General features: G+C 40.5%; 53 protein-coding genes and 1 pseudogene. 27 read left to right on the forward strand and 27 right to left on the reverse strand.

Features of this window, described 5'->3' with window-relative positions:
• Positions 1-211: pseudogene (locus GBI66_RS19670) on the forward strand (hypothetical protein); the annotation flags it as partial.
• Here GBI66_RS19670 and tyrS read toward each other — a convergent pair.
• On the reverse strand, positions 208-1,440 hold the full coding sequence (gene tyrS / locus GBI66_RS17295; RefSeq protein WP_085944511.1) for a tyrosine--tRNA ligase: 1,233 nt from the start codon (positions 1,438-1,440) through the stop codon (positions 208-210). The pseudogene GBI66_RS19670 and the gene tyrS overlap by 4 nt on opposite strands.
• Positions 1,441-1,501: 61 nt before the next feature.
• Here tyrS and GBI66_RS17300 point away from each other — a divergent pair, with 61 nt between their 5' ends.
• Positions 1,502-2,635 (forward strand): anhydro-N-acetylmuramic acid kinase, encoded by a 1,134-nt coding sequence (locus GBI66_RS17300; RefSeq protein WP_151716943.1) that lies wholly within the window; start codon positions 1,502-1,504, stop codon positions 2,633-2,635.
• Positions 2,636-2,684: 49 nt separating this feature from the next.
• Here the strand turns inward: GBI66_RS17300 and erpA are convergent, their stop codons facing one another.
• The 5 genes from erpA to GBI66_RS17325 form a co-directional block, all read right to left on the reverse strand.
• Positions 2,685-3,020: an iron-sulfur cluster insertion protein ErpA gene (gene erpA, locus GBI66_RS17305; RefSeq protein WP_005186235.1), complete on the reverse strand. Its 336-nt coding sequence runs from the start codon at positions 3,018-3,020 to the stop codon at positions 2,685-2,687.
• Positions 3,021-3,142: 122 nt separating this feature from the next.
• Entirely contained in the window at positions 3,143-4,147 is a 1,005-nt protein-coding gene (locus GBI66_RS17310; RefSeq protein WP_005209676.1) for a putative solute-binding protein, read from the reverse strand.
• Positions 4,148-4,435: 288 nt separating this feature from the next.
• Positions 4,436-5,443, reverse strand: a complete 1,008-nt coding sequence (locus GBI66_RS17315; RefSeq protein ID WP_032857880.1) for a putative solute-binding protein — start codon at positions 5,441-5,443, stop codon at positions 4,436-4,438.
• 217 nt (positions 5,444-5,660) lie between these two features.
• A complete protein-coding gene (locus tag GBI66_RS17320; RefSeq protein ID WP_151716944.1) occupies positions 5,661-6,662 on the reverse strand; it encodes a putative solute-binding protein in 1,002 nt (333 codons plus the stop codon).
• A gap of 205 nt (positions 6,663-6,867) precedes the next feature.
• Complete coding sequence (locus tag GBI66_RS17325) at positions 6,868-7,875, reverse strand: putative solute-binding protein (RefSeq protein WP_151716945.1); 1,008 nt, start codon at positions 7,873-7,875, stop codon at positions 6,868-6,870.
• Positions 7,876-8,087: 212 nt separating this feature from the next.
• Here GBI66_RS17325 and GBI66_RS17330 point away from each other — a divergent pair, with 212 nt between their 5' ends.
• The 4 genes from GBI66_RS17330 to GBI66_RS19520 all read left to right on the forward strand — a co-directional run bounded on the left by GBI66_RS17330 (position 8,088) and on the right by GBI66_RS19520 (position 12,467).
• On the forward strand, positions 8,088-10,010 hold the full coding sequence (locus GBI66_RS17330; protein ID WP_151716946.1) for an ATP-binding cassette domain-containing protein: 1,923 nt from the start codon (positions 8,088-8,090) through the stop codon (positions 10,008-10,010).
• Between the two features lie 340 nt (positions 10,011-10,350).
• Entirely contained in the window at positions 10,351-10,908 is a 558-nt protein-coding gene (locus GBI66_RS17335) for a VTT domain-containing protein (RefSeq protein ID WP_151716947.1), read from the forward strand.
• A 244-nt stretch (positions 10,909-11,152) separates the two neighbouring features.
• Positions 11,153-12,310: a PepSY domain-containing protein gene (locus GBI66_RS17340; protein ID WP_151716948.1), complete on the forward strand. Its 1,158-nt coding sequence runs from the start codon at positions 11,153-11,155 to the stop codon at positions 12,308-12,310.
• Positions 12,294-12,467 (forward strand): hypothetical protein, encoded by a 174-nt coding sequence (locus GBI66_RS19520; RefSeq protein WP_171494334.1) that lies wholly within the window; start codon positions 12,294-12,296, stop codon positions 12,465-12,467. Before GBI66_RS17340 ends, GBI66_RS19520 begins: the two co-directional genes overlap by 17 nt.
• 32 nt (positions 12,468-12,499) lie before the next feature.
• Here GBI66_RS19520 and gyrB read toward each other — a convergent pair whose 3' ends face one another.
• The 4 genes from gyrB to dnaA all read right to left on the reverse strand — a co-directional run bounded on the left by gyrB (position 12,500) and on the right by dnaA (position 18,776).
• Complete coding sequence (gene gyrB, locus GBI66_RS17345) at positions 12,500-14,968, reverse strand: DNA topoisomerase (ATP-hydrolyzing) subunit B (RefSeq protein ID WP_005186246.1); 2,469 nt, start codon at positions 14,966-14,968, stop codon at positions 12,500-12,502.
• Positions 14,969-15,014: 46 nt separating this feature from the next.
• The gene (gene recF, locus GBI66_RS17350) at positions 15,015-16,097 is read right to left on the reverse strand and encodes a DNA replication/repair protein RecF (protein ID WP_005201766.1); all 1,083 of its coding nucleotides are present in this window, start codon (positions 16,095-16,097) and stop codon (positions 15,015-15,017) included.
• A 23-nt stretch (positions 16,098-16,120) separates the two neighbouring features.
• Positions 16,121-17,269: a DNA polymerase III subunit beta gene (dnaN, locus tag GBI66_RS17355; RefSeq protein ID WP_005146294.1), complete on the reverse strand. Its 1,149-nt coding sequence runs from the start codon at positions 17,267-17,269 to the stop codon at positions 16,121-16,123.
• A 112-nt stretch (positions 17,270-17,381) separates the two neighbouring features.
• Positions 17,382-18,776, reverse strand: coding sequence for a chromosomal replication initiator protein DnaA (gene dnaA, locus GBI66_RS17360; RefSeq protein ID WP_005146292.1), 1,395 nt, complete (start codon positions 18,774-18,776; stop codon positions 17,382-17,384).
• Positions 18,777-19,447: 671 nt separating this feature from the next.
• On the opposite strand from dnaA, the gene rpmH reads away from it, so the two are divergent.
• From rpmH to mnmE, 5 genes are all read left to right on the forward strand, one after another.
• Positions 19,448-19,582: a 50S ribosomal protein L34 gene (gene rpmH / locus GBI66_RS17365; protein ID WP_000831329.1), complete on the forward strand. Its 135-nt coding sequence runs from the start codon at positions 19,448-19,450 to the stop codon at positions 19,580-19,582.
• A 27-nt stretch (positions 19,583-19,609) separates the two neighbouring features.
• On the forward strand, positions 19,610-20,005 hold the full coding sequence (rnpA, locus tag GBI66_RS17370) for a ribonuclease P protein component (RefSeq protein ID WP_004656857.1): 396 nt from the start codon (positions 19,610-19,612) through the stop codon (positions 20,003-20,005).
• A gap of 9 nt (positions 20,006-20,014) precedes the next feature.
• Entirely contained in the window at positions 20,015-20,335 is a 321-nt protein-coding gene (yidD, locus tag GBI66_RS17375; protein ID WP_005146289.1) for a membrane protein insertion efficiency factor YidD, read from the forward strand.
• A 5-nt stretch (positions 20,336-20,340) separates the two neighbouring features.
• Entirely contained in the window at positions 20,341-22,098 is a 1,758-nt protein-coding gene (gene yidC, locus GBI66_RS17380; protein WP_005186257.1) for a membrane protein insertase YidC, read from the forward strand.
• A gap of 114 nt (positions 22,099-22,212) precedes the next feature.
• Positions 22,213-23,568, forward strand: a complete 1,356-nt coding sequence (mnmE, locus tag GBI66_RS17385) for a tRNA uridine-5-carboxymethylaminomethyl(34) synthesis GTPase MnmE (protein ID WP_005186269.1) — start codon at positions 22,213-22,215, stop codon at positions 23,566-23,568.
• Between the two features lie 58 nt (positions 23,569-23,626).
• Here mnmE and GBI66_RS17390 read toward each other — a convergent pair whose 3' ends face one another.
• A complete protein-coding gene (locus GBI66_RS17390; protein WP_151716949.1) occupies positions 23,627-24,814 on the reverse strand; it encodes a PilT/PilU family type 4a pilus ATPase in 1,188 nt (395 codons plus the stop codon).
• 423 nt (positions 24,815-25,237) lie between these two features.
• Between GBI66_RS17390 and GBI66_RS17395 the strand changes: the two genes are divergently transcribed.
• Positions 25,238-25,936: a DsbC family protein gene (locus GBI66_RS17395; protein WP_151716950.1), complete on the forward strand. Its 699-nt coding sequence runs from the start codon at positions 25,238-25,240 to the stop codon at positions 25,934-25,936.
• Positions 25,937-25,995: 59 nt separating this feature from the next.
• Here GBI66_RS17395 and GBI66_RS17400 read toward each other — a convergent pair whose 3' ends face one another.
• The 3 genes from GBI66_RS17400 to guaD all read right to left on the reverse strand — a co-directional run bounded on the left by GBI66_RS17400 (position 25,996) and on the right by guaD (position 28,548).
• Positions 25,996-26,247 (reverse strand): GlsB/YeaQ/YmgE family stress response membrane protein, encoded by a 252-nt coding sequence (locus GBI66_RS17400; RefSeq protein ID WP_005146280.1) that lies wholly within the window; start codon positions 26,245-26,247, stop codon positions 25,996-25,998.
• Between the two features lie 227 nt (positions 26,248-26,474).
• A complete protein-coding gene (hpt, locus tag GBI66_RS17405) occupies positions 26,475-27,005 on the reverse strand; it encodes a hypoxanthine phosphoribosyltransferase (RefSeq protein ID WP_005146279.1) in 531 nt (176 codons plus the stop codon).
• Between the two features lie 226 nt (positions 27,006-27,231).
• The gene (gene guaD, locus GBI66_RS17410; protein WP_151716951.1) at positions 27,232-28,548 is read right to left on the reverse strand and encodes a guanine deaminase; all 1,317 of its coding nucleotides are present in this window, start codon (positions 28,546-28,548) and stop codon (positions 27,232-27,234) included.
• Positions 28,549-28,735: 187 nt separating this feature from the next.
• Between guaD and GBI66_RS17415 the strand changes: the two genes are divergently transcribed.
• A complete protein-coding gene (locus tag GBI66_RS17415; RefSeq protein ID WP_151716952.1) occupies positions 28,736-29,209 on the forward strand; it encodes a hypothetical protein in 474 nt (157 codons plus the stop codon).
• A gap of 227 nt (positions 29,210-29,436) precedes the next feature.
• Here GBI66_RS17415 and GBI66_RS17420 read toward each other — a convergent pair whose 3' ends face one another.
• Both GBI66_RS17420 and GBI66_RS17425 read right to left on the reverse strand, forming a co-directional pair.
• On the reverse strand, positions 29,437-30,597 hold the full coding sequence (locus GBI66_RS17420; RefSeq protein ID WP_151716953.1) for a glutathionylspermidine synthase family protein: 1,161 nt from the start codon (positions 30,595-30,597) through the stop codon (positions 29,437-29,439).
• Positions 30,598-30,619: 22 nt separating this feature from the next.
• On the reverse strand, positions 30,620-31,009 hold the full coding sequence (locus GBI66_RS17425; RefSeq protein ID WP_151716954.1) for a hypothetical protein: 390 nt from the start codon (positions 31,007-31,009) through the stop codon (positions 30,620-30,622).
• A gap of 175 nt (positions 31,010-31,184) precedes the next feature.
• Between GBI66_RS17425 and GBI66_RS17430 the strand changes: the two genes are divergently transcribed.
• Entirely contained in the window at positions 31,185-31,787 is a 603-nt protein-coding gene (locus tag GBI66_RS17430) for a nucleotidyltransferase family protein (protein WP_151716955.1), read from the forward strand.
• A 51-nt stretch (positions 31,788-31,838) separates the two neighbouring features.
• Here GBI66_RS17430 and GBI66_RS17435 read toward each other — a convergent pair whose 3' ends face one another.
• On the reverse strand, positions 31,839-32,795 hold the full coding sequence (locus GBI66_RS17435; RefSeq protein WP_005186297.1) for a TerC family protein: 957 nt from the start codon (positions 32,793-32,795) through the stop codon (positions 31,839-31,841).
• Between the two features lie 376 nt (positions 32,796-33,171).
• Here GBI66_RS17435 and GBI66_RS17440 point away from each other — a divergent pair, with 376 nt between their 5' ends.
• Complete coding sequence (locus GBI66_RS17440) at positions 33,172-34,368, forward strand: low temperature requirement protein A (protein WP_151716956.1); 1,197 nt, start codon at positions 33,172-33,174, stop codon at positions 34,366-34,368.
• A gap of 62 nt (positions 34,369-34,430) precedes the next feature.
• Here GBI66_RS17440 and GBI66_RS17445 read toward each other — a convergent pair whose 3' ends face one another.
• Positions 34,431-35,348, reverse strand: a complete 918-nt coding sequence (locus GBI66_RS17445) for a LysR family transcriptional regulator (RefSeq protein ID WP_151716957.1) — start codon at positions 35,346-35,348, stop codon at positions 34,431-34,433.
• A 105-nt stretch (positions 35,349-35,453) separates the two neighbouring features.
• On the opposite strand from GBI66_RS17445, the gene GBI66_RS17450 reads away from it, so the two are divergent.
• From GBI66_RS17450 to GBI66_RS17465, 4 genes are read left to right on the forward strand one after another with little or no spacing between them, the layout of a single operon-like run.
• On the forward strand, positions 35,454-36,686 hold the full coding sequence (locus GBI66_RS17450) for an acyl-CoA dehydrogenase family protein (RefSeq protein ID WP_171494335.1): 1,233 nt from the start codon (positions 35,454-35,456) through the stop codon (positions 36,684-36,686).
• A 12-nt stretch (positions 36,687-36,698) separates the two neighbouring features.
• Entirely contained in the window at positions 36,699-37,820 is a 1,122-nt protein-coding gene (locus GBI66_RS17455) for a phosphotransferase family protein (protein ID WP_151716958.1), read from the forward strand.
• Positions 37,817-38,515, forward strand: coding sequence for a histidine phosphatase family protein (locus GBI66_RS17460; protein ID WP_151716959.1), 699 nt, complete (start codon positions 37,817-37,819; stop codon positions 38,513-38,515). The genes GBI66_RS17455 and GBI66_RS17460 overlap by 4 nt, the downstream gene beginning before the upstream one ends.
• Before the next feature lie 16 nt (positions 38,516-38,531).
• Positions 38,532-39,275, forward strand: a complete 744-nt coding sequence (locus GBI66_RS17465) for an SDR family oxidoreductase (protein WP_151716960.1) — start codon at positions 38,532-38,534, stop codon at positions 39,273-39,275.
• Positions 39,276-39,523: 248 nt separating this feature from the next.
• Here the strand turns inward: GBI66_RS17465 and mpl are convergent, their stop codons facing one another.
• A complete protein-coding gene (gene mpl, locus GBI66_RS17470; RefSeq protein WP_151716961.1) occupies positions 39,524-40,885 on the reverse strand; it encodes a UDP-N-acetylmuramate:L-alanyl-gamma-D-glutamyl-meso-diaminopimelate ligase in 1,362 nt (453 codons plus the stop codon).
• 222 nt (positions 40,886-41,107) lie between these two features.
• Here mpl and GBI66_RS17480 point away from each other — a divergent pair, with 222 nt between their 5' ends.
• From GBI66_RS17480 to GBI66_RS17495, 4 genes are all read left to right on the forward strand, one after another.
• On the forward strand, positions 41,108-41,461 hold the full coding sequence (locus GBI66_RS17480; RefSeq protein WP_005186310.1) for a DMT family protein: 354 nt from the start codon (positions 41,108-41,110) through the stop codon (positions 41,459-41,461).
• A gap of 136 nt (positions 41,462-41,597) precedes the next feature.
• Positions 41,598-42,110 (forward strand): 5-(carboxyamino)imidazole ribonucleotide mutase, encoded by a 513-nt coding sequence (gene purE, locus GBI66_RS17485; protein ID WP_033134266.1) that lies wholly within the window; start codon positions 41,598-41,600, stop codon positions 42,108-42,110.
• 11 nt (positions 42,111-42,121) lie between these two features.
• A complete protein-coding gene (locus tag GBI66_RS17490; RefSeq protein WP_151716962.1) occupies positions 42,122-43,243 on the forward strand; it encodes a 5-(carboxyamino)imidazole ribonucleotide synthase in 1,122 nt (373 codons plus the stop codon).
• 598 nt (positions 43,244-43,841) lie between these two features.
• A complete protein-coding gene (locus GBI66_RS17495) occupies positions 43,842-45,140 on the forward strand; it encodes a lytic murein transglycosylase (protein ID WP_151716963.1) in 1,299 nt (432 codons plus the stop codon).
• Between the two features lie 59 nt (positions 45,141-45,199).
• Here GBI66_RS17495 and GBI66_RS17500 read toward each other — a convergent pair whose 3' ends face one another.
• From GBI66_RS17500 to GBI66_RS17520, 5 genes are all read right to left on the reverse strand, one after another.
• A complete protein-coding gene (locus GBI66_RS17500; RefSeq protein ID WP_005186315.1) occupies positions 45,200-45,571 on the reverse strand; it encodes a hypothetical protein in 372 nt (123 codons plus the stop codon).
• Between the two features lie 131 nt (positions 45,572-45,702).
• A complete protein-coding gene (locus tag GBI66_RS17505) occupies positions 45,703-46,611 on the reverse strand; it encodes a matrixin family metalloprotease (RefSeq protein ID WP_151716964.1) in 909 nt (302 codons plus the stop codon).
• A 385-nt stretch (positions 46,612-46,996) separates the two neighbouring features.
• The gene (locus GBI66_RS17510) at positions 46,997-47,908 is read right to left on the reverse strand and encodes a matrixin family metalloprotease (protein ID WP_151716965.1); all 912 of its coding nucleotides are present in this window, start codon (positions 47,906-47,908) and stop codon (positions 46,997-46,999) included.
• A gap of 389 nt (positions 47,909-48,297) precedes the next feature.
• On the reverse strand, positions 48,298-49,206 hold the full coding sequence (locus tag GBI66_RS17515) for a matrixin family metalloprotease (RefSeq protein ID WP_151716966.1): 909 nt from the start codon (positions 49,204-49,206) through the stop codon (positions 48,298-48,300).
• Entirely contained in the window at positions 49,203-49,619 is a 417-nt protein-coding gene (locus GBI66_RS17520; protein ID WP_151716967.1) for a hypothetical protein, read from the reverse strand. Before GBI66_RS17520 ends, GBI66_RS17515 begins: the two co-directional genes overlap by 4 nt.
• Positions 49,620-49,803: 184 nt before the next feature.
• On the opposite strand from GBI66_RS17520, the gene GBI66_RS17525 reads away from it, so the two are divergent.
• Positions 49,804-50,688: an MBL fold metallo-hydrolase gene (locus tag GBI66_RS17525; protein WP_151716968.1), complete on the forward strand. Its 885-nt coding sequence runs from the start codon at positions 49,804-49,806 to the stop codon at positions 50,686-50,688.
• A 168-nt stretch (positions 50,689-50,856) separates the two neighbouring features.
• Here the strand turns inward: GBI66_RS17525 and dnaK are convergent, their stop codons facing one another.
• The 3 genes from dnaK to GBI66_RS17540 form a co-directional block, all read right to left on the reverse strand.
• Positions 50,857-52,800 carry a molecular chaperone DnaK gene (dnaK, locus tag GBI66_RS17530; RefSeq protein ID WP_151716969.1) on the reverse strand — a complete coding sequence of 648 codons (1,944 nt, stop codon included), beginning with the start codon at positions 52,798-52,800 and terminating at the stop codon, positions 50,857-50,859.
• A 118-nt stretch (positions 52,801-52,918) separates the two neighbouring features.
• On the reverse strand, positions 52,919-53,464 hold the full coding sequence (gene grpE / locus GBI66_RS17535; RefSeq protein WP_005186322.1) for a nucleotide exchange factor GrpE: 546 nt from the start codon (positions 53,462-53,464) through the stop codon (positions 52,919-52,921).
• 159 nt (positions 53,465-53,623) lie between these two features.
• Positions 53,624-54,517 (reverse strand): LysR family transcriptional regulator, encoded by an 894-nt coding sequence (locus tag GBI66_RS17540; protein WP_005186330.1) that lies wholly within the window; start codon positions 54,515-54,517, stop codon positions 53,624-53,626.
• Between the two features lie 107 nt (positions 54,518-54,624).
• Here GBI66_RS17540 and GBI66_RS17545 point away from each other — a divergent pair, with 107 nt between their 5' ends.
• The 3 genes from GBI66_RS17545 (at position 54,625) to GBI66_RS17555 (ending at position 57,545) form a co-directional block, all read left to right on the forward strand.
• Complete coding sequence (locus GBI66_RS17545) at positions 54,625-55,479, forward strand: MBL fold metallo-hydrolase (RefSeq protein ID WP_151716970.1); 855 nt, start codon at positions 54,625-54,627, stop codon at positions 55,477-55,479.
• A gap of 389 nt (positions 55,480-55,868) precedes the next feature.
• A complete protein-coding gene (locus tag GBI66_RS17550) occupies positions 55,869-56,108 on the forward strand; it encodes a hypothetical protein (protein WP_005186334.1) in 240 nt (79 codons plus the stop codon).
• Between the two features lie 366 nt (positions 56,109-56,474).
• Positions 56,475-57,545: an alpha/beta hydrolase gene (locus GBI66_RS17555; RefSeq protein WP_215901030.1), complete on the forward strand. Its 1,071-nt coding sequence runs from the start codon at positions 56,475-56,477 to the stop codon at positions 57,543-57,545.
• Positions 57,546-57,671: the final 126 nt, after the last annotated feature.

Genomic DNA, 57,671 nt, shown 5'->3' on the forward strand with positions numbered 1-57,671 from the left:
AATCCTTGTTTCTCAACAAGTTTTTATCTACATCACCGCCGATGGATGTGCATTCTACAGCATTTCAGGTCAGGTGCAACCCCATTTTTTATTATTTTCTTTTGCATGTTTCTTTTTTCTACAAAACCAGTGTTTTCGTTGTTTTTATCAGCTATTTATGTATAAAAAGCAGGCTCATGGCCTGCTTTTTATTATTTTCATTTCGAATTAGTCAGTGAAAGTCACTCGTGCAATGGCTTTTTTACCTGACTGAATGATTAAAGTGACATTCTCTTTTACAGAGAAGCTCATATCAACCACATTCCAATCAACTTTTACTGCACCACGACCCACGGCGTCTTTCGCTGCTGCTGCATTTGGGTTTAAACCAGCAACACGAAGAATGGTTGCAATAAATAACTCACCACCAAACTCACCACGAGAAATCGTCACTTCTGGTGTATCTTCTGGTACTTCGCCTTCAGTTACACGGTTACCTGCACTTTTATGTGCATTTTCCGCTGCTTCTGCATCATGGAAACGCTCTACAAGCTCAAGTGCCAAGATACGTTTAATTTCTTGCGGATTACGACCTGCAGCCATTTCATCAAGCAATACTTTGATTTCATCAAGTGACTTAAAGCTCAGTAAATCAAAATAACGCTCAATCAAGCTATCTGGCATAGACAAGATTTTTTGGTACATCGCACCTGGTGCATCAAATACACCAATATAGTTGCCTAAAGATTTAGACATCTTATTTACGCCATCTAAACCTTCAAGAATCGGCACAGTAATACAGACTTGTGATTCTTGACCGTAACGACCTTGTAGGGTACGACCCATTAACAAGTTAAAGGTCTGGTCTGTACCACCTAACTCGACATCTGCCTCAAGTGCAATCGAATCATAGCCTTGTACCAAGGGATACAAAAATTCATGAATCGCAATCGGTTGATGATTGTTATAGCGCTTTGTAAAGTCATCGCGTTCTAACATGCGTGATACGGTTTGCTGGCTTGCTAATTGAATCAGATCAGCCGCAGATTTTTGATTAAACCATTCCGAGTTAAAACGGACTTTGGTTTTATTCGGATCTAAAATTTTAAAGACTTGTTCTTGATAGGTCTTTGCATTGGCAATTACTTGCTCTTGTGACAACGGCGGACGCGTTGCGCTTTTACCCGTTGGGTCACCAATCATGGCAGTATAGTCACCAATCAAGAAAGTGACTTCATGTCCTAAATCTTGGAAGGTTTTTAATTTATTAATTAGAACCGTATGTCCTAAGTGTAAATCAGGAGCCGTAGGGTCAAAGCCTGCTTTTACACGGAGTGGACGATTCTCTTTCAATTTTTTAAGTAAATCTTCGTCAGAGATAATCTCGTGCGTGCCTCGTTGAATGAGAGCAAGCTGTTCTTCGGCTGGCAAGAAATTTGACATCACAAAACCTAAACACATCAGTTATTCAATTTGTGCGATATACTAACATTTTTTCAGCATCTTGCAGGATAAGTTGTATATGAGCGCAATCTATATTGGTGTAATGACAGGCACGAGCATGGATGGTGTTGATATTGTTGCAACTTCATTCGACCCTTTAACGCTGCATGCCACGCTGACTGTGCCTTTTGAACCTGAATTACGCGATGAGTTGATGGCATTGACGCTCCCAGACGACAATGAAATTGATCGTATGGGTAAAGCTGATGTTGCTTTAGCGCAAATGATTGGGCATGGCATTAATGAACTGATTGAAAAGAACAATTTAGACCGCCCTCAAATTAAAGCCATCGGTTCACATGGGCAAACCATTCGCCATCGTCCTGAACATGGTTTTACCTTACAAATTGGTGACCCCAATATCATTACCGAAATCACGCAACTCCCAGTAGTGTCTGATTTCCGTCGTCGTGATATGGCAGCAGGTGGTCAAGGTGCACCTTTGGTCCCCGCCTTCCATCAAGCCTTATTCCTACATGACAGTATCCACCGTGTCATTTTAAATTTAGGCGGTATTGCAAACGTCAGTATGCTGCCTGCAAATGATTTAAACGGCGTATATGGCTTTGATACGGGTCCTGCCAATATTTTGATGGATGCTTGGTGTCATCGCCACACTGGACATCCTTACGATGAAAATGGCGACTGGGCAGCCTATGGCAATCCAATTCGTTCTTTATTAGATCGTTTACAGAATCATGAGTTTTTTGCCAAAGAACCACCGAAGAGCACAGGTCGAGAAGACTTTAATTTAGAATGGTTGGATGAGCAGCTCAGCGATTGGCGCAATGATCTGGAATATGATGAACTGGAAGATACACCAGAGAATGTTCAAGCGACCTTAATGAAACTCACCACACGTGCGATTAAAAAAGCAATTTATCGTAGCAAGGAATGGATGCCGACAGGTGAAATCTATGTCTGTGGTGGCGGTGCCTATAACTCGCATCTACTTGAACAACTCCGTTGGCGCTTACGTAAACATAATTGGTCAGTGCAAACAACGGATGCGCTTGGTCTAGCGCCAACTTGGGTAGAGGCAACTGCTTTTGCGTGGTTGGCTATGCGCTTCGTACAACAATTGAGTGGCAATTTACCTGCGGTGACGGGTGCAGCAGGGGATCGTGTCCTCGGAACAATAACCACGGTATAAAACAAAAAAGCTTCCCAATTGGAGAAGCTTTTTTTATATCTAGAATCTGTTAGATTGAGAATGAAGACCCACAGCCACAGGTTGTTGTCGCATTCGGGTTCTGGATCACAAAGCGTGAACCTTCAAGTCCTTCAAGATAATCAACAACTGAACCGATCAAATACTGGTAGCTCAAAGAATCCACCAACATTTTTACATCGCCATTCATAAATTCAGCATCATCTTCATTCACGCTTTCAGCGAAATTAAAGCCATAAGAGAATCCTGAACATCCACCACCCGTTACATAAACACGTAACATAAGGTCGTTATTCCCTTCACTTTCGCGCAGTTGGCGAACTTTTTTGGCAGCATTATCTGACAATTCTAGAGCTTGGGCGTTCATGATGCACATTCCTCAGACTTCAATACGTCTTTAATAAATAAAAGACCCGATATTTAGTATAGCATACTCAATATCGGGTCTGTATTTGAAGTTTAAAGTGCTGTTAGTAACTTTTTGCAAGATTATTTATAGTTCTCATCTTGCAGACCACATTCAAAGTTCTTGGCATCTTCGCGGCAACGGAATTGCCATAGCAATTTCATCATCCGTTTGTCATAGATTCCTTTTGCTGTCAGGTTAATACGTGCTTCACGCATCAGTTTTTGATAGCCTGGTTTATCCGAAGCTGGAACTTCCATCCAATATTTTTGTGGAATGTCTGCCTTCATTTTTCCAAGAATTGTAAATGCACGCGGCAATTGTGCTTTCACCCATTCTCTTGATTTTTGACCAAAACCCTCAGGGAATTTATCTGGATGAATGATCAAATTACCAGTTACTTGTAAAATTGGGTAATTCACAATTGCACCTTTGGTTCCCAAGCCCTTATAAAGTTCCAAAGGTTTGAACGCTGCCGCTGGTGCCCCAATAATATCGACCTGACCATTGTTAAACTTCGCACCAAAATTGGTGATATCTGAACTGACCGCTTGTGCACCGACTTGCGAAGCCATAATTTTTTGGGCTTCGTCATAATCTAAAACGGCGATTTTCTTACCTGCGGCCTTGGCAACGGTATTGATATTACGGTCATTCACAAGTAAGTAAGCATCTCCCACTGGGATTACACCTACGACTTCATATTTACCATTCACCATCGCTTTGGCAAAAGCTGGACTCGCCAAACCTTGCATCACCTTCACAGCAAGTTTAAGGTCTGTAATTGCCCCAATCGCATCTAATGAGCCGGTGAATGGGTTAAACTGGCGGCCACGCATGCCTGTGATACTCACGCCATCGCATTTACCCGCTTTAAAGTCTTCCGCAATCACAGCTTCATTGGTCGCTACTTTCAGTTCAATATCAGCACCCCAGTTTTTTGCGGCAAGCTGATAATCTTTCATTAATGCATAGACATCGCCACTTTTACCCACGATATCGAATACACAAATTGTTTGTTTTGCCTGAGCGCCTGCAGATACCGCAGCGATACCTGTTGCAAGTAATAATGTTTTAAACCATTGCATTTTATTTTTCCTTTGCATCTATGCTGATTGTTGTTGCATCACACCCAAAAATTAAAGAATTACCTAACATCCTGCTCTGGGTTTTCAAATAAAAATATGTTTTTGTTCAGTCATGTCCAATCTTCCTGATTAAAACATATTTTAAATCTTCAAGATTTCATTTGGCTTTTTATATATTTGTATGATTACGATCTTTCAAAATAAAGGCAATGACTCAAATGACAAAGCCTAAAAAACAAAAAGCCTAGATGAATCTAGGCTTTAAGTATGATGTATCGCAATTACTGATTATTCACCAGGTAATGCACATTCAAAGTTTGCTTTATCAACTGAACAACGCGCTTTTTTCAATACAGACATCATACCAGCATCGTAAATACCACGTTTAGTCATTTCTAAACGGCCATCACGCATTAATTTTTGATATTTCAATGTGTCTTCAGCCGTTAAGTTCATTTTGTATTTCGCTGGGATTTCAGCTTCATAACGCTTGATCATTGAGAATGCTTTTGGAAGTTGCTTCACAAAATAATCACGAGATTTTTGACCAAAACCTGCTGGGAATTTTTCTGGACGTAAAACTAGATCCGCTGTTACTTGTAATACAGGGAAGTTAAACATTGCACCATTGGTACCCAAACCTTTGCTTAATTCTAATGGCTTGTAGGCATAAGCAGGCGCACCAACCATATCCACTTGACCATTGTTAAATTTAGCAGCGAAGTTAGAGATATCAGAAAGTACGGCTTGAGCACCTACGCGTTGTACCATGATTTTTTGCGCATCGTCATAACCCAATACTGCGAATTTTTTACCCGCTGCTTTTTCAATTGAATTAATACTCTTGTCACGTACAAAAATGTATGCGGCACCCATTGGAGCAATACCACCAATTTCGTATTTGTTCCCACCTAAAGTGGTGGTCATTTTTGCTGCATTACGTGCGTCTAGAACATAAGTAATTGCGCGTTGTGCAACTTCATTACTTGGCGCACCACCTAATGAATCTACAGAACCAGCAAACTTGTTATATGGGCGGGCACGCATAGCAGTCATTGCAACAGCAGCACATTTACCTGCTTTAAAGTTGTTATCCGCAACCTGCTCATCTGTAAGCGCGAGAAGGTTGACATCAGCGCCCCAGCTTTTCGCTGCGAGTGCCCAATCTTGCATCATTTTGTATGATTCACCTGACTTTCCTAATAAGTCGAATACACACACGTCAATTGCTGCTTGAGTAGAAGCAGATACACCTAAGATCGAAGTTGCTGCAAGAGCAAGTGCAATTTTTTTCATATTTTTCATCCCTTCACAAACTTTATGTTTGTCTCCTTGTTCGAAGCAAATATTAATCATGTTTTTTGAAAAAAAATAGAGCTTATACTCTATTTTTATGTCTAGTTTGTATACTTTTTACCCAGTTTTATCTATTTCTATTATTTTCATAGGCAAATTTGTTATATATGCCTCACTTTGTTTATAGATTTATATTTTTGTACTGCTGTTCTCCTTGTTATTCACCACTCAAAGTACACTCAAAGTTTGTCCGCTCAACCGTACAACGGGCACGCTTGAGTACATTCATCATACTAGCATCGTATACGCCCTGCTTGGTTAAATTCATGCGACCATCACGTAACATTTTTTGATAACGAACTTTATCTTCGCTCGACAGGGTAATTTTTCTCGCGTTCATTCCTGCCTCTAAACGTTGCACCATGGCAAAGTTACTTGGCAGTTTATTGACGAACCATTGTCGAGATTGTGGACCAAATCCATTCGGGAATTGACTCGGACGAATAATTAAGTCACCTGTAATATTCACCACAGGAAAATTAAACAGTGCCCCATTAGCTAAACCTTTACTAATTTCAAGTGGTTTATAGGCGTACGCTGGTGCAGCAATCACATCTACTTGGCCACTATTAAATTTCTTCACGAAATCAGAAATATCAGATGGGACAGCAACTAGGTCTATGCTTTCAACAATGGTTTTTTGTGCTTGATCATAGTGTAGATAAGCAAATTTTCTACCTTTGGCTTTTTCAATGGTGTCGATCTTTTTGTCGCGGACAAAGATATAAGCCAACCCTACTTGGATAATACCGACGACTTCAAATTTATCACCGTTGACTGTTGCCGTTAAACGATGCTGATTTCGTTTATCCAATACATAGGTGATTGCCTTTTGTGCAATGGCATTACTGGTAACTGCACCAACCGCATCGACTGAGCCTGCAAATTTATTATATTTACGTGCACGCATGGAGGTCATATACACGCCATCACATTTGCCTGCATCGAAATCTTTTTCCGCTTTTTCTTCATCTTGATAAGGAATTAATTCAACATCGCCCTGCCATGTTTTAGAGGCAAGCTTCCATTCTTCAATCAGTTTATAAGACTCCCCAGCCTTACCCAATAAATCAAAAACACAAATTTGTTGTTTTGCCTGTACAGGAGTAGTCATGACAAATAGAGCCGCAGCACTCAATGCCCAAAGTCCTTTTTTCATCTCGTTTTCCCTTATTTTTACTATCTTGCACAATTTTCCATCAGTGCTCGATAAATATAGTCAGCTTTTTCCTAAATGCATAGCGCTTTTATATACATACATCGGGTTTTCGTCAGTTTTAACAGACTTGATCACGTTTTAATGTTTTAGGCCAATATCAACTTAAGAGGAGGATATTGAAACATCCATCCCCCTATGTAGTGATTTATTCACCACCTAAAGTACATTCAAAATTGGTGCGATCCACGGTACAACGTGCACGTTTGAGTACATTCATCATGGTAGCATCGTAAATACCACGTTTAGTTAATCCCATACGTGCTTCACGCAGGATTTGTTGATAACGAATTTTATCTTCAGTACTGAGGTTGATTTTGTATTTGGCTGGCAATTCTGATTCTAGACGCTGAATCAGAGCAAAATTGGTATTCAAACGACCAAGAAACCAAGCTCGTGAATTTTGCCCAAAATTACTGGAGAATTTTTCAGGACGAATAATTAAATCCATGGTCATATTTACAGCAGGAAAGGTAATAATGGCCCCATCATTGCCCAAACCTTTATGCAACTCTAATGGTTTGTAGGCATAGGCTGGTGCAGCCATGATATCGGCCTGCCCATTATTAAATTTTTTCGCGATATCAGATACATCCGCAAGGACCGCTTGTCCACCCAAGCTTTTTACTACGATTTTTTGCGCTTCATCATAACCAAGAACAGCAAACTTCTTGCCTTTGATTTGCTCAATGGTATTCATTTTCTTGTCTTTGACAAAAATATAAGCCAGACCAATTTGCGAAATTCCAGCAACTTCATAGTTTTCATTATCGACTGTACTGATCAAACGACGTTGATTGCGCTTATCCAAAGCAAAACTAATCGCTTTCTGTGCAATGGCATAACTAGGAACAGCACCAATCGCATCAATTGAGCCTGCAAACTTGTTATAACGGCGTGCACGCATGGAGGTCATATACACACCATCGCATTTGCCTTGTTCAAAATCATTTTCGGCCAGTGCTTCGTTTTGGTAACTGATCAAGTAACTATCACCACGCCACGCTTTGGCAGCTAAAGCCCATTCCTCCATAGCCTTATAAGCCTCTCCCGATTTGCCGAGTAGATCAAAAACACAAATTTTGGTCGCAGCCTGTGTTTCTGTATGCACAGCAAAAATCAGCATTGCCCCCAATGCAAGAATTCCCTTCTTCATTCTTAAATCCTGTTTATCTGCTTTTTGTCTAATTACTTATTTTTCATATAATTTAAATGATAATCTGATTCGCGTCACAAAAATAGAGCTTTTGCTCTATTTTATGATTGATTGATCAGCTCAATTCAGACAACTTGATCTTAAATATAAAAATTTGCATTCATGGGCGATCACCTTAAAATGCAGCTATCTATTCGCTATTTTGCATACTCATGATCCAATTTGACCAAGTTTCATTACGCCGTGGTGGGCGAGTTTTATTCCAAAAAGCTTCAATGCAGCTTCATCCGGGCTGGAAAATTGGTCTTACAGGCGTGAATGGTGCAGGTAAATCAACTTTATTTGCTGCATTCCTAGGTGAGTTGGTCGCAGATGAGGGCAATCTGACCCGTCCAGCAGTCTGGACAGTTGCCCATATGGCACAAGAAATTAAAGCCTTGGAAATGCCAGCAATTGATTTTGTTTTGTCTGGTGACGAAGAATATTGGGACATTCAAGAAAAACTCGCTCATCCAGATCAACTCAGTAATGATGACTTAGCTCAACTTCATGGTCGTTTTGATGAAATTCATGGCTATGCTGCGCCTGCCAAAGCTGCGCAACTCATGGCTGGACTCGGGTTTCTGGATCATCAATTGCGTTTAAATGTGGCGAGCTTCTCTGGCGGCTGGCGGATGCGTTTAAATCTTGCGCGTACCTTGATGAGCCGTTCAGACTTCTTATTACTGGATGAGCCAACCAACCACTTAGACTTAGATGCAATCTTGTGGTTAGAAGACTGGCTGAAAGCTTATGAAGGCACACTGGTTCTGATTTCACATGACCGTGATTTCCTCGATGCCATTACTGACCACATTTTGCATATCGAAAATCAGGAACTCACGCTATATACAGGCAACTATTCCACTTTCGAAACCACACGTAGCGAACGTTTAGCTCAACAACAGCAAGCCTTTGAGAAACAACAAGAGACGCGTGCACATCTGCAAAAATTTATTGATCGTTTTAAGGCGAAAGCCACTAAAGCTCGCCAAGCACAAAGCCGAATTAAACAACTTGAGCGAATGCAGCAGCTTGCGCCTGCACATGTCGATACACCCTTCACCTTTAGCTTCCGTGAGCCGACCAAAATGAGCTCGCCTTTGCTTAGTTTAGATGCAGCCACAATTGGTTACGGCGATAAAATGATTGCTGAAAAGATTCGTCTGCAAATCACCCCAAGTTCACGTATCGGCTTATTGGGGATGAATGGTGCAGGTAAATCAACGCTGATCAAAACTTTGGTCGGAGATCTGCCACTGCTAGCGGGTGAACGTAAGGCTTCAGAACTGCTCAATATTGGTTATTTTGCTCAGCATCAAATGGATGCATTAGATGCTAATGCCAGCCCAATGCTACAACTGGCCCGTATTGCTGACAAAAAGATCAGTGAAGCTGCATTACGTGCCTTTTTAGGTGGATTTGGTTTTAGTGGCGAACGTATGGACACACCGTGCGAAAGCTTCTCTGGCGGCGAACGTGCGCGTCTCGCTTTGGCTCTTATTGTATGGTTACGTCCGAATGTTTTAATCCTTGATGAACCAACCAACCATTTAGACTTAGACATGCGTCATGCCTTGACCATGGCACTGCAAGATTTTGAAGGGGCTGTGGTTCTGGTTTCGCACGAACGTCAGCTGATTGCCAGTGTTTGTGATGACCTATTGTTAGTTCATGCAGGAAAATGCACTGAATTTGAGGGTGACTTACAAGATTATGCCAAATGGTTACGTGAAGCACGTCAACAACAAATCAATGCACAGAACGTCTTACAACAGCAAACGACAAGCCCCCCTACTGGAAAAGTTGATAAGGAAGCACAGCGTAAAGAGACTGCTCGTCGCCGTGAATTGACGCGTCCGATTCGTAAAAATATTGAAAAAGTCGAAACTCAAATTGAAAAGGTTCAGCCTCGCTTAGCTGAAATTGAAAATGCATTGGCAGACAGTGCATTGTATGACGCCAATCGCAAAGATGATTTGATCAAGCTGATGAATGAACAAAATGAGCTGAAAGCAAAATTGGAGCAGTATGAAGAGCAGTTATTAGAATTAATGATGGAACTGGAGGAGTTGGAAAGCTCTTTCGCAGATTAAGATGAATAATAGTCCATACACGTTGTAGCTTAACGTGTATGGAGGTCATCTTATGAGGCCATTTATTTAAACAAAATCATCGATTTTCTTGATCTAACAAATGCTCAGATACTTAAAAACACAATGAATAGCATTAAAAGTGTCATGAATTTGTCGATAATTTAAGATAAGGTAAAAATTGGAATTTTCTCAGAAAATTGAGCTTTAGCTTCAGGCTCGATATACTCGGCTCCCACTGTTGTATAGTTATAACTGACGAATGAATCCTGAGGGTTAAATTCATTTCACATTTTTTGTACTTTAATTTGGTGAGTACTCTATTTTGGATTATACAAACTGAATGAATTCTTTAGATTTTATTTTTAATTTTGAACATATTTTGCCTGTTTTGGTTCAAGAATATGGCTTATGGATTTATTTCATCCTTTTTCTGATTATTTTTTCAGAAACAGCCTTTGTTTTTATGTTCTTTTTACCTGGCGACAGTCTGTTATTGACGGTGGGAGCATTATGTTCCGTAGTGGAAATCATGCATCTTGGTTACATGATCAGCCTCCTATTTTTCGCAGCTGCATTGGGTTATATGGTGAATTATCATATTGGTCGTCATTTTGGCGATCGTATTTTCAATGTTAAATCACGTTTTATTAAGCAAGAATACCTGCAAAAAACCCATGTGTTCTTCTTAAAGCATGGTGGGAAAACCATTCTACTGGCTCGTTTTATCCCCTTTGCTCGTTCATTTGCGCCATTGGCAGCAGGTTCAAGCAACATGAATTATAGTCACTTTGTGGTGTATAACATTTTAGGTGCTTTGCTGTGGATCAGCGTGTTGGTGACAGCAGGCTATTTATTTGGACATGCATTAATCCAAGTGAGCGACTTTGTCGAAAGTTAATAAGCACTTTTGCTGACAGAAAACTAATTCTTCATTCATTTCAAGCTCAAATAGATCATTAATAGGTAGGCGATTTCATCGGCTACCTTTTTTTTAATCATTTTATTCAGTCTAAGGTTTCACGTGGAACGTAAAAAACAATAGTAAATAATAATGAAAATAATTATCAATAAAAATAAAATCACTTCATAAAAACACAAACCTTAAGGAAGCCAATGTTCTCAGCCTCATTGGAAAATCAGTTATGAAGCAAACAGCAACTGCCATTAAAAAAACCAACTCGCGCTGGTTTCGCATTAACTTATGGATTCATCGTTGGGTCAGCTTGGTGATCATAATCCCCTTTGCGATTTTGTCCATCACAGGGGTGATACTGATCTTTCATGAAGAAATCGATCATGCGCTTGGCGTTGAGCCTACTGCTTTACACTCTTCGATTCAGCAACAACGCCCGCTCGCAGATTCATTAGCAACAGCACAAAAAACCTATCCCAAAGAGCAAATCATCAGTACAGGCTACGACCCTGAGCATCATCCTGGCGTGCTATTGATTGGTATGGCCAAACCAGAGCAAAGCTTTGAACAAGCACGTTGGTTATTTGCAGATATTGGTTCTGCGACATTAATTCAGCAACCAAATGAACGAGATACTTTGACTAGCTTCTTACTGGAACTACATGCCAACTGGTTTTTAGGTTTTATTGGACAATTGATTGGGGCACTGATTGCATTTTTAGTGTTCTTATCACTGGTTTCTGGGCTCGTGGTCTACGCCCCTTATGTCAAAAAATTCTTTTTTGGCATTATTCGTTTTAGAAAGGGTCAGCGACTATTACAGCTCGACCTGCATAATTTAATTGGCTCTGCAATCCTCGGTTGGGCCTTGGTAGTGACCTTAACTGGATTTCTACTGGGTTTTGGGACGGTTGCGATTGGAGTTTGGCAAATCACTGAACTGAAAGCCCTCCAAGACAAATATCAGCATGTCAGTGTGATTCATCCAAATTTAAGCATTGATCAGGTCTATGCGGCCGCCCAGAAAGGTGAAGTCGGCTGGCATCCCACCAGTGTATTTTTTCCTAAAACAGAATATTCAACTCAGGGCCATTACATGGTCTTGCTGCAAGGCAATGAAGGCTTACAGGAAAAAATGCTAAAAGTCGCCTTGGTCAATGCGGAGACAGGACAAGTCGATACGGTTGAAGAATTACCCACCTATCTGAAAGCCATCTTACTGTCACAACCGTTGCATTTTGGCAATTACGGTGGCATGCCTTTAAAGATCTTATGGAGTCTATGCACCTTACTCACCTTATTTATCACCCTGAATGGTGCATGGTTATGGTGGGCAAAACGTCAGCAAAGGAATCTAAAAGGAGTCAACAATGCGACTGTGGAATAAATTAAGTGTGTTATGGCTGTTGGCTTTATGCAGTATTTTAGGGATTGTTGGCATGCTGCTGATGGATGGTATTGCAGATGTTATTTTTCTTATTATCACCCTGCTGCCCTTGTTCGTTGCAGCATGGAGAGCTTATCTTTTACAGCGCAAAAGATAAGCTCTTTTGTTTGGTATTGATGCCTAAACTAATTAAGCATCAATATCTGCATTTAAGGCATTTTCTTCAATGAAGGCACGACGTGGTTCTACATCATCACCCATTAAGCAAGAGAACATACGATCTGCTTCAATCGCATCATCAATGGTCACTTGCAACATATTACGGTTTTCAGGATCCATGGTCGTTTCCCAAAGTTGCTCAGCGTTCATCTCACCCAAACCTTTATAGCGTTGGATCATCATGCCACGGCGTGAGTCTTGTAAAATGTGCTGCCATACTTGATGGAAATTGCTCACCTGAATACGACGCTCACCTTTTTGTAGATAAGCCCCTTCTTCAAGCAACTTGAACCAGCTCTTAGAATTCTTCAGTAAACGTGCGTATTCAGCAGAATTTAACAGACCCGCATCGAGTAAATAAGAATGCGGTAAGTTATGCACATAGACTGTGACACGTGGCCAATAATGCGCAGATTTTTCACCTTGCGCATTTTCACGTTCAAACGCTTCTAAGGTAATCTCTGGACGTAAGCTTGGTTGTAATGTCTCAATTGCAACACGTAATTGCTCTGCCCATGTTTCAACATAATCACGTTCATGGTTGTGATCTGTTTTAAATGCATCTAGCTCAAGTAAACCATCCAACAAACTTGCAGGATAACGTTGAGTGAGGCGTTGTAAGCTCTTTTGCGACACTTGATAGTCAGCAATAACGCTAGCTAATGCTGTACCGTTAATCGCAGGTGCTTCAGCGCTAACATGTAATGCAAGTTCATCAATCGCATTGGAGATCAGGAAAGTTTCAAGTGCATCATTATCTTTGATGTACTGTTCTTGCTTGCCTTTCTTCAACTTATACAATGGCGGCTGTGCAATATAAATATAGCCACGCTCAACCAACTCAGGCATTTGACGGAAGAAGAAGGTCAATAACAATGTACGAATATGTGAACCATCCACGTCCGCATCGGTCATGATAATGATTTTGTGATAACGCAATTTGTCTGGGTTATATTCTTCACGTCCAATTCCACAGCCCAAAGCGGTAATCAAAGTACCCACTTCCTGACTGGAAATCATCTTGTCAAAGCGCGCACGTTCAACGTTCAGAATTTTACCTTTTAGCGGTAAAATTGCCTGCATCTTACGGTTACGACCTTGTTTGGCACTACCGCCCGCAGAGTCACCCTCGACCAGATAAAGTTCAGACAATGCTGGATCTTTTTCCTGACAGTCGGCCAATTTACCAGGTAAACCCGCGATGTCTAAAGCACTCTTACGACGTGTCATTTCACGTGCTTTACGTGCTGCATCACGCGCACGCGCAGCATCAATAATCTTACCTGCAATCGATTTAGCAGCTTGCGGATTTTCCAGCAAATAAGCTGAAAACTCTTTGTTCATGGCCTGCTCTACAGCAGGTTTCACTTCACTTGAAACCAATTTTTCTTTGGTTTGTGATGAGAATTTTGGATCTGGCACTTTCACTGAAATGATCGCAGTTAAACCTTCACGCGCATCATCACCCGTGACAGCAACTTTTTCTTTCTTAAGAATATTTTCACTTTCAAGATACTGGTTTAAACCACGGGTTAACGCAGCACGGAAACCTGCAAGGTGTGTACCACCATCTTTTTGTGGAATATTGTTGGTAAAGCAACGAACATTTTCTTGGTAACTCTCATTCCACTGCAATGCCACTTCAACGGCAATACCACTATCCGTATCAGCGGTGAAATGGAAGATCTCATTTAAATGAGTTTTACCTTCGTTAATGTATTTAACGAACTCAGATAAACCACCTTCATAGTCATAAACATGTTCGAAATTTACACGTTCATCACGTAATACAATTCGTACACCAGCGTTCAGAAAAGAGAGTTCTCTTAAACGGCGAGCTAAAATATCGACATTAAAAATGGTTTGACTAAAGGTGAGTTCACTCGGCCAGAAACGAACCGTTGTACCCGATGTATCGGTTTCACCTACAACTTTCAATGAATATTGTGGATCACCATGCGCGTATTCTTGTTCATGGATTTGGCCAGCACGGTGAATGGTCAAATGCAATTTTTTAGATAGGGCATTTACAACTGAGACACCTACACCGTGTAAACCACCCGACACCTTATAACTGTTGTCATCGAATTTACCACCTGCATGCAGGATCGTCAGAATCACCTCTGCTGCCGACACCCCTTCTTCTGGGTGAATATCGGTTGGAATTCCACGACCATTATCCGAGACACTCACCGATTCATCTTCATGAATCGTCACGATAATCTCGTCACAGTGTCCTGCTAAAGCTTCATCGATGGCGTTATCCACCACCTCAAACACCATATGGTGTAAACCTGTACCGTCATCGGTGTCACCGATATACATGCCAGGGCGTTTACGAACCGCGTCTAATCCACGTAATACTTTAATACTAGAGGAATCATAAGCCTTTTCATTTGTTTGTTCTGTTTGAGAGACTGATTGAGACTCTGAACTCATGGTTACTCCCTAGTAATATTGATCTATTTAAAGATGAAAAATAAAATTATGGTGCAGCAAGACTGACTTGACCGTGAACAACGTGGAATAATTGAAAGGAAATCGACAAATCCTGTAAGTGTTTTAATACCGACGCATGGTCCAAGGTGGTCATAAAAACTTGACTTCCTAACTGACTCAATCGCTCAATTAAACGTTGTTGTGCAGTCTCATCTAACTCTGCTGTCAGATCATCTAATAATACCACAGTTTCCTTATTACTCGCATGTAGCATTGCAATTTGTGACAGTTTTAATGCCATGATTAACAACTTTTTTTGTCCGCGAGATAACACATCATCTGCATTGCCAAAAGGCGTTTTTAAACGTAAATCAGCACGATGCGGACCGTACTCGGTATAACGCCGATCGAGGTCTTTTTGATGCTGCTGAACCAAGTCCTGCAATAAACCTTGCTCAGTATGAAAGCCGGGATTGTATTCCAGTTCTATTTCAAGATTGGGTAGAAGTTGCTTTAAATCTTCGTGGAAAAATTGGTTCCATTGCTCAACAATACTGACCCGTTGTGAATGCAGCATTTCGCCATAATCACTCAGCATTTTATTCCAAGGCTCTAAATCAGCCAAAGTCAGATTACGCCGTGTTTTGAGCAAACTATTGCGTTGTTTGAGTGCTCGAGAATAATACTGCCATGCAAAATAAAACTCAGGTTCCACGTGGAACATTAACCAATCTAATAACTGTCGCCTAGGCTTTGCGCCATGATCAATGATATCGGTACTTTGTGGATCGATATGCTGTAAAGGCAATAATTTTGCCAGCTGACCTTGTGTCGCAATGGTATCGCCATTGACCTTAATTACCTGTTCGCCCGAAGCCAACTTTTGCATACCAATACGTTCACTGGCAGATTGCGCAAACACAATCGCATCCCCAGCATCATATTGGATGTAATGTTTTGGAATATGGGTTCGAAATGAACGACCAGTCGCCAGTAAATGAATTGACTCTAGAACTGAAGTTTTTCCAGAACCATTTGCGCCGTAAAAAATATTAAACGGTTGCAACTCATGGAGTGCAACCGTCTTTAAATTACGTACACGTTCGATATTTAAACGCGTGATTTGCATGCTTTAAAACTCAAATCTCGTCATTAAACTCGCATTGGCATCACAACATAGGTTTGATCAGGATGCGCTGGATCTTGGACAAGTACCGATTGATTGGCTTCGCTCATGCTCATTTTCACATCATCTCCATCCAGTACACCGAGTACTTCAAGGATATATTGCGCATTAAATGACATTTCTAGAGGGGCATCTTGATATTGAATTGCAATATCTTCTACCGCTTCATCCTGTTCTGGGTTATTGGCACGCAACTGCAATGAATCTTGATTAAAATTCAAGAAAACACCACGAAGTTTTTCATTACTTAAAATAGCAACACGTTGTAAAGATTGCTTGAATACATCGTGTGCAATAAACACATGCTTATCACCATTTTTTGGAATTACACGACGATAATCTGGGAACTTTCCATCAATTAACTTGGTCGTGAAACGAACCGTTATATCACCCTGCTCTTTATCACGGCTTGGCGTATTAATGGTGACATTCAACAGTTCACGCCCAATCAACAAGGTTAATTGCTCATCTTCAATACTCAGTAAACGTTGTAATTCGCCTACTGCCTTACGTGGAACAATTGCTTGCATCGGCGATGCTGCTGTTGAAGAAGCTAAAACTTCACACAAAGCTAGACGATGTCCATCAGTGGTTACTGTACGTAGTTGATTTTGATCAATTTCCAGCAAAGTACCAGTCAAATAAAAACGTACGTCTTGTACAGCCATTGCAAAGGCTGTTTTTTCAAATAAACGCTTCAATTCGCGCTGTGTTACCTGAACTTGTGTACCCTGACTATTTTCAGTGGTTAGCAATGGATAATCTTCAGCAGGAAGAGTACCCAAAACAAAACGGCTGTTCCCTGATTTTAAGATACAGCGTTGATCTTCTGTAATTTGCAAATCAATCAAAGCTGCTGTCGGAAGAGATTTACAAATTTCGACTAATTTACGCGCTGGAACTGTTGTTTCACCTGCTTCTAAACAAGCACCATCAGCTAACGTTGTGCTTGCAACCAGTTCAACTTCTAAATCAGAGCCCGTAATCGTTAAGGCCTGTTGTGTGGTTTGAATTTTGACATTTGAAAGAATATTCAAGGTATGGCGACGTTCAACAGCCCCCACTACATGTGATAGAACATTGACTAAACTTTCTTTAGCGATTTTCAAACGCACGATTTTATTCCTCTTACAACAGAAGCTGATATGAATGTTAGCAGTGTACTATGCTGCACTTAAAAGCAGTTTGCAACCATGAAAATTGAGTCAGCCGAGATTATGCTCAGGCCTAACTTTGTAATAAACGAAGTAAGTTTTTATAGTCTTCATTAAAAATTGGATCTTCTTCACGCAAACTCGTGACTTTTTCACAGGCATGCATCACGGTACTGTGGTCACGACCACCAAAGGCCATTCCAATTTCAGGAAAACTATCCCCAGTTAATTCGCGTGCAAGTCCCATCGCTAACTGACGCGGGCGAGCATAAATACGCGTACGTTTTGGTCCAACCAATTCTTTCAGTGGGATTCGGAAATATTCACTCACCACACGCTGAATATTTTCAACACTAATGGTACGTGCACGAATTGCCAATACATCTTTTAAAGATTCACGTACGACATCGAGGTCAATTACGGTACCTTTGAAACGTGAAATTGCCACTACTTTATTGAGCGCACCTTCAAGCTCACGCACATTCGCAACCACTTGTTGAGCAATAAATAAAGCACAGTTACGTGGTAAATCAACGCCACTGTTTTCAGCTTTTTTCAGCAAAATTTCGATTCGAGTTTCAATATCTGGTGGCTCGACACCCACAGATAAGCCCCAAGAAAAACGAGAGACTAAGCGTGGATCAAGTTCGGTGAGTTCTTTCGGATAACGGTCTGAAGTTAAAATAATCTGTTTAGATTCATCAAGTAAAGCATTGAATGTATAGAAAAATTCAACCAAACTCGCTTCTTTACCAGCAAGTAAATGAATATCATCGACCAATAACAGATCTAAAGAACGACAATTTTTCTTAAACTCTTCAACCTTACCTTTTTGCAAAGAACTGACAAAATCTTGTACAAAACTTTCTGAGGTCATGTACATCACACGTGCATTCGGTTTTGCTTGTAATAAAGCATTCCCCACAGCTTGCATTAAATGTGTTTTACCCAGACCTGTTGGACCATATAAAAATAAAGGGTTGTGCTGCGATGCCCCCAATTGGGTCAAAACTTTACGGCATGTTTCAGCAGCCATCTGGTTCGATCGGCCTTCAACAAACAGTGAGAAAGTAAATAGGGAATTTAACTGTCTTTTCTTCGGTATTTTGCTGACATTTTGGCTAGGTTGTACCAAATCTGATTCTTTTTTAACTTTTGTTGGAACAGAAACTTGTGTCGTTAAAGCTGCTGTCGTGGTTGCAGGTTGCTCATGAGACGACAGAATCGTACCTGGACGTGAATCAACCAAGATTTCAACCTGACGTACTCGGCCTTCCGATAATTGCTCAGCAAGAATTGAAATCAATTCTAAATGGTTGTCTTGAATATAACGTGTCCAATATGGGTTGGGTGCATATAAACGCATCACACCGTCAACTTCTTCAGCAACCAAAGGACGAATCCACATCGCAAAGACGTTGTCAGAGAGCTCTTGTCGCAAGCGAGTTAAGCAGTCTGTCCAGAGCATGTGCATCCCCTATATATCCATTTTTTAAATTCAAAAACAAAGAAACCACTAACCCCATCTTTCGAAGGGGTCGCCATTCTAACCAAGTTATCCACATCTGTCAGGCAAATTTATGGGACTTTTGCTGAAAAAGAAAGCAATCGTTTATAAATTCAAATTTAAAACCACATGTGCATAACTTTTTGCACAAGCTGTGGATAGTTTTAACCATGAAGTTATCCACAAACTATAAAATTAATAAAAACATGGTTATCCACAAAGTAACTATATGTTTATTTATAAAAAAACATGCATTTCCACAGAATAAACCCTCCCTAATAGTAATAAATTTAAATTTTAAAATTTGAATTTACTTATAGGGTTCACTCGAATTGTGGATAACTGAGCATATCGAAATTTAAATTCAAAATCCAAGAATTAAATTTAAAATACAAAATGAATTGTTGATAAGCTTGTGATTAAGGTGTGAATATAGCTTAATGTTGATATAATTTAAATAGATAGCATGTGTATATTTTTTGTTTTCAATTAAAACAACAAAGTCAGTGTTTCTCTACTTATGTCAAACAGAACAAACAAAATGTAAAGATTTGGATTTTCCATTGACAGACTGAGCTTTGCACCATAAAATCGCGGACCTTTATAGAAAGATCATTTTTGGGAGTTTCGATATGAAACGTACTTTCCAACCATCTGAATTAAAGCGTAAGCGTGTTCATGGTTTCCGTGCTCGTATGGCAACAAAAGCTGGTCGTCAAGTTTTAGCTCGTCGTCGTGCAAAAGGTCGTCATAGCTTAACTGTTTAATACTGTTAAGCTGACCAGACTTGGGTGATGACACTTTACAGTTTTGGCACTGAATCTCGTATTCGTTGTGCTGCAGATTATAAAAGTGTATTTGATGGTGCGCTTTTTAAAGTGCATCAGCCCCATTTCCTTTTTTTAGCAAAATTAACCGAACAGCCGAAAAGCCGTTTGGGTATTGTCGTTGCTAAAAAAAAGGTGCGTCGTGCACATGAACGAAATCGAATAAAACGTCTTGCTCGGGAGAGCTTTCGCTTACATCAAGCGCAATTTAATGCTGATATCGATATTGTGGTGATGCCTAAAGTTGGTATAGAAGCAATCGCAAATCAAGAATTACATCAACAATTAGATTTTGCTTGGCAAAAATTACAACGCTTAGCAAAGAAGCATTCCAAAGTCGTTGTGACATCCCTCCAAAATTAGAGATCTCCAATGGTACGTTTACTACATTGGTTGATAAGATGTTACCAAATCGCAATTAGTCCCTTATTGGGTCCTCGTTGTCGCTATATTCCCACTTGCTCTCAATATGCAATTGAAGCACTGCAGACACATGGTGCAGCAAAAGGTGTATGGCTTTCGACTAAGCGAATTTGCCGTTGTCATCCTTGGGGTGGTTCAGGCTATGATCCCGTCCCACGCAAAGCACTTCGTTTTATTTCGTTTCATCAAATAGATTCTCAAATGCATCACGTTGCTGTACCCTTTCGTGATCGTTTATTCAAGCAAAATCTCTCTAACCATTTGGGATAATAGATATGCAACAATGGGCCAGATTTGCAATTCTTGGAGCCATGTTTGTTACCGCATATTTGCTTATTTTGGCTTGGCAAAAAGATTATGGTCATGCTACACCAGCTCCGCAACAACAAGCGGCTGTTGTAAGTGCGCATGACGTATCTGCAGATTTGCCAAATGCTCAAAATGCAACAGCGGCTTCAGACTTGCCACAAGCAAATGTGACTGCATCACAAACCACAGAAGCACCTTCTGTGAGTCAGCAATTGATTTCAGTACAAACTGATCTTTACCATCTTTGGATCAATCCAAAGGGTGGTGATATTGTTCGTATTGAATTGTTAAGCCATGATGAAAGCAAAGACAGCGAAAAACCTTTTGTTATGCTGGAAAGTGATGCGAAACGTACTTACGTCGCTCAATCTGGCTTAATTGGTTTAAACGGACCTGATAGCAGCCGTAGTGGTCGTCCAATGTATGATGTTGAAAAAACAGCATATACCTTGGCGGATGCAAAAAGCGTCGCATCTAAAGATGGTAAAACACATCAAGTTTTGACTGTGCCGTTGGTATTTAAAACACCAGAAGGCGTAGAAGTGATCAAATCGTTCACCTTCACGCAAGGTGATTATCCGATTACTGTAAAACACCAAGTTATTAACCGTAGTCAGCAAAACTGGCAAGGTCAAATGTTTGGTCAGTTAAAGCGTGATAACTCAGACGATCCAGGTAAATCTTCACAAGGTATTTTCACTTTGGGAACTTATTTGGGCGGCGCTTGGGGTGCACCAGATGCACACTATAACAAGTTAAAATTTGCGAATTTTAATGATGAAAAACTGAATGTTGATGCGAAAGGTGGCTGGGTTGCTATCGTTCAGCATTATTTTGTAAGTGCTTGGATTCCTGGGAATTTAAAACTTACTCAAGCAGATGGTCAGCCATATGTTGCTAAGCTGGAATCTCGTCAGTCTGCTGATCACATGAATATCATGGGCTTCACTTCTCCAGTGATTAATGTACCTGCTGGTACGTCAATGGAAGTAGATGCGAAGCTTTATTCTGGTCCAAAAGTTCAGTCTGAACTGAAAGACTTGGCTGATGGTTTAAACCAAACTGTAGATTATGGTTGGTTATGGCCAATTGCTAAATTGTTATTCTTAGGTTTGCAATTTTTCCATAACATCATTGGTAACTGGGGCTGGTCAATCATTCTATTGACGATCTTGGTGAAACTGATTTTATGGCCACTTTCTTCAAAAAGTTATCGCTCAATGGCGAAAATGCGTGTGATTGCACCTGAAATGCAACGCATGAAAGAAGAATTTGGTGAAGACCGTATGCGTTTCTCACAAGAAATGATGGCCTTGTATAAGCGTGAACAAGTCAATCCATTGTCTGGTTGCTTGCCGTTATTGCTACAAATGCCGATTTTCTTAGCGTTGTACTGGGTATTGATGGAATCTGTTGAACTCCGTCATGCACCGTGGTTAGGTTGGATTCAAGACTTATCTGCAATGGATCCATGGTTCATCTTGCCATTGATCATGGGTGTGACTATGTTCGTTCAGCAAATGTTGAACCCACAGCCAACTGATCCAATGCAGGCAAAAGTATTCCGTATCATGCCAATCATGTTTACGGTATTCATGTTGTTCTTCCCAGCAGGCTTAGTGCTTTACTGGATCGTCAACAACAGTATTACTATTTTGCAACAATGGTTTATTAACAAAGGTGTCGAAAAAGATCGTCTCAACAAGGTTGAGCCGAGCGCTTAAGTTCGAACTTTTACTGAATAAATCCGCTTAAGATGGTAATCTTAGGCGGATTTTTCTTTGTCTGTATTTAGGGTTTGCTATTCCATAACCCGCTCGTTTTTAGGTGAATTTAACATGCAACATCAAACCACTATTGCTGCGATTGCTACCCCATTAGGTCGTGGTGGTGTGGGGGTGATTCGACTCTCTGGACCAAAAGCCTATGCAATAGCAGAGCAACTAACCCAGAAAAAACTTCCTGCTGCACGAATGGCGGGCTTCCGTCAGTTTTGTGATGCCGATGGCTCGGTGATGGATGAAGGCATCGTGTTATGTTTTCCAAATCCTCACTCGTTTACTGGCGAAGATGTGGTGGAGTTACAGGGACATGGTGGTCCAGTCATTCAGAATGCGTTATTAGCACGTTTACTTGATTTGGGTGCGACAGCTGCAAAAGCGGGTGAATTTTCCATGCGTGCTTTTGAAAATGGCAAAATGGATTTGGTGCAAGCAGAAGCAATTGCCGATTTGATTGATGCCACTTCACAGGCGGCAGCACGTTCGGCAGTTCGTTCCTTACAAGGTGCATTTTCAACCAAGATTAATACCGTTTTAGAAAAGCTGATCCATTTGCGTTTACATGTGGAAGCTGCGATTGATTTCCCAGAAGAAGAAATTGATTTTCTTGCCGATGGCAAGATTTTAGCGTTATTGGATGATGTGCAAGACTCTGTTCAAGCGGTACAGCAGTCTGCGCGTCAGGGCCAGTTATTACGTGAAGGTTTACAGGTGGTGATTGCGGGTAAGCCAAATGCAGGTAAATCCAGCCTGTTGAACGCGCTCGCAGGCCATGAGCGTGCCATTGTGACTGATATTGCAGGCACTACTCGTGATGTACTACATGAAAAGATCAGTTTAAATGGCTTGCCGATTACCCTAACTGATACTGCAGGTTTACGTGAAACCGGCGATATCGTTGAGCAAGAAGGGATTCGTCGTGCGATTAAGGAAATCGAGCAGGCAGATTTATTGCTATTGGTTTATGACTTAAATCAGGGTGATGAACCTTTGCAATTGGCGCATGAATATTTTGCAGAGCATCTTGAGCCAAAACGTTTGCTATTGATTGGCAATAAATGCGATTTAACGGGTCAAGATGCTACGTTAAGCGATTATCAGGGCTTTCGTCATATCAGTGTTTCTGCAAAACAGGATATGGGGGTTCAAGCGCTCATAGATGCGATTACAGCGCATGCTGGCTTTCAGCCTGAAGAAGATACCTTTATTGCCAGAACACGCCATTTAGACGCAATGAAGCGTACTCAGCGCTATCTTGCAGAAGCACGTGAGCAACTCGTTGTGTTTAATGCAGGTGAACTGGTCGCTGAATCATTACGTCTAGCACAAAATGCATTGGGTGAAATCACTGGTGATTTTAGTGCGGATGACTTACTTGGTAAGATTTTTGGTTCGTTCTGTATTGGAAAATAATGAATTAAATCAATTATTAATGGCTTGGATTGTATGGTAATCCAAGCCATTTTTTCTATCACTGATCTTCAGTTTGTTGCTCTTCTTCAGGCTTTTCTTCTTGTACCACGTTTAATGCGGTCATCATGGCAACTGGTGCGCCTTCTTGACGGGTACTTTTCAGCTTGATCTGTAAACGCAGTTCATTGACCGAATCAGCATTACGTAAAGCTTCATCGTAGCTAATTGCACCTTCATTATAGAGCTCAAATAAGGCTTGATCGAAGGTCTGCATGCCGAGTTCGCGCGATTTGCTCATAATCTCTTTCAGTGCATGGAACTGCCCTTTGAGAATATTGTCTCCGATTAATGGTGTATTCAGCAAAATTTCAATCGCAGCACGACGCCCTTTACCATCTTGGGTGCGTACCAAACGTTGCGAAATAATTGCTTTCATATTGGATGAAAGATCCATGAGTAACTGATTACGACGTTCTTCTGGGAAGAAGTTAATAATTCGATCTAAGGCTTGATTGGCATTGTTGGCATGCAATGTGCCTAGGCACAAATGGCCTGTTTCGGCAAAGGCAATCGCATGTTCCATGGTTTCTGTATCGCGGATTTCTCCGATCAGAATCACATCTGGTGCCTGACGTAAGGTGTTTTTCAAGGCATGCTGCCATGAATGACAATCCACACCGACTTCACGATGAGTAATCATTGATTTTTTGTGCTTGTGTACGTATTCCACTGGATCTTCAACAGTAATGATATGCCCCGCTGAGTTTTCATTACGATGGTCAATCATGGCTGCCAAAGAGGTTGATTTACCTGATCCTGTTCCACCCACCACCAGTACCAAACCCCGCTTTTCCATAATCACATTTTTTAAGGATTCAGGAAGTTTGAGCTTTTGGAAAGTTGGAATTTCAGAAGTAATGGTACGAATCACCATACCAATCTGTAGCTGTTGTTTAAATACATTGACACGAAAACGTGAAACATTCGGAACATTGATTGCAAAATTACATTCCCATTCAGTTTCAAACTCTTGGCGTTGTTTTTCATTCATGAGGCTATAGGCAAACAACTTGGTTTTATCTGCTGTTAAGGCTTGTTGCCCTAAAGGTCGCATTAAGCCTTGTAGTTTAATGCTCGGCGGAAAATCTGCGGTGATAAATAAATCTGAACCGCCATATTCCACCACCTTGGTGAGCATATGAAACATAAAGGTTTTGGCTTCTTCTAATAATTCCGCGTTATACATTGATTTACCTAGATTTTAAAATGAAACGGTGTTCAGTGCTGACTCAAAATAATCCAATAAGATAAACATAGACCTGTTTCTTTAAAATGAAAATAGCGATGGGTCAGATGCTATGCAATATAGACTAAGTCTCATGATCATGACTTGGTGATTGAGCTGAATTATTCCAAAAAGCCATGTTTTGATCTATATACTTTTTAAAATTATTAAATAAATATCAATGTGATGTCTCAATATTGTCAGGTTTTTACATAATAGATCAATGACGCAATGTTTTTTAGCTTAATTCATCTGCATCATCTGATGTTCCACGTGAAACATCGCTAGCGTTAGTTGAATTTTGGTTGTTGCTCAGTAAGCTAAGCTGTTTGTCGATCAGAGAGTCATTACAATAGCCACTGATTTTTGAATAGAGTGTCAATCATGTTAAAAAAAATTGGGATGTTCTCATTACTTAGTTGTGTTTCTGCAATGAGTTTCGCCAATGTAGAGACATTAAAAAGCAATTTAACGAAGCAATATCCCAATATCCAAGTGACCAATATTCAAACTACAGAAATGACTGGCTTATACAGTGCGAGTTTGGACAACCAGATTATTTACTTGGATGAAAGTGCAGAACATATGTTTGTGGGCTCTATGGTTCGTCTAAAAGATCAGAAGAACCTTACGAAAGATTTGGTGTTAAAACAAAACTCGATTGACTGGAAACAACTGCCTTTTAAAGATGCCATTAAAACAGTCAAAGGCACAGGAAAACATGAGCTTGCTATATTCTCAGACCCGAATTGTTCTTATTGTAAAAAATTAGAAGCTGAGCTAGATAAGCTCAATGACGTGACGATTTACACATTTATGTATCCATTAAAATCGCAATCAATGGCGGTGTCTAAGTCTGTTTGGTGTGATGCCAATCAAGCCTATGCATGGAAAAACCTGATCCAGAAGAATGTACAGCCGCAAGCAAAAAGCTGTGCTAATCCTATTGAGCGCAATCTTGAGTTAGGACGTAAATTGGGTGTCGACGGCACACCGACTTTGATCTTTGGAAATGGTTTGAAAATGGTTGGCGGTCGCAGTGCTGAAGAAATTCAAATGATTTGGAAAGAATTAGGTCTATAGATTTATAAAGAAAAACTCCCAATCCATTGCTCAAAATGAATTGGGAGTTTTTTATGTATTTAGCTTTTTTTGGTGACCAATTTATAGATAAATAAAATAATCACAGCACCAAGTACGGAAGCAATAAAGCCAGCTGCCGAATTTTCACCATATAGGCCCAATAAGCGACCGCCATAAGTAGCGAGCAATGAACCTGCAATACCCAATAATGTTGTTACGATGAAACCAGCTTTATCTTCACCTGGATGTAGTGCTCTGGCAATTAAACCAGCAAAAAAACCAACTACAATTGCCACAATTAGAGACCACATTGTCTTTCTCCTTGTTTTAACAGTGATATTTATTACTATCCTGCTTGATCTGATCTTGCTTTGTCTGTAGTGGATTGCCTATTTGTGTCGTATTTTTGTGCATTCTTTAGCAAGGTTTGTTTAAGATCAAGCCATAAAAAAGGTGCCCGAAAGCACCTAAAGTAAGAGCAATGTTCAGCTCATTACATCTGTCTAAGCATCGATAAAATATCTACGATGTTTATAAATTAAAGACCAATCTCACCGATAAAAGGCAGATGACGATATTTTTGATCAAAATCCAAACCATAACCCACGATAAAACGATCTTCGACTTCAAAACCTAAAAATTTTACTTCTAAAGGAATTTCACGGCGTGATGGTTTACTGACCAAGGTACAGAGTTCAATTGAGTTTGGATTACGGGTTTTAAGCATCTCTACCACTTTGCTTAAAGTGTTGCCTGAGTCGATAATATCTTCAACCACAAGTACATCTTTACCGTGAATTTCACCATCAAGATCTTTGAGGATCTTTACGTCACGTGATGAAATCGTCGTGCCATTAACGTAACTAGAAACAGTCATAAAATCGAGTTCGTGTGGCTTTTCAATTGCACGGCATAAGTCTGCCATAAAAATAACTGACCCACGCAATAAGCCAATCAATACCAGTTCTTTATCACTTTGAGCATAGTGTGCATTGATTTTTTCGCCAAGTTCTTTCACTTTGGCTTGAATCTCTTCACTTGAAATCATAATGCGCATTGCAATGGTCATCGGTAGATTCCTAACACTTTAAAAAATGGAAAAATAAAAAAGGTGTTGACCTGCAACACCTCGAAAACTTGAGCTAATGTGGGAATTTTAAAACAAAATCACATTTCATGCACCTTTTGATGATGAAGAATATGTATCATTTTGAGATAAGCGACTGTCACGTTTTAATAGAACAGCACATCCTATGGCGAATAACATTAACCCAAGTCTTTGTTTGTTTAAAATTTTAGTTTTGGCTATAGGCTTTTTGTCCATAGATATAAGTTGCCTCAATATTTCGGTCATCGCCCATAGTGAATAAGGCAAATAAGCTGTCATCAATCGACTTTGAGCGCGACTGGCGTAGTTGCTGCAATGCTGTCGGTTTCAGATTTAATACGACAAAATCAGCTTCTTTACCCACGTTGAAGTTACCGAGTTTATCATCGAGATCCAAGGCTTTTGCGCCACCCAGTGTCGCATGATAAAGCGATTCGAAAGCAGAGAGCTTATTGCCTTGTAACTGTTGTACTTTGTAGGCTTCATTTACGGTTTGCAATAAGCTAAATGAGGTCCCTGCCCCAACATCTGTACCCAAGCCGACTTTCACTTGCTGTTCCCATGTCTTTTTCAATGGAAATAAACCACTGCCCAAAAACAGGTTTGAGGTTGGACAGAAAGCAATGGCAGAGTTTGTGTCATGCATGCATTTCCATTCAGCATCTTCCAAATGGACACAATGGGCGAATACAGAGCGTTGTCCGGTTAAACCATAATGATGATAAACATCCAAATAACCTTTTTGCTCAGGGAATAGGTCTTTCACCCATGCAATTTCGTCTTTGTTTTCGCTTAAATGAGTATGTACATACACATCTGGGAATTGTGCTTTGAGCTGTCCTGCTTTTTCGAGTTGTTCAGGTGTAGAGGTCGGAGCAAAACGTGGGGTAATTGCATATAGCGCACGACCTTGACCATGCCATTTCTCAATCAGGGCCTTAGAGTCGTCATAGCCGCTCTCTGCCGTATCGCAAAGGGCTTCCGGTGCATGACGATCCATCATCACTTTACCTGCGATTAAACGCATCTGGTGCTGTTCTGCAGCTTCAAACAAGGCATCAACCGACTCTGGGTGCACGGTACAGAAGACCAATGCTGTGGTGGTGCCATTTTTGAGGAGTTCATTGACAAAAAATTTGGCAATTTCTTGCGCATAAGCTTTGTCTTTGAACTGAATTTCGGTTGGGAAAGTATAAGTGTTTAACCAGCTTAATAGTTGTTCGCCGTAGGCACCGACCATCTCCGTTTGTGGAAAATGGATATGTGTATCGATCATACCAGGGATGATCAATTGCTCTGGGTAATGCTGAATTTCAACATTTGCAGGAAGATGGGCTTGAGCGTCGTTCCACGTGCCAAACCAGCGGATTTTACCTTGTTCAGTAATGAGCACACCATCTTCGATATAACGAACCTGATTGGCAATTTCAGCAGCTTGAGAAACGGTTTTTTGAATATCTAAGAAACGACCACGAATTACCGTGATTGGAGTAGCCAAAGTCATAACAACCTACAATTTTACTTTTTTCGATTGATTGTACCCGATTTTGCTAAACTTACTGGATTAATCGCCTAATTAAAGCCATTAAAACGTGTGTAAATGTGAGTAATAGATTGAATCAATTCACTTTACATTTGAGCCGAAATGAGTAAATTGTCAGCAATAATGATACTTCTTGAGAAAAATACACATGTATTATTGGAATACCAAAGCTTTGGCGCATGAGTTGGCTGAAGATACTTTAAGTAAACAACATTATAAGAACTATTATCTTGCGGCGGCATTGGTGGTGAGTGTGGTGTACTACTACGGTATGTATTCGCCTTATGTTAATGTTCGTGTGATTGGCCTTGAAGCAGCTTTAACCCTTATGATTATGGTTATCGGGATACAACGTACGTATCAGGCCAATGGTGGTGATCAAGGTATTCATTTCTTGAATCGGATTACGGCTTTATCCTTTCCGATTTTGATGCAGACGACGGTTGCGGGGATTGTATTTGGTATTGTGCTGTTAGCGATTTATCAATATTTTGCTTTAGAACAGACCGCATTTGAGATGTGGTATGAGTGGTGTGTTTCTGCCTTTACAGTTTTTCTGCAAATTTTATTTTTTACTCGCTTGGCTGCCTATATGAAACGTGTAGCAGCACATACGATTTAAGTAAATCTCTATGATTATATGGATTTCAATTTAGTCGATTAATTTTGTATAGGCATTTTCCTTACTTTTGATGGATCAAAAGTAACAAAAATCCTCTGTTTAGCTGATGATACATCCATGTATCACAGCTAAACCAACGGCATCCCTGCCGTTTAGACCATAGGATATTGTGGGGTTTTCAAAAAATAAAAACTGTAGATGACTTATCTAGATATAAATCTTGTCTTTTACTCTACAAAATAATGTGCAGCAAAATGGGCATCATTGCCAATGATGTCATAGCAGTCCTCACGGATCGACATACCTGCACATTGATGTCCAACCATCCATAATCCTAAAGTTGGTAACTGACCTGAAAAAGATGGTGTATCTACCCATTTTTGTACCACATAGCCGTGTTTATCATAGTCTTCAAAATAGAAGCTGCCTGATGCAGCACCTTGATCTAGACCATCTTGCAATACCCGAATATTAGCCCCTTCCCTTGCTAAAATTGGCTTTCTCACCCATTTATCAGACAAGGTTTGCTGTGGGTCAAACGGATGTGTCTCGACCAATAAAGGGTGATTTGGATAGCGTTTCCATAGCTCGACTAAAATCGCTTTATTGGAGAGCAACATTTTCCAGCAGGGCTCAATCCATTGTGTTTGAGGGTTAAGGTATTGGGCAAAAGACTCTTCCCAAATCCATTCCCATGGATAAAGTTTAAAGAGGTTGTGAATAGGATGATGATTTAAATCAACAAAACCTTGCCCATTCCAGCCAATATTCTCGATTGATAGCTCAGAGACCTGTAGATGTGCCTGAAAGGCAGTATCCATTAAATATTCTAGATTGCCCCAATCCTCTCGTCCTGCTTGCTGACATGCAGCAAAATGGATATGGCTGCCACGTGGCAGAATGGTTTTCCAACGTTTAATCAGGTCTTCATGAATGCTATTAAATTGGTCTCGATTAGGAATACCTGAAACTTGTTCGATCCATAGCCATTGCGCTACAGATGCTTCCAGTAAGCCTGTTGGCGTATCAGCATTGTATTCCAGCATTTTGATGCTGCGACCATCGTAAGTGAAGTCAAAACGTCCATACAGCATCGCTGCATTTTGTTGCCATGATTGCTCGATATGTGCGATAGCCGCAGTCGGAATATGGAAGTAATCGGGGTAATCACCACGCTGAATCAGATCACCAACTATAGATAAACACATTTGATGTAATTCATTGGCAGCATCTTCCAGCTGTTCAATTTGTTTCAAGCTAAATTCATAGGCAACACCTTCCGACCAGTAAATTGAACCGTCCAGTGAGGGTAAATTAAAATAATCAAAGCCAATATTTTGGTGTTCAATTTGCCAATCTGTGCGTGGTGTGAAAATTTTTCTTTTCATTTTTGAATATCAGTTTTTGGAATTAACCACCAAAGGAAAAACCGCCACGACCAAAGCCACCGCGAACAGGAGATGATGCAGAATAAGTTTTTGCAGTGGTTGATATGGAAGGTTGCCCAACGCTGAGATTGGTACGAGGGCTTAAAATATTGCCACGGAACGAGACTTCACGATTGTTTTGATAATATTGAGGTCCTAAATAACGCCCTGAGCCAAAGCCACCATAATAGCGAACCCCCGCACTTGAGCCGCCACTCCCCGAGCTATTTTCTTCCTCACAGGTCTCAGTATTCCAGTCTGTTGCACAGTCATATTGGCTGTTGTAAACATCTTGAACCAATGGACCATCATTATGGCTACATGCAGTTAATAATAATGGTACAACGACTAGGTTAATTTTTTTAGAACGCATGATGAGACCCCACTCATTTTAATTGGCATGATCAACACTCATTGGTCAACAGCCTTGTTTTATTATGTTTCTGATTAGGAAAGCCGACATATAATATTGATCTATGCTTTTAAAGTACAGAGTCGTAAGGCATGATTATGTATGGATTCAATCAATATATGCGGCTGATTGACGTATGAAAAAAACGCATGAGTATTATCAATCGATTCTTTTTGAATTAATCACTCAATCCCCTGCGCTTTCTGCAATATTGCAGACATTGTCTCATTTACATCCTCATGCCTATTTAAGTGCTGGGGTACTTCGAAATACCGTATGGGCGTATTTACATGGTCAATCTTTTGACTCGCAATATAGTGATGTAGATGTGATTTATTGTGATGCAACAGAAATAGATCAGCATTCACAAAAGCAACTGCAACATAATCTAGAAAGATTATTTCCACAACAGCAATGGGATGTGGTCAATCAGGCATTGGTGCATACATGGTATCGCGGAGAAAATGGCAAAAGGATTCAGCCTTTAACATCGGTTGAACACGCCTTATCGTTGTGGCCTGATACTGCAACAGCCATTGCGGTACGCGTCAATGCCTCAGGAGAACTGGAATTGATTGCGCCCTTTGGTTTGCAGGACTTATTTGAATTGAAGTTGCGTTGGAATTCAGCACTGGTGAGCTATGCCACGTTTAAAAAACGGGTTGATTCCAAACAATGGTTACAACAATGGCCTCAATTAAAAGAAGTTGATCCAAAAATAGAACATATTGGGCAATGAGTTCCAAATAAAAAAGGCCTTCAATTGAAGGCCTTTTTTAGGTTCAGCTTATTATTGAGCTTGGCGTTTATTATGGCGTAACGATAGATACGCGGTAATGCTTAATACCAGTACGATAAAGCCTAACGAGATCCAGATTGGCATATGGAATACATCGAGCAATAACATTTTCGCACCGATGAACAATAAGATGATGCCTAAGCCATATGGTAAGTAATGCATTTTACTTGCAGCACCTGCCAACAAGAAGAACATTGCACGTAAGCCTAAAATTGCCATTAAGTTTGCAGTTAAGACAATGAACGGGTCACTGGTGACGGCGAAAATCGCAGGAATAGAATCCACCGCGAAAATAACATCAGATGCTTCAACCAAGATCAAGACTAAGAATAATGGCGTTGCCCACAACACACCGTTCTGACGAACGAAGAAGTTATTACCATGTAGTTGTGGTGTGATACGCATGTGTTTGCGTAACCATTTCAATAGCTTGATATCTTCAATATTGGTGTCTTCTTCATCTTGTCCTTTCAGGAACTTAAAGCCCGTGTAGACCAAGAACGCACCGAAGATATACAGCACCCAAGAGAACTCTTGTACGAACCAAGCACCAATAAAGATAAAGATGGTTCTTAGGATGATCGCGCCCAATACACCATAAAGCAGGATTTTACGTTGAAATGCAGGTGGAATCGCAAACGCTGCGAAAATCATTAGCCAGACAAAGACGTTATCAATTGCCAGCGATTTTTCCAGTAGATAACCTGCAAAGTATTCCATGGTTTTTTGGTTTGCAATGGTTGCTCCTACGGTTTGCTGTAGGTAGAACCATAAACCACCACCAAAGATCGTTGCGACCGTCACCCACGCAATGCTCCAGTAAGCTGCTTGTCGAATAGGTACATCTTGGTCTTGTTTTTGTTTAAAGCCTAAAAAGTCGATCAGCAGCATGACTGTGACAAGGCCGAAGAACACGACATATAGCCATAAATTACCGATAGTTTCCATCACAACTCCCTATCTGGCAAATGGACATAAAAAAACCTTGACCAGTTGCCAGATGAATTAATACATCTGTTTCAACATGATCAAGGTCTTGCCTACATCACGATGGATCGTGATGCTCAGAGTCCGACTTTTTGCAAAGTGTAATGACGAAACTCTGACACCTAAGCTATTTGTGACTTAGGTTTGGAGGAGGCTACTCCCCTTGTCAAATTCTGTATGGATAATGCTATCCAAAGATGTGCATAGAATTACACAAATAATCGATTTAAGCAAATTTTCAATGCATAAATTTTAAGCATTTTTATGATCGAGGTGATAGGTAAATTCATGAAGATCGATTAAGTTAGCACTTAAGGTATTATTCCGAGAATAAGAGATGAGTGCTGAAAAAAATCAAAATAAAACACGAAAATTATTTGCTCCTCGTGATCCTGAAGAAGCCCATCGTGCGGCTACACCTTTAGAACTATTATTTGACCTGATTTTTGTGGTGGCAATTGCAACCGCAGGACAGCAACTTCATCACGCAATCATTGAAGGTCATTTATGGCACGCTTTGCCAACCTATTTTATGGTGTTTTTTGCCTTGTGGTGGGCGTGGATGAATTTCACTTGGTTTGCCTCAGCCTATGACAATGATGACACGCTGTATCGTTGTTTGACCTTTGTCCAAATTGTTGGCTCATTGGTGATGGCTGCTGGCATTCCTGCGGTTTTCCAAGAACATAATTTCGATGTGATTATCATTGGTTATGTGATTATGCGTTTGGCTTTAGTGACCCAATGGATTCGCGTCGCCAAGCATGATCCTGAACGGAGGGTAACAGCTTATCGCTATGCTGTTGGCATAGTTTTGGTGCAGTTGGGATGGTTAATCGGCAATTTCAGCGCCATTCACATGACCCCTCTGCTGTTCCTCATTTTAGTTTTGGCTGAACTCGCTGTACCTCTTTATGCTGAGAAGCATGCAGTAACACCATGGCATCCACATCATATTATCGAGCGTTACAGTTTGCTCACCATCATCGTGTTGGGAGAGTCGATTATTGGCAGTTTTGCCGCAACGCAGGAAGCTTTTTCCAATCATGACGTGAATTTTAAGGAAATCTTTTTAGTGATTGGCGGACTGTTGATGATGTTTGCCATGTGGTGGGTCTACTTTGACCGCAGTCATCATCACCATCAACGTCGTGGGGTACAGCCTTTTTTATGGGGCTATGGTCATTTTTTTATCTTTATCAGTATTGCTGTATTAGGTGCAGCTTTAGCCGCCGCTGTTGATGTTTCAACTCAACATGCTCATATTTCCAGTCAAATGATGGGATGGCTGATTGCTGCCTGTCTGGCGATTTATAGCACCTATATTTGGTTATTTTACGAGGCATTTTATTTATCAGGATGGAGACGTTGGCTCTATCCAATCACAGTGATGATCCTCTTTTTGATTCCTTTGTTTTTTGCCGATATTGGCTATATCGTTTTTGCGATGGCAGTGATTTATATCCTGCGTCTTCTCATTTCCAAACTGTATTTGATGAAGTGGAGTGATGAGCAGTTGGCATCCAGCAAATAATCAAAGCGCTGCGATTGCTTAGCTTAGGAGAACAAGTGAGGGATGGGATACACTCGCTTGTTCTAATTAAAAATTTTTAGAATTTCAGTACGTAAAAATTGATGACGCGGGTTTTGTGTGACGTGTTCATGCCAATACATGCCCATATTGATTTTAGGCAGTTCAGTGGGTAAAGCATGAATCTTCAGATTTTCAGCATAATGTAGATGTTTGAGGATACTTTGAGGAATAGTCAGTATTGCATTTGGGTATTGAGCCAAGATTTGTAGTGCTGTCGAATAATGCTGGCAACGCAGGAAAATTTGCCGAGACAGTTGTTGGCGATTGAGATAAATATCCTCCAATAATAAGCCTGTACGCCGTGACGACACGCCAATATGCGGTGATGATAAATACAGCGATAAATCCATGTCTTGTTGCTGGGTACAAACTACAAAATGGTCTTCAATCAGATTTTCAAACTGTAAATGATCTTGATGTGGTTGAACCAGATCAATGACAAAATCAATTTGTTGGGCGGAGAGATCTGCCAGCATGTTTTTACGGTCCAGCTTGGAACTCAAAAATTGGATATCCAGATTCAGTTGGGCAAAGTGATTGACCAATTGCGGGAAAATAATCGGTTCGATTTCATCATGAATGGCGATTTTCAGGCTTTGCAGCATGCTTGGAATAAAAGCATGCTGAGGGATTGCAATCTGTTGGATGGTAAGCAATGCGGCCTGAATCGGTTGATAAATTTGTTCAGCATAAGGGGTTGGTCGCATTTTTTGCCCGCTACGGACAAATAGCTCATCACCTAACTGAGTTCTTAAGCGTTGTAATGCATGGCTGACCGCAGACTGGCTGATACAGAGTAATTGAGCTGCTTTTGAAATGCTGTTTTGCTCAAAAATGGCAATAAAAAGCGGATAGAGATTAATATCAATGCGATGGAAATTGCCCACTTCCAGTGGATGGCTATTATGAATCTGATTCATAGTTTTGAATAAAATAAAATCATTTCATTCATAATAAATTTTCACTTATGGTGATGTAAAGCAGCGAATCAATATTCGCCATATTTTACATTGAGGGAAATGATGATGTTTGCATTGTCTGAACGCGCACAGGACTTTATTGCACGAACTAAAGCCTTTATCCAACAAGAAATTGAACCGATCGAAAAGACATTCTGGGATGAAGTACATCATCGCAATGTTGATGGTGACTGGACCAAGTGGCAATGGCCTGAACAATTACAACAATTGAAAGATAAGGCAAAAGCGGCTGGCTTGTGGAACATGTTCTTACCTGATGCAGACCTCGGTGCAGGATTATCGGTTCAGGAATATGCACATATTGCTGAACTCACAGGACGTAGCTTACTTGCACCCACCGTATTTAACTGTAACGCGCCTGATAGCGGCAATATGGAAGTGTTATGGCGTTATGGTAGCGATGAGCAAAAACAACAATGGCTACAACCCCTGCTTGCTGGTGAAATCCGTTCCGTATTCTGTATGACAGAACCTGCAGTGGCGTCCAGTGATGCCACCAATATGCAAGCCACGGCGGTGATTGAGGGCGATGAGATCGTCTTGAATGGCCGTAAATGGTGGTCATCTGGTTTGGGTGATCCGAATGCCAAAGTGATTATTTTCATGGCTTATACCCCTGACCCAAACAAAGACCGTCATCATCAACATTCAATGGTACTTGTGCCGATTGATACCCAAGGCGTGACCATTGAAAGAATGTTGCCTGTGTTTGGCGATTACGATGCACCGCATGGGCATGGACAGGTCAGTTTTGACAATGTGCGTGTACCCGTCAGCAGCTTTATTGGTGGTGCAGGCCAAGGTTTTGAAATCGCTCAAGGTCGTTTAGGACCAGGGCGTATTCACCATTGTATGCGTTGTATTGGTGCTGCTGAAAAAGCCTTGGAGCTGATGATTGATCGCGGTATGTCACGCAAAGCTTTTGGTAAAGAAATCCTGAAATTGGGCGGTAATTTAGAGCGTGTCGCAGATGCACGTGTGCAGATCGATCAAGCGCGATTATTAACGCTATATGCCGCTTATAAGATGGATACCTTAGGCAATATGGCGGCTCTGACAGAGATTTCTGCAATCAAAGTAGTGGCGCCGACAGTATTACAGCATGTGGTCGATATGGCGATCCAGATTCATGGTGGTGAAGGCGTTTCACGCGATACTCCACTGACTGCATTTTTTAATCAAGCGCGTAGTTTACGTTTGGCCGATGGACCTGATGAAGTCCATAAAGGCATGATTGCCAAATTAGAACTCAAAAAACGTGGCTATGGTCGTTCATAAGGATAAAAGTAAATGGCAGTAATTGATGTTGGTGGTCAAGTTCGTCACGGTGAAGAACTAGATATCGCGGCGGTTGAAAGCTGGTTAAAAAACCAAGGTGTGGATCTGCAAGGACAGGCGCAAGTGACCCAATATTCGGGTGGCGCATCGAATTGGACCTATCGTTTGCAGTATGACAATGCTGATCTCATTTTACGTCGTCCACCCAAAGGTACCAAAGCCAAATCTGCGCATGATATGGCACGTGAATACAATGTGCAGAAGCATCTTGCGCCGTTCTACCCTGTCCTGCCTGAAATGATTGCACTGTGTCAGGACGAGGGCGTGATTGGCTGTGACTTCTATGTCATGAAACGGATTGAAGGCATTATTCCGCGTGCCAATTTACCCAAAGAATTACAGCTGGATGAGCCACAAGTACAGCAGCTGTGTCTGAATGTTCTGGATAAATTGATTGAACTCCATCAAGTGCCATATCAAGGTACAGAACTGGAAAAACTGGGCAAAGGTGAAGGCTATTGTCGTCGTCAGGTTGAGGGTTGGGATGCGCGTTACAGTAAGGCATTGACGCCAAATGTGCCTGATTTTGCTTTTGTGCGTGAGTGGTTGTTGGAACATATCCCTGCCGATGCTAAAACTTGCGTGATTCATAATGACTGGCGTTTTGATAATGTCATTTTAGATCCACAACAACCGACTAAAGTGATTGGGGTACTGGATTGGGAAATGGCGACATTGGGTGATCCATTGATGGATTTGGGCAGTGCACTCGCCTATTGGATTCAAGAGGATGATGATGCTTTGATGAAATCTAGCCGTCGTCAACCGACCAATTTAAAAGGCATGCTGACACGGCAACAAGTGGTGGATTATTATCTGGAAAAAACAGGTTTAAAGCCTGACAACTGGGCATTCTATGAAGTGTTTGGTTTGTTCCGCTTAGCGGTGATTGCGCAACAGATCTATTATCGTTATTACCACCAGCAAACCGATAATCCCGCCTTTAAAGATTTTTGGATCATGATTCATGCCTTACATATTCGGGCCTTAAAACTGATTGCGCAAAACCATCTACAAGCACAGCAATTGATTCTCGAATACGGGGCAAAACTACAGGATATTTTAAAACGATGACCACAATTTATTTGGTGCGACATGGGCAAGCCTCATTTGGTGCGGCAAGTTATGACCAGCTTTCAGCCAAAGGCGAACAACAGGCACAGGTCGTCGGTGATTTTTTTAAACAGACCCTAAAGCAAACGCCGCTGATTGTGGCAGGTTCAATGCAACGTCATCAGCAAACAGCACAATTGGCCTTATCACAAAGTTTTCAGGATGCAGCGATTCAAACTGAATCGGTATGGAATGAGTTTGATCATCAACAGGTGTTTGCACAATACGAACCACGCTTTAATCAACCTGAATTGCTGAAACAGGATGTCGAATTGATGGCCAATCCACGTGCTTATCTGGCCAAAATCTTTGATGGCGCAATAGATCGCTGGATTGGAGAGCAATATGACCATGAATATCATGAGACCTGGTTAGGTTTTCAATCGCGTGTAGAAAGTGCTTTACACAGTTTGTGCCAGCAGATTGATGCCACACAACCCCGTCAGGCGGTGGTATTTAGTTCTGGTGGAGTCATTTCGGTGGCGGTCGGTCAGGTATTAGGTCTGGATGCTAAACAGATTTTTGCACTGAATTGGTCGATTGCCAATGCCAGTATTACCACGTTACGTTGGACAGATGGTCGTTTGCAATTACTTAGTTTCAATGAGCATCATTATTTGAAAACACATGATGCGGAACTTCTCACATGGATTTAAAAAATAGGTGGCAGGAATGGCAAAGACGATTTTAATTACAGGTGCAAGTTCGGGCTTGGGTGCAGGTATGGCGCGTGAATTTGCCGCCAAAGGCTACAATCTGGCACTTTGTGCACGACGTTTAGAGCGTTTGGAAGCTTTACAGCAACAGTTACAAAGCCAGTTTTCGATTCAGGTCAAAATCAAGACCCTTGATGTGACTCATTACGATGATGTGTTTACGGTTTTTAAAGCCTTTCAGCAAGAATTTGGGACAATTGACCGAATTATTGTCAATGCTGGTGTGGGCGATGGCCGCCGTATTGGAAAAGGTCATTTTGAAGTGAATCGTGCTACGGCAGAAACCAATTTTATTTCTGCCTTGGCGCAATGCGAAGCTGCGGTTGAAATTTTTAGAGCGCAAAATAAAGGTCATTTGGTGGTGATTTCTTCGATGAGTGCGATGCGTGGTTTACCGAAGCATTTATCGACCTATGCCGCTAGTAAAGCCGCAGTGGCGCATTTGGCCGAAGGGATTCGTGCTGAGTTGTTGAATACGCCAATTAAAGTCTCAACGATTTTCCCAGGTTATATTCGTACCGAGTTGAATGAGGGTGCCAAGAAATTACCGTTTGAAGTGGATGAAAAAACCGGAAGCAAGGCTCTGGTGAAGGCGATTGAGAAAGAACCAGTGAAGGCTTATGTGCCGCAGTGGCCGTGGTTGCCAATGGGAATTGCAATGAAAATTTTGCCGTTGAAATTGGTGAATAAACTAAGTTGATTGCAATTTTAAATGCATGGACAAATATGTTTATTCGGCAATATTTCACAGCCTCATATAGGCTGAATAGTCGAGTTGTTTGGGTATAGGCGTTTCATTACTTTTCAAAGATGAAAAGTAACAAAAATCTTTTGTTGAGCAGAGGGTACATCCATGTCACCCCTGCTCAACAGGCGGTATCCATGCCGCCTGTCACGATAGTGAATACTGTGACAAGATTAGATTATGAAAGTAGGCTATGAGCTAGATTACGACAAAGCTGTAATTAACTTTTGGTGTAAACCACCAAAACCACCATTGGACATGATCACCACAGCATCGCCCTCACCTGCTTCATTGACCACACGGGCAATGATGTCATCTAAAGAGCGACTGACTTCAGCCTTGTTTGCTGATGCTGAGATTACAGGTTGTAAATCCCAATCCAAGCCTTCTGGTTGATACCAAATCACTTCATCAGCTAAACGTGCTGAATGTGCCAAACCATCTTTATGGCTGCCCATACGCATGGTATTCGAACGTGGTTCAATGATCGCCCAAAGTTTACGTTCGCCTAGACGTTTACGTGCGCCATCGAGTGTGGTTTCAATCGCAGTTGGGTGGTGGGCAAAGTCATCATAGACTTCGATGCCACGCACCGTACCTAACAGCTCCATACGGCGTTTAACACCACCAAAGTTGGATAATGCTTCACACGCCTGTTCAAGGCTGACACCCACGTGTTGTGCAGCCGCAATGGTTGCTAAAGCATTGGCAACACTGTGTTGCCCTGTCATGTTCCATTTCACTTCACCAATCACTTTACCGTGTTCAAGCACTTTAAAGTGACTGCCATCGGCACTGATCAACTCAGCAGATAAAGCTGCTTGATCATTTGGCTCTAGACTGGTACGAATCACTGGTGTCCAGCAACCCTGCTGCAAGACTTCATCAATATTGGTTTCAGTAATGGGCGCAATAATACGACCTTCACTCGGAATGGTACGGACTAAATGATGGAACTGTTTTTGAATCGCAGCGAGATCATCAAAAATGTCAGCGTGGTCAAATTCAAGATTGTTTAAAATCGCTGTTTTAGGGTGATAGTGAACAAACTTAGAACGTTTATCGAAGAAAGCAGAATCATATTCATCTGCTTCTACACAGAAATATTTGCCACCACCTAAACGTGCACTTTCACTAAAACCAAGCGGTACGCCACCGATCAAGAAACCTGGATTTAAACCTGCTTGATCAAGCACCCAAGCCAACATGGTAGTAGTAGTGGTTTTACCATGTGTACCCGCGACACCAAGCACATGTTTGCCTTGTAGCACATGGTCTGCCAAAAACTGTGGACCAGAAATATAAGGAAGGCCTTCATTCAGCATGTATTCAATCGCATCAATACCACGTTTCATGGCATTGCCGACAATCACAAGATCAGGATGGGGTTGCAAGTGACTACGGTCATAGCCCTGCATCAATTCAATACCTGCATTTTCCAGTTGAGTCGACATTGGTGGATAAACATTGGCATCTGAACCTGTGACTTTATGTCCTAAATCTCGTGCTAATAGAGCCAAAGACCCCATAAATGTGCCACAAATACCCAAAATATGCAGATGCATAACGCGCCTTCTCCACTGCTTTTCATACAGCACTGATATCGTGTGTATGATTGTCGTTATCAATAAAAATCAAACGCAACGATAGCAAGGCTTGCATGGAAAAGATAGTCAAAATTCGTTGTTGTTGTTTAGTTCTAATTGCACAGATGAATGCTAAAATTTCAGCGTTTTTACAAGCATTTCACCTCTGCTGTTCAACCTTTATCTGGATAAAAGTACATTATGTTGAGCCCTACTCTTTTAGCGTTATGTTTGTTGATTATTTCCAACTGTTTTATGACTTTGGCGTGGTATGGGCATCTGAAAATTCTGCATGATGCGCCCATTTGGCAGGCAATCTTATTTAGCTGGTGTATTGCCTTGCTGGAATACAGTTTTATGATTCCTGCCACCAAGTTGCTCAACCAGCATGGCTGGAGTCTGGGTGAAATGAAAATCACTCAGGAAGTGGTGACGTTAATGGTGTTTGTGCCCTTTATGATTTTTGTGTTTAAACAACCCTTCAAACTCGATTACATCTGGGCGATGCTATGTTTAATGGGCTGTGTCTACTTTGTTTTTAGAAATCAAAGCTAATTTTTCGAGGCTTCAGTTAACGCGTTCTTTTGTTGGGGATGCCTGAAAAAACCGCTATAATATGTGCCAATTTATTCCCTTGTGCTTGGCGTAAGTCGAGATACTTGTCTATTTTTATCATGTTTTGGAAAAGCCAATGAATGCGGTCGCAACAGATAGCCAACCTTTAGTCGGAATTATCATGGGTTCTCAATCAGATTGGGCAACACTTGAACATACCGCTAACATGCTCAAACAGTTGGGTGTTCCTTTTGAAGCTGAAGTGGTTTCTGCGCATCGTACGCCAGATCGTTTATTTGAATATGCTGAAACAGCTCGTGAACGTGGTATTCAGGTAATTATTGCGGGTGCTGGCGGTGCTGCACATTTACCAGGTATGTGTGCTGCTAAAACTGATTTACCTGTATTGGGTGTACCGGTTAAATCATCGATTTTGAATGGTGTTGATTCATTGCTTTCGATTGTACAAATGCCAGCAGGTATCGCCGTAGGTACTTTGGCAATTGGTCAGGCAGGTGCGACGAATGCTGCAATTTTGGCGGCACAGATTTTAGGTTTAACTCGTCCAGACATCGCTAAAAATGTGGCTGACTTCCGTACTGCACAAACCGAAAAAGTGTCGAATAATAATATCCCTGGTCAAGTGTAACGGGGCTGAACATGAATAAAACGATTGGCATTTTTGGTGGTGGGCAGCTAGGCCGGATGATGGCACAAGCAGCGTTACCACTTAATATTCAATGCACCTTCTTTGAAGCAGAAACAGATTGCCCTGCTGCGATTTTGGGTCCAGTTTTTTCGAGCCAAACGGTACAGGGATTACAGGATTTTATTGCAAGCGCGGATGTATTTAGTCTTGAGTTCGAAAATACGCCTGTTGCAGATGTGGATGTTTTAACACAAAGCAAAACCCTGCACCCTCCTCGCCTTGCTTTGGCAACTGCACAAAATCGTTTGGCTGAAAAACGGTTGTTTGATGAGCTGAGCATTCCTGTTGCGCCGTATCGTGCTGTGGATAGCTTAGAGAGCTTAAAACAAGCGGTATCGGATCTTGGATTACCCATCGTATTGAAAACCGTAACGGGTGGTTATGATGGTAAAGGTCAATTCGTTTTACGCACTGAAGATCAAATTGAGACCGCTTGGGCTGAATTAGGTCCTGCAAAAAGCTTGGTTGCAGAAAGTTTTGTCAAATTTAGCCGCGAAGTATCGATTATTGCGGTACGTGGGCAAAATGGTGATGTGAAAACTTGGGCTTTGGCTGAGAATCACCATCATAATGGCATCTTGTCACACTCAATCGTACCTGCACCAAATAGCGCTGATTTACAGCCTGTTGCGCAAGACTATATTACCCGTTTGCTGAAGCATTTAGATTATGTGGGTGTTCTCACACTTGAACTATTTGTGACGGAACAAGGTTTATGTGCCAATGAAATGGCGTGTCGTGTGCATAACTCAGGTCATTGGTCGATTGAAGGTGCGATTTGCTCGCAATTTGAAAACCATATCCGTGCCGTTGCAGGCTTACCATTGGGTGCAACTGAAGTCATTCGTCCAAGTGTGATGATCAATATTATTGGTCAGCATCCCAAGTCAGAAGATGTTTTGGCACTGAATGGCGCACATTTACACCTCTATAATAAGTCTGAGCGTACTGGCCGTAAGTTGGGACATATTACTTTAATGCCAAATCATTCAGGTGATTTAACCGATTTATGCCGCCAATTGGCGAAAATATTACCTGTTCCATTGGCATTAACCGATGATATGAGCATCTAAACTTATCCACAATGCCTAAAAAAAGCGATCTTTGGATCGCTTTTTTTATTTCATATGCTTTTTAAATTTAAAAATACAGAAAGAGCCTGTTGTGGATAACTTGTTTTTGATATTTTGAATTTAAAATAGGGATTGTTGTTTGAATTTAAATGACAGTGGATAAGTATTTATGGGGTTTAAATTCAAAATAGAGATCCCGTTTTAAATTTAAAAATAAGGTGATAACAGGTTTTTAAATTTAAATGATAGGATGTGGATATCTATTGTCTCTATAATAATGATATAAAAAATAAAAGCTTATTGTTTTCTTGGCGTTCTGTTTGAATCACTTGCCATTTAACTCGAAGAAATGAATTTAAAAGTGGATAAGTTTTTTAAATTTAAACGATCGAGTTATCCAGTATTGTATTTTTTGAATTTAAATTAGGTTTGTTGATAACTTTTAAATTTAAAAGAAAGCCTGAATTATGAATTTAAAAGCAGTGTTTTAAATTTAAAACCAGAGAAATGAATTCAAAGTTACGTTTCCAAACTATACATCTTCATATAGCGTGTTAAGGTGGAGAGGAAATTTAAATTCAAAAGTTTTGGTTCAGTCATGAAACGTCATTTTTCTTTTTTTCTAGGCACTGCCTTATTTACTTTTTTCAATCAGGCGCATGCCGAGCTTGTGATTAACGGTGCAACAGTTTCGACACCCGCCACAACAGCGACTGTTGCCAGCAGTAATTATACGCCAAATTCCAATTTTCAGGGCTGTATTGCCAATTTGCGTTCGCAGGCAATCGCATCGGGTGTATCAGGCGCAACCTATGATCGCTATACGCAAAATTTAACGCCTGATTATTCCGTGATTGATAAATTAAATTATCAGCCTGAATTTTCGACACCGATCTGGGATTATTTGTCTGGCCTTGTGGATAACGAGCGCGTACAAGCAGGGCAGCAAAAACTTACTCAACATCGTGCCGTCTTGAACCGAGTTGAGCAGGCCTATGGTGTACCTGCCGAAACGGTCGTAGCAGTGTGGGGCGTCGAAAGTAACTATGGTGATATTTCGGGTAAATATCCTTTATTACAGGCATTGGGTACTTTGAGCTGTGAAGGTCGCCGTCAAAGTTATTTCCGTGGCGAGTTTTTTGCCACCATGCGTATTTTACAACGTGGTGATTTAACCCAAGATCAACTTTATGGTTCATGGGCTGGTGCATTTGGCCATACTCAGTTTATGCCATCAACCTATGAGCGCTTAGCCGTAGATTTTGATGGTGATGGTCGTCGTGATTTGGTTTCAAGTACCACCGATGCCTTAGCTTCAACCGCTAATTTCCTCAAACGGGCAGGGTGGCAAACTGGCATGCCATGGGGTTTTGAAGTCAAAATTCCACAAGGGATGTCGATCTCTGGTGAAAGTCGTCGTAATAAGAAAGCACTAAATAGCTGGATTGCACAAGGGGTAACCCGCGCTGATGGCACTGCGTTAATTCAAGGTAATTTATCGGGTAGTACGCCAGCAGGGCTGATTTCACCAGCGGGTGCTAATGGTCCATTATTCCTGGTATTTAAAAACTTCGATGCCATTTATAGTTATAACGCGGCTGAAAGCTATGGTTTAGCCATTGCGCATTTATCCGATCGTTTACGTGGTGGCACGCCATTTTTAACCGCTTGGCCAACCGATGATGCAGGGACATCCCGTGCAGAACGTCGTGAAATTCAACAGTTTTTAGTTCAACGTGGCTATGATATTGGTGCAGTCGATGGTTTGATTGGTGATAAAAGTCGTCAGGCCATTCGCCAAGAGCAAAGCCGTCTCGGTTTAAACCAGACTGGACGTGCAGGACAACAAATTTTACGTGCGTTCCGTCAGGAACAGGCGAAGCAAATGATGCAGTAAATCTATATCAGATAGAATAAAAAAGGTCTGCCCATTGCAGACCTTTTTTATTTGTATATTTAGGGTGCAGCGTCTAATTTAACTGCTTCTAAAATATCAAAAATCACGGCAGTTACATCTTGGCTTAAATCACGATCATTAAAGATTTCATAAGCGGTGATGGTGACATCAGTATCACTTGGTAACTGTTTTTGTTCTTCTTCAATTAAATGTTCGATCGGCAATAAAGTCTGTTTGACTTCTAAATGTAGAATCTCGTTATAAGCCACGTTTTCATCTTCCAACTCGACTTCTTGCTCATTGAAATAAGGAATTAAAATCGAGTGTAAGTAGGGGCTAATATCTTGAATATCTAAGAGTTCGATATCACGAGTCTGTTCAATCGTACTGATGTGGTCGTTCACTTCAATTAAGATATGATAATAACTCATGCTGATCTCCGTTAAGGCTAAGATGATGTTTTAACTCCACAATAACATGAATAAATCAAAACAATCGACCCATTCTTGTTATTGCTTAGCACTTCATCTTATATCTAACGATCATGTTCAAGAGATCTGTTTTAATCAGCCAAACCGAGTAACTTTAGGTCTGTATCAGTGAGCTGAAAATCTTTGGCATCTTGTTCTTTAATCCGTGGATACATTAATGACTTCGGATCACGGGTATGTTTTAGGCCCAATGCATGTCCAAATTCATGTGCTAGCGTTAAGCGTAGGTCATCAGTAGACGAAAATTCATAAATAAAAATCTGTGTCCCATCAAATTGACCTTTATGCAGCACTTCAGGCTTAAATGTTTCATTAAACTCATTTACAGAAGCACTTAATTGTTGGTGAATTTGTTTGGTTTTTTCTGCTTTTAACTGATTTTGTTGAACTTTTTGGTTGTATTCAGCAATTTTGTTTTGCAACTTTAAGGCCTGTTGTTGCAATTGTTGCTGCTGTTTTTGCAGTGTAGAGAATAATGCTTTATTGCTGCTGTCTGCCTTATATTGTGCTAAGCCTTGCTGATATTGCTGAACCTGAGTGTCATAGGCTTGTTTTTGAAGCTCAAGCTGCGCATTGCTTTCAGTCAGTTCTGCATTGATCTGCTGTAATTTCTCATTTCGATCGAGCCAATCCTGTTGTTCTTGCTCGAGTTGGCCTAAGCTTTCAGCACGTTTCATACTACGAATTTGACGCTGGTCAAAAACGAGATTAATCACGAAATCGGCATCAGGATCATAAACAAAATATTTTTGACCCGTGTTCTTTTCCCAAATTGCAGCAGCCTGTTGGCTTAATTCGATCATTTGCTGATGATTGATATTCAAGCGTGGATCAAGCTCAGCAATACGGTAACGTAGAGGCTGTTCTGTACTATAGCGAACTTGCGACTGCGTCGATGCAGTCGAAGAAATTTTAGCAAAAGCGGGAGCAGGGGCTAGCAAGGTAAAACATGCAGCCATCAGGAGAGACAAAAGACGCATAACGGGAGATAAAACATGAAAGAGATCACATTTTATTCAATTAAAACCATTAGTCAAATTGATGGTCTATATAGTTTCTTATAACTTTTAAAGATATTTCTAGAAAATGAATAAAAATACATTTGTAGAAATAGGGACGAAAAATTATGATGAATAAAAGCAATTTGTTTATTAAATGATCTAAAAATAAAATGAGAACAAATATTTATTTTTTATTTTTGGATATATTGAATCGCTGAAATTTTATCGTGGTACTTAAAAAATAGGTTTTTCACACATCTAAAAAATACATTCTATTTCACATAAAATATTTATTTGTTTGTACAAAAACTATACTTGGAGTCTAGTCAATGTTAATTCTTGTAAACAAAAACCGCTGTTGTTATCAATAAATAGCTTTTACCAAATCTTTATCTGAATCGGTGAGTGCGAATTGCTGGAAGTTTTGTTTTTGAATGACAGGGTACATCAGTGAGTGTGGATCATTGGTATGCTCTAGACCGAGAGCATGTCCAAATTCATGTGCGAGCGTTAAACGTAGATCATTTGCAGAAGAAAATTCATAAATCAGGATTTGTTTACCATTGAAATGACCTTTATGCAGTAAATGTGGCTGAAATACCTGATTAAACTGACTTGCCGATGCCACCAACTGTTGATTGGTTTGATTTAGGTTTTGAATGCTTTGGTTGAGTTGTTGTGTTCGTTGATTATGTTCTTGAACTTCTCGCTGTAGTAATAATGATTGTTGTTCCAACATCTTTTGTCTCTGAGAGAATTGCTGAGCCAAATCTTTAGAGCTAGAACGTGTTTGATTGAAACGGAGTACTTCTGCATTATATTGCTGGAATTGGGCATTCAATTGAGCTTGTTTGCTGGCAATTGATGCGGTACTTCTTTGGATCTCATTTTTTATCAGTTGCAATTGCTGATTTTGATTTTCCCATTGTTTTTGCTGTTGTTTAAGTTGATCTAAACTCTGTACACGATCGACACTGCGTTGCTGGCGCTCATCAAAAACTAAATTAATAGTAAATTCAGCTTGTGGATCATAAATAAAATTTTGTTGTCCTGTTTCTTGCTCCCAAAGCTTAGCGGCTTGTTGGGTGAGTTCAAGAACTTGTTGCTGACTGAGATTGAAGCGGGAATCGATATCCGCGATACGGTAATGTAAGGTTTTTTTAATGGTTTGATGCTGATGTCCGCCAATAGGATTTGTATTGGTTTGGGCATTACTCAATTGAGGCGTTATCATGCTTATACAAGCAATCAAGACTGCTAGATAATGAACTCGCATTGTAAATCTCCCCAAATAAAGACTTATTTTTCCTCATTATTTTGCGAGCGTCAAAATGCTATCTAGTTAATAATTAAAAGTAAAAACTGTGACTTTTTTCCAAAAAATAAAAAAATGAATCGAATGATTTGCACAATAATAAAAATGATGCTTTGTGTGTTTTTTAAGCATAAGCTTAAAAATATCAAGGTATTAAATTCACCCTAATGAAAAATGGAAAATTCGACGTAAAGAAACCCTATAAATCGCCTAATTGTTAACTTTTGTAAATATTATATAAAATGGTAAAGTTTTTGAATTTTAGATAAAAATTTGTTTATTTGTGACATTTATCGTCCATCATTTTTTATTGTTTGAGTCGGTGTTTTATCAGTAATATTCTGCGGCAGCTATCTTGCCAACAATAAATCACGATCTGACTGAGTTAAACGGAAATTCACTGTATCTTGATCTCTCATGATCGGATGCATCAGCGCTTGAGGATCATCGCTATGTTGTATTCCCAATGCATGACCTAATTCATGTGCAAGTGTTAAACGTAGATCATCTTCAGATTCAAATTCATAAATTAGAATCTGTTTACCATTAAATAAACCCTTATGAAATAAGTGGGGCTTAAAGCGTTGTTTATATTGAGTGACTGAAGCATTCAGTTGCTGATCCAAAGCATTGAGCTCATCAATCTGCTGATTTAACTCTGCGATTCTCTGATTATATTGATTAATTTCTTGCTGTAATAAATGCACATTTTGCGTTAAGGCCTGCTGTCGTTGTTGAAAATATTCAAGATTGGCAATCGAGTTTCGGTTTTGCTGTGCATTTTGTTGTTCTTGATTGTAGGATTGGATTTGTTGGTTAAGCTGCTGTTGTTTTAAATCGAGAAATTGCTTACTACGAATAATCTCCTGTTCGATTTGATCAAGTTTTTGTTTTTTTTCTAGCCAATGCTGCTGATTGGATTGTAGCTGACTTAAATGTTCGCGACGTTGTTCACTTTCTTGTTGGCGTTCATCATAGATCAAGTGGATTGCAAGTTGCGCATGCGGATCGTAAACAAAATAATCTTGCCCAGTACCATCTTTCCAGATTTGGGTCGCTTGTTGGCTAATTACTTTCACTTGTTCTATGCTGAGTTTAAAGCGCGTGTCAACTTTGGCAATACGATAGCGCAGGCGAGTATCAAAGGGGCTGCTAATACGATCAGTGAGCGAATTAAATTTAAGTTGTGGGTGTTGGCGGGTTTGATAACCCGACCAGAATATAAAGAGCAGTAATGCAATAATGATGGCGAGTTTCATTCAGTATTTTTTTTAAATAACGGTTGATACAGACTTGGTACGACTAAAACTCCCCAGATAAGCGTAGAAAGTATGTTACCTAGCTCATAAAAAATGGCGCCAAAACCAGACATGAATGTCCAAGAGTAGCTTGGTAAAAGATAAATAAGTAACAGTGGGAAAAAACTATAGATATAAATCTTTCTTGCCCACTCTTTAAATAGTAGCAAACCAATCAATACAACAAAAAAACCGATACTAAGCAGACCTGAAATGAGCAATTCCCAGTGCTGAACATCTCTGGATAACAGCTCACTAATTTCAATGGAAGTTGCATCGTACGCATCAAATATTGCACTTATAAAAATACAAAGTAGCGAAGATATAAGGATTAATCTAAATTTAGTTTTAGTCATTACGGGATCAGTTTTCATCTTCTGTCTAGGTATCATTCTTTTAATGTTTTGGATTATACAGAAAAAAAGCTCAGTTTATTTAAACTGCTATGCTGATGATGCCATTGAAAGGGAACAATCTTCCAGTTACTTGTTATTCATTTGAACAGCTGCCATATTGAATTTTATTGCTGAATATCAATAAAAATGCAAAGGAACATGCATGTTGAAATATCTACTTAAAGCACCTGATGTTGCATGGGCTGCGGCTTCTCCCGCACCGGCAAAGGCAGAAAATCTAAAAATTAAATATTTGGGGACTGCGGGGTTTATCTTGTCTGATGCCAATCGAACCTTAGTACTTGATCCTTTTATTAGCCGCCCAAGTCTTTGGCAGACCTTTACTCAACCTTTATCTAGCGATCCAGCCTTGGTCAAACACTATATCCCTGATGCGGATGAGGTGTTGATTGGGCATGCGCATTATGACCATATTCTGGATGCCGCAGAAGTTTGCAAACAAACAGGTGCTCGCCTGATTGGTTCACAGGCCAGTGTGATGTATGGGCGTTCCGCAGGCTTACCTGAGCAACAGATGCAAGCCACACACGGCAGAGAGGTGATTCACTGTGGCGCGTGGCAAGTGGTTGGTTTGCCTTCAATCCATGGTAAGGCGCTGTTTGGTCGTGTTCCATTAGCAGGAGATATGACCGTACCACCACCGTTTCCACCGAAGTTTCATCAATTGCGACATGGATTGGTATTGAACTGGTGGATTGATACAGGGCAACTGCGTATTGTTCACATTGATTCCGCTGATTTTATTGAACAAGAGTTGCAGGGTAGACAGGCAGATATCGTGTGTCTGTGTGCGATTGGGCGTAAATATCGTCCAAATTATGTCAAAGATGTAGTACGGCTATTGAAACCAAAATATATTATTCCATGTCATTGGGATACGATGGTCACACCAATTGATGCACCACCGCAGTTGTTGCCAGGGGTGAATATTCCTGAGTTTATTAAAGAAATAAAAGCCTGTGGTGTCGTACCTTTGTTTATGCCGATTCTAGGTGAGTTGTATTTTGATCAATCTAAATCTATCTAATAACCACTTTTTATCAATTGGTTTTAATTCATTGTGAGCGCAGCCCAACAGGATGGTCTCCATGCCGCCTCTACAATAGCGAAAACTAATTTGAGTTTAAGTATTGATTATAAAAAATTTAATGCAAAAAAAACCGCGCTTGCGCGCGGTCTTTTCTAAAGAGACAAATTATTTTTTGTCATCTTTAACTTCTGTGAACTCAGCATCTACAACGCCATCGTCCGCTTTCTGTTGTTGACCTGCATCGCCACCTTGGAATGCATTTGGATCAAAACCTTCTGCGCCGCCAGCACCTTGTGCTTGTTCATAAGCACGTTGTGTAATTGGCATCAAGATGTTTTGTAAAGCTTCAGTTTTCGCTTTGATGTCTTCAACATCATTTTCTTTAGTTGCTGCTTCAAGCTCAGAAACCGCAGTTGTGATCGCAGTTTTTTCATCTTCAGTGACTTTATCACCAAGATCTTTTACTGCTTTCGTCGAGCTAGAAACAAGCGCATCTGCTTCGTTACGTGCTTTTGCTAACTCTTCAAACTTACGATCTTCTTCAGCATTCGCTTCAGCATCTTTGATCATTGCTTCGATTTCAGCATCAGACAAACCTGAGTTTGCTTTAATCTGGATCGATTGCTCTTTACCAGTGCTCTTATCTTTAGCTGATACTTTCAAGATACCATCAGCGTTGATGTCGAACGATACTTCAATTTGCGGTACGCCACGTGGAGCAGGTGGGATATCGCCTAATTGGAAGTTACCCAACAATTTGTTTTGTTGAGCCATTTTACGTTCACCTTGGTAAACCGAAATGTCTACTGCAGGCTGGTTATCAGCAGCTGTAGAGAACACTTGTGATTTCTTCGCAGGAATCGTGGTGTTTTTCTCAATGATCGGAGTCAATACGCCGCCCATTGTTTCGATACCTAAAGTTAACGGTGTTACGTCTAATAAAAGTACATCAGTTTTGTCACCAGACAATACTGCACCTTGAATTGCTGCACCAATCGCAACCGCTTCGTCAGGGTTCACGTCTTTACGTGGCTCTTTACCGAAGAATTCTTGTACTTTTTGTTGTACAAGTGGCATACGAGACTGACCACCAACCAAGATTACGTCAGAGATGTCAGAAGTCGAAAGACCAGCATCTTTAAGTGCAATACGGCAAGGCTCAATCGTACGAGCAACTAAGTCAGCAACTAAACCTTCAAGTTTTGCACGAGTTACGTTGATCACTAAGTGTTTAGGACCTGTCGCATCAGCCGTGATGTATGGAAGGTTGATTTCAGTTGCATTCGATGAAGAAAGCTCGATTTTTGCTTTTTCAGCAGCTTCTTTCAAACGTTGTAACGCAAGTGGATCATTTTTCAAGTTCACACTTTGTTCTTTCTTGAACTCTTCAACCAAGAATTCAATTAATGCGTTATCAAAGTCTTCACCACCAAGGAAAGTATCACCATTTGTTGATAACACTTCGATTTGTTGGTCGCCATCAAGGTCAGCGATTTCAATGATTGATACGTCGAATGTACCACCACCTAAGTCGTAAACCGCGATTTTACGATCGCCTTCTTTTTTGTCCATACCGAACGCAAGTGCAGCAGCAGTTGGTTCGTTGATGATACGTTTAACATCAAGACCTGCAATTTTACCTGCATCTTTAGTTGCTTGACGTTGTGCATCGTTAAAGTAAGCAGGAACAGTAATAACTGCTTCAGTTACTGTTTCACCTAAATAGTCTTCTGCAGTTTTCTTCATCTTTTTCAAGATTTCAGCAGAGATCTGTTGAGGTGCTAATTTTTTATCGTTTACTTCAACCCAAGCATCGCCATTGTCTGCTTTGATGATTTTGTAAGGTACAAGACCGATATCTTTTTGTACCGCTTGATCTTCATAACGACGACCGATTAAACGCTTGATTGCGAATAATGTATTTTTTGGGTTAGTTACCGCTTGGCGTTTCGCGCTTTGACCAACAAGGATCTCGCCATCTTTATATGCAATGATCGATGGAGTTGTACGCGTACCTTCTGCATTTTCGATTACTTTTACTTTATCGCCTTCAAGTACAGCAACACATGAGTTGGTAGTACCTAAGTCAATACCAATAATTTTTGCCATTGATTGTGTTCCTCTAAAATTTTGTTGCAATGTTTTGCTTGTTATTCGATATGAGAGTTAATCGGTTTTTTTCAAGCATTTTTGTGAAAAAAAATCAAAAAACTCTCAAATTTTTACCTTATTGACCGACCATGACCATCGCTGGGCGAAGTAAACGACCATTTAAGGTATAGCCTTTCTGTAAAACAGTGCCAATTTGATTGGCTTTGGCATTCGGGTCGATTCCCACTGCTTGGTGTAAATCCGCATTGAAACCATTTTGGGTATCTGCTTCGACAACGCCAAACTTCTCAAGCGTGGTGAGTAGTGATTTCAAAGTGAGCTTAATCCCTTCAAGTACAGGTGTTTGTTCTTCACCCGCAGCTTGAATTGCACGTTCTAGGTTATCGACAGAATCCAATAATTCTTTCGCAAATTTTTCCAGCACAGTCTCTTTATGCTTTTCAGACTCACGTTGAATACGTTCAACACTCTTTTGTGCTTCATAAACAGCATTGGCTGTACGTGCTTTTTCGAGTTTTAAGCTTTCTTCGAGTTTAGTGATTTGAGCTTGTAAATCTTCAACGCTAAGCTCGTTTGCTTGCTCTACACCTTCAGCTTGAGTTTGTTCAGTTTGTTGCTCATTTTGAATGTCTTGAGCTTGCTCATTGTGCTCATTAGCCATTGATGATCTCCGTTGAAAAAAGTTCTTAAACATGTACAGTCCTTCTGGCGTTAATGCTCATAGGGTTAAACCCGAACTGCCACATCTTGGTCATTCATAGATAGGGATGAAGTATGGGCAACGCGACAAAATTCAAGCGTTCAGGTCGATTTAAATCTTTTAATTTTGCTGATTTAAGTAAAATTTTAAGTTTTCAATCACAAAAGCAATAAATTCTTGGGTTATTTTCGGTAAATGTTGTCTGGATGCATAAACCAAAGATAAGGTTAGATCGGGTGCAGAAAAATCGGTAAACACCTGTTGCAAACGTTGTTGAGCAATATCTTTACGCACCAGCAAGGTTGGCAGCATCGCAATACCTTGTGCTTTAAGACACATCTGATAAAGCGCGATCACATCATTGCTTTTAAACGTAACATTTAAAGGATAGTTCTGGGGTTGCTGATCTGTATCAAACAATGTCCAATATTGATTATGGGTGTGATGGGCAATGCATTCATGTTGAATGAGTTGACTGGGATGTAGTAGGGGAGTGTGGTCTTGTAAGTAATGTGGGTGTGCGCAAAAAGTTGATTCGATTTCACATACAGGGCGTGCAATCAGTCCATCTGCAACTTTCTGGGTAATCCTCAAAGCAAGATCAACATGAGCATCCATTAAGTCCACGGTATTTTCCGTTAAATAGACATCAAAATGAATCTGTGGATAGCGTTTTTTAAATTGCTTAATACATTCATTCACGCCAAGCTGAAATAAAAATAAGCCACAGGTAAAACGGATGGTACCGCTGTGCTGTTCTGGCGCGGCCAAGCCTTCTAATAGTTGTTGCTGTTGTAAAATATTTTCGCAATAGACCAATGCTTTTTCACCAGCAGGCGTAAGCGATACTTTTCGGGTATTGCGTTGAAACAGCCGTGTCGAAAAGGTTTGTTCAAGATGGTCTAAGTAACGAGAGACCATCGCTTTAGAATAATCGAGATGTTCAGCAGCTTTACTGAGATTGCCTTGATGCGCAATACAAACAAAGACTTGGATCGCTTTTAATGTGTCCATCGTTATTATCATTGTTGCAAGATATGCAACATTTTATCTTAGTTTAGAGTGTTTATTCAGCAATAATTGCAATTTAAAGTGTCTCTTATCAGATTGGAGACGATAAGATGAATACCAAACCTTATATTATTGCTTTATCAACTTTAGCAGCAACATCTGCTGCTTTCGCACAAGATTTAAAAATCCAAAACTTTCTGGCTCAACCTGAGCACTTCGGTGTGACTTCAACCCTGATTGAGGGTGATAAAGAAGTGTTATTGGTGAATGCGCAATTTTCTAAATCGGAAGCATTGCGTATCGCCGCTGACATTTTAGATAGCGGAAAAACATTAAAAACCATTTTTGTCAGTTATGGCGACCCAGATTTCTATTTTGGCTTAGATGTATTTAAACAGTACTTCCCGAATGTACAAATCATTGCGACACCTGAAACAGTGAAACATATTCAGGATACTCAAGCACTGAAAGTACAGTATTGGGGACCAAAAATGGGGGCTAATGCACCGAGTCAAATCATTGTTCCTCAAGCGTATACCGCAAAAACTTTAAAGCTTGAAAATGAAAGCATCGAAATTAAAGGTAAGAAAGAACTTACTTACTTATGGATTCCAAGTGTTAAAGCTGTCGTCGGTGGTATTCCTGTGTCATCAGGCATTCATTTATGGACAGCAGATACTCCTACAGTGAAAGATCGTGCTGAAGTTGTTCAAACATTGGAAAGCATTAAAGCCTTAAACCCTAAAGTTGTTGTGCCTGCGCATATGAAAGCAGGCGCAGCTGAAGGTTTGGATGCAGTTAACTTTTCAATTGACTATTTAAAGCAGTATGAAAAAGCGGTTAAAGTGACTAAAAACTCGGCCGAATTAATCAAAGCTATGCAAAAGCAGTACCCTGCTTTAGGTGAGTCGAGCAGTTTGGAGTTGGGTGCTAAAGTGGTTAAAGGTGAAATGCAGTGGCATTAAACTTAAATTAGGAAATTGCAAAAACCGTGATGAAAAATCACGGTTTTTTATGTGCACTACACTTATTTTTAATCAAAATTACCTAATTGTAATCTTTTAAGAAGATTGTGCAGTCTTTCTATGAATTATAAAAAAATAAGATAAATGCTTTTTTGCATCAGAAATAAAGACCAAACGAATGAAACCACTTAATTCATAACACCTTAGCAAAGCTGCACCGATTACAGAATATGTGAAACATGAACGTAGTCTATTTAAGAAAAATTGCAAAACAGTGCTGCTTGCATAACAAACTGCAACTAATACGCATCACGTCTAAGAAAAAAATTGTGAATTATAGGCAACGCAAAGACAACTTTGCTTTTTGTCATAATGAAAGGAAATACACAATGAAAAAGTTAGCATTGATCTCTATGGTTGTATCTGGTGTTGCATTAACAGCTGTGGGTTGCTCAACTCAAGGTGGGTTGGATGCTTCTGGTTCAGCTCAAACAACAAGTGCAAGCCCATCAGGTGTACAAGGTGGTGTTGGTGTGCAAGCAGGTACTTCGGTAGATGTTCAACCTGGCGGTGCTTCTGCTGACGTTTCAGGTTCTGTGTCTGGTTCAGCAGGCGGTTCTGCGCAATAATTTTTTTATTAAGCCGATGAGCATGAGATTGAATCGGAGATGCCAACCTTAATTTCAATCGCTGTTATGTACTGCTATACATAATGTGTGAATCGACTTAATTCATAAAATTGACACTTTAAAAGTGATATAAAACTAGAGCTAAGACATTAGTTCTAGTTTTATAGTTTTGAAAAACGAACTTGTAAGACACGATTGAGTTGACATAAAAAGTGAGTGGTAATAAGCACAATGGTTAATGACTTTTTTAGAATAGCCCTTTAGCGTACGACATAATTTTGAAATCTTGAACTTGATCTAAGACTTTATAAAAGCATATAGTCGAAGGCAACAAGAATTATGGACAGAGCGAAGAAGGGGACAAAAGTGACAGCATTACCTCAAAAAATTCAGACGATTTTAGATAAAGGACAAGGTCCTGCTGCACGAGCACTCGATAAGCTCCCCAAAATCGTACAAGAGTCCTTGGCTAAGATTTTAGCTTATCCGCATCAATATCCAGATTTAGATTCATTTACCAAATGTCTGATGGCTGTCCAAATTAAACAAGGGCGCATTGGCTTCATTGGTGATGATCCGATTGAGTCTCGCCGTCAGTTTGACGCGCAAATGTTGGCAATCATCAATAAACCAACTTCGGTTGCATCGGTTGAAGATATTCGTCTTCCTCTACAAAGTGGGACTGTCTTTGCCAGACACTATCATCCTGCGCCAAATAAAAAGCTGCCGATTATTGTGTTCTATCATGGTGGTGGCTTTGTGGTCGGTGGTTTAGATACACATGACGAGGCGTGCCGCTTAATTGCCAAGTATGCAAAAGTACAAGTATTAAGTATTGACTATCCATTAGCACCCGAAGCATCACCACAGTTATTGATCAAATCATGTGAAGATGCCTTGGCGTGGGTATATCAAAATCGCCGTCAATTGAAAATTTATAAGAATCGCATTGCTGTTGCAGGTGATAGTGCGGGTGGCAATATTAGTACGGTCGTTGCACAGCACTCTGTGGGTAAAGCTTATGCGCCACAAGCACAGCTATTGATTTATCCAGTCGTTGACTTCAAAAGCCGTCATCCTTCGTTCTATGCTTATGGAGAGGGCTTGGTGCTGACCAGTAAAGATGTGGATTATGTGACTGACTATTATGCAATACAGCATAATGTTGCATTAGACGATCCGTTAATCTCACCAACCTATGGAAGCCTCAGAAAGTTGGCACCTGCTTATGTGATTACTGCAGGGCATGACTTACTTCATGATGAGGGTGCAATCTATAGTCATAAGCTCAGACAAAACGGGGTTAAAGTCCAATACGTGGATTACCCAGATCAGACTCATGGCTTTATTAATCTCACGCCAGTCTCCAGTAAGGCCAAACGCAATACTATTGAAGTTGCCAAAAACTTTAGAAAGTTTTGGGATAAACATAGTTAATAAAGTACGAGCCGATGTTTCACGTGAAACATCGGTTTTTTGTTTTAAAGATAACAAATAGAAATAGCAAAATTAGATTTGCAAAACTAAGATGAGCTTTCACAACAAATCTATGTTCAAGCCGAG

Origin of the sequence: Acinetobacter sp. TUM15071 (assembly GCF_008980925.1) — a bacterium.
In the GTDB taxonomy this organism is placed as follows: Bacteria; Pseudomonadota; Gammaproteobacteria; order Pseudomonadales; family Moraxellaceae; genus Acinetobacter; species Acinetobacter dispersus.

Excerpts from the sequence above, each read along its gene's own strand:
- yidD (WP_005146289.1), top strand. The coding sequence starts at position 20,015 with ATGGTACGTTTACTACATTGGTTGATAAGATGTTACCAAATCGCAATT.
- grpE (WP_005186322.1), bottom strand. The coding sequence starts at position 53,464 with ATGGCTAATGAGCACAATGAGCAAGCTCAAGACATTCAAAATGAGCAA.
- GBI66_RS17550 (WP_005186334.1), top strand. The coding sequence starts at position 55,869 with ATGAAAAAGTTAGCATTGATCTCTATGGTTGTATCTGGTGTTGCATTA.
- tyrS (WP_085944511.1), bottom strand. The coding sequence starts at position 1,440 with ATGTGTTTAGGTTTTGTGATGTCAAATTTCTTGCCAGCCGAAGAACAG.
- GBI66_RS17310 (WP_005209676.1), bottom strand. The coding sequence starts at position 4,147 with ATGCAATGGTTTAAAACATTATTACTTGCAACAGGTATCGCTGCGGTA.
- GBI66_RS17505 (WP_151716964.1), bottom strand. The coding sequence starts at position 46,611 with ATGCGTCTTTTGTCTCTCCTGATGGCTGCATGTTTTACCTTGCTAGCC.
- GBI66_RS17435 (WP_005186297.1), bottom strand. The coding sequence starts at position 32,795 with ATGGAAACTATCGGTAATTTATGGCTATATGTCGTGTTCTTCGGCCTT.
- recF (WP_005201766.1), bottom strand. The coding sequence starts at position 16,097 with ATGCAAATCACGCGTTTAAATATCGAACGTGTACGTAATTTAAAGACG.
- GBI66_RS17335 (WP_151716947.1), top strand. The coding sequence starts at position 10,351 with ATGAATTCTTTAGATTTTATTTTTAATTTTGAACATATTTTGCCTGTT.
- GBI66_RS17420 (WP_151716953.1), bottom strand. The coding sequence starts at position 30,597 with ATGAAAAGAAAAATTTTCACACCACGCACAGATTGGCAAATTGAACAC.
- GBI66_RS17395 (WP_151716950.1), top strand. The coding sequence starts at position 25,238 with ATGTTAAAAAAAATTGGGATGTTCTCATTACTTAGTTGTGTTTCTGCA.
- mnmE (WP_005186269.1), top strand. The coding sequence starts at position 22,213 with ATGCAACATCAAACCACTATTGCTGCGATTGCTACCCCATTAGGTCGT.
- GBI66_RS17450 (WP_171494335.1), top strand. The coding sequence starts at position 35,454 with ATGTTTGCATTGTCTGAACGCGCACAGGACTTTATTGCACGAACTAAA.
- GBI66_RS17330 (WP_151716946.1), top strand. The coding sequence starts at position 8,088 with ATGATCCAATTTGACCAAGTTTCATTACGCCGTGGTGGGCGAGTTTTA.
- GBI66_RS17525 (WP_151716968.1), top strand. The coding sequence starts at position 49,804 with ATGTTGAAATATCTACTTAAAGCACCTGATGTTGCATGGGCTGCGGCT.
- dnaA (WP_005146292.1), bottom strand. The coding sequence starts at position 18,776 with ATGCTCTGGACAGACTGCTTAACTCGCTTGCGACAAGAGCTCTCTGAC.
- GBI66_RS17500 (WP_005186315.1), bottom strand. The coding sequence starts at position 45,571 with ATGAGTTATTATCATATCTTAATTGAAGTGAACGACCACATCAGTACG.
- GBI66_RS17440 (WP_151716956.1), top strand. The coding sequence starts at position 33,172 with ATGAGTGCTGAAAAAAATCAAAATAAAACACGAAAATTATTTGCTCCT.
- mpl (WP_151716961.1), bottom strand. The coding sequence starts at position 40,885 with ATGCATCTGCATATTTTGGGTATTTGTGGCACATTTATGGGGTCTTTG.
- GBI66_RS17520 (WP_151716967.1), bottom strand. The coding sequence starts at position 49,619 with ATGAAAACTGATCCCGTAATGACTAAAACTAAATTTAGATTAATCCTT.
- gyrB (WP_005186246.1), bottom strand. The coding sequence starts at position 14,968 with ATGAGTTCAGAGTCTCAATCAGTCTCTCAAACAGAACAAACAAATGAA.
- GBI66_RS17455 (WP_151716958.1), top strand. The coding sequence starts at position 36,699 with ATGGCAGTAATTGATGTTGGTGGTCAAGTTCGTCACGGTGAAGAACTA.
- GBI66_RS17540 (WP_005186330.1), bottom strand. The coding sequence starts at position 54,517 with ATGGACACATTAAAAGCGATCCAAGTCTTTGTTTGTATTGCGCATCAA.
- rpmH (WP_000831329.1), top strand. The coding sequence starts at position 19,448 with ATGAAACGTACTTTCCAACCATCTGAATTAAAGCGTAAGCGTGTTCAT.
- GBI66_RS17465 (WP_151716960.1), top strand. The coding sequence starts at position 38,532 with ATGGCAAAGACGATTTTAATTACAGGTGCAAGTTCGGGCTTGGGTGCA.
- dnaK (WP_151716969.1), bottom strand. The coding sequence starts at position 52,800 with ATGGCAAAAATTATTGGTATTGACTTAGGTACTACCAACTCATGTGTT.
- guaD (WP_151716951.1), bottom strand. The coding sequence starts at position 28,548 with ATGACTTTGGCTACTCCAATCACGGTAATTCGTGGTCGTTTCTTAGAT.
- GBI66_RS17480 (WP_005186310.1), top strand. The coding sequence starts at position 41,108 with ATGTTGAGCCCTACTCTTTTAGCGTTATGTTTGTTGATTATTTCCAAC.
- GBI66_RS17400 (WP_005146280.1), bottom strand. The coding sequence starts at position 26,247 with ATGTGGTCTCTAATTGTGGCAATTGTAGTTGGTTTTTTTGCTGGTTTA.
- GBI66_RS17390 (WP_151716949.1), bottom strand. The coding sequence starts at position 24,814 with ATGTATAACGCGGAATTATTAGAAGAAGCCAAAACCTTTATGTTTCAT.
- GBI66_RS17325 (WP_151716945.1), bottom strand. The coding sequence starts at position 7,875 with ATGAAGAAGGGAATTCTTGCATTGGGGGCAATGCTGATTTTTGCTGTG.
- GBI66_RS17300 (WP_151716943.1), top strand. The coding sequence starts at position 1,502 with ATGAGCGCAATCTATATTGGTGTAATGACAGGCACGAGCATGGATGGT.
- GBI66_RS19520 (WP_171494334.1), top strand. The coding sequence starts at position 12,294 with ATGCGACTGTGGAATAAATTAAGTGTGTTATGGCTGTTGGCTTTATGC.
- GBI66_RS17415 (WP_151716952.1), top strand. The coding sequence starts at position 28,736 with ATGTATTATTGGAATACCAAAGCTTTGGCGCATGAGTTGGCTGAAGAT.
- GBI66_RS17510 (WP_151716965.1), bottom strand. The coding sequence starts at position 47,908 with ATGCGAGTTCATTATCTAGCAGTCTTGATTGCTTGTATAAGCATGATA.
- GBI66_RS17495 (WP_151716963.1), top strand. The coding sequence starts at position 43,842 with ATGAAACGTCATTTTTCTTTTTTTCTAGGCACTGCCTTATTTACTTTT.
- GBI66_RS17320 (WP_151716944.1), bottom strand. The coding sequence starts at position 6,662 with ATGAAAAAAGGACTTTGGGCATTGAGTGCTGCGGCTCTATTTGTCATG.
- GBI66_RS17425 (WP_151716954.1), bottom strand. The coding sequence starts at position 31,009 with ATGCGTTCTAAAAAAATTAACCTAGTCGTTGTACCATTATTATTAACT.
- GBI66_RS17460 (WP_151716959.1), top strand. The coding sequence starts at position 37,817 with ATGACCACAATTTATTTGGTGCGACATGGGCAAGCCTCATTTGGTGCG.
- GBI66_RS17315 (WP_032857880.1), bottom strand. The coding sequence starts at position 5,443 with ATGAAAAAAATTGCACTTGCTCTTGCAGCAACTTCGATCTTAGGTGTA.
- GBI66_RS17490 (WP_151716962.1), top strand. The coding sequence starts at position 42,122 with ATGAATAAAACGATTGGCATTTTTGGTGGTGGGCAGCTAGGCCGGATG.
- erpA (WP_005186235.1), bottom strand. The coding sequence starts at position 3,020 with ATGAACGCCCAAGCTCTAGAATTGTCAGATAATGCTGCCAAAAAAGTT.
- GBI66_RS17445 (WP_151716957.1), bottom strand. The coding sequence starts at position 35,348 with ATGAATCAGATTCATAATAGCCATCCACTGGAAGTGGGCAATTTCCAT.
- purE (WP_033134266.1), top strand. The coding sequence starts at position 41,598 with ATGAATGCGGTCGCAACAGATAGCCAACCTTTAGTCGGAATTATCATG.
- GBI66_RS17545 (WP_151716970.1), top strand. The coding sequence starts at position 54,625 with ATGAATACCAAACCTTATATTATTGCTTTATCAACTTTAGCAGCAACA.
- GBI66_RS17340 (WP_151716948.1), top strand. The coding sequence starts at position 11,153 with ATGAAGCAAACAGCAACTGCCATTAAAAAAACCAACTCGCGCTGGTTT.
- rnpA (WP_004656857.1), top strand. The coding sequence starts at position 19,610 with ATGACACTTTACAGTTTTGGCACTGAATCTCGTATTCGTTGTGCTGCA.
- GBI66_RS17430 (WP_151716955.1), top strand. The coding sequence starts at position 31,185 with ATGAAAAAAACGCATGAGTATTATCAATCGATTCTTTTTGAATTAATC.
- yidC (WP_005186257.1), top strand. The coding sequence starts at position 20,341 with ATGCAACAATGGGCCAGATTTGCAATTCTTGGAGCCATGTTTGTTACC.
- GBI66_RS17515 (WP_151716966.1), bottom strand. The coding sequence starts at position 49,206 with ATGAAACTCGCCATCATTATTGCATTACTGCTCTTTATATTCTGGTCG.
- hpt (WP_005146279.1), bottom strand. The coding sequence starts at position 27,005 with ATGACCATTGCAATGCGCATTATGATTTCAAGTGAAGAGATTCAAGCC.